Raw genomic sequence first — 48,932 nt, 5'->3', positions numbered from 1 at the left:
TACTTGTCTAACAATTATGGGGCACTTCATAATAAGCGAGTTTTTTTGAAACTATCTAAACTACCAAATAGACTTTTTCCCATTCGGCAACACTTTAGGCTTTGTGGGTAAGCGATGTAGCACCAGTAGTGATCGCATTGAGAAGCCAATTGCAATCACTCCCACCACGTAGAACCACGGATTGTTTTGCACACTGAAATACGAACTGACCGCTGCCCACATATTAGTTGGTAGAAATGAATTGATCGTCCCGATGATAATGACAATTGCCAACCCTTTTGACGCACCTAATTGTGTGCCACGCTTTTCCCAATATAATCCGGGCATAATTCCCATCAAGATATTAGTGAAGATATACCACTTGAACATGGCTGGATCATTCATGAAGACCCGGAATAAGTTGACGGTCGCAATCATTACGATTAACCAGCCAGCAACCCGCCACCACGCATCGCGCACGGTCACTGTCTCACCCCAAATCTCCACACGTTCGACATAGACACATTTGATTAAGTTGTAAACTTCAAACAAGGTCCATACCACTTCTGCAACGGCTGCTAAATTGAAGATCCAGAAGCCCCCAACTGCATGTGAAGCTGTTGCAAAGACAAAGATTCCCATCGAGTCGATTGCAAAATAATACGAATGCATCATTAAATTGTACGGTGACTTGCCTTCACGATTGACTAACATAAAACTGTAGATATATTCAATAAAACCAATCGCAAACGTTAACCCAGCAACGAATAACGTTCCAATAAAGTGCGGATTGCTCGTGCTGAATGCCGTCACAAAATCCTGTAATTGATACGTCGTGCCATGATACGTTGCAAACAAATTATTTAATACTTGCCACATTTAACCCATCTCGCTTTCCATCAAAGTCGAACTTTGTGTATTATCATATGCTTTTGTATAATGTCTTTAGCACCATTTATGTAAAAAGTGTGTATTATCTCAGAAAAGAGCTGATTTTTTGGATCAACGTGTCATTAAAACAAAACAGGCTCTCACCACCGCACTGTTTAACCTACTACAGCAACAAACAATCGACACCATTACGGTTACTGCCCTATGCCGTGAAGCTCAGATCAACCGCCGAACTTTCTACATTCACTACGAACGCGTCACGGATATTTTTGAAGATTACCAGATTGAACTCTCTGCTGAAGTCGCCGCATCATTAGCTGGCGAACGGACTAATGCCGCTAACTTAGTCGCCACCTTCGATAAGATTTTAATGGCTAATTTTGCGGGCTTTAAATATCTGTGTTTAAACCGGAAACAACACCATTTAATAGAAGATTTACAGCAGATGCTATTTGAAACACTGTGTGCGACACTACTTAACCACCAGTCACGTCCAGCAGACCACTTAATCTTGTCCTCACTAGCAGCCGGGCTGATTAACACCTATATTTATTGGTTTGGTCATGATGAGCTCATAACCTACGACTTGTTGACGACTACGAACCAGGATTTGGTACGGGCACATCTAACACTTTTACAAGCAAAAAAAACTCACTTAATAAAGTGAGTTTTTTGGTTGACGCAATTACTTTTACCCTATCCTACCCTAGATTAGTGATTTCAAAGCAACACATCATTTTTACTTAAACAGCACGTTTTATATTATTTATATATATACAAATAACTTTAATATAGATATTTCCAGTTCAATTTTACTTCTAAGTGGTATACTTTTAAAAGATTCTTATTTTAGAGGTAGCGTTTATCTGCAATTCATTTAAATTTTAGTGTTTATATATTCTATATCGCGTTTTCGGGGGAGGAACGCATCCATGATGCCTTGGTTAGTAGTACGTTTATTGTCACGAATCCTTTTTGGGATTGGCCTTATTTACTTATTCATCCAAATATTTCAGCATAACTCAAAAAAATTAGCCCTTAGTATAAGTATCGTTGGATTCACAGCAATAATTATTTCGTTTTTCGGTTGTCTGTACTATGCACCATCTTACGCCCACGTTAACGTTGACCGTAATAATTACAAAATGATTCAACGAGCGACGACTGATGAGCATAAAATATTATTAGTCACAGCTGACTCAGACGATGACATCGCAGCCGATGGTCAGCAAGCCGCCAAGGATTTAATTAATATTATTATGCATCTTCCGCGGTCTTCTAAGTGTACTAGATTACGTCAAACCATTTATAAAGACCTCTATTTCGATGTTCAATTACCCGTGATTAGTTCGTTTGAACTTCGACGCATGGTTAATTATTCAAATCAAATTATCAGCGAATCAGTAACTCAAAAACACGGTTCATCTCGTGATCGCAAAAAAATATTTAAACAAATGAATCAAGATGCTGAATATCAATAGCATTACTTTGTTTCAGACACATAACCTATCTTAACCACAGCTGCCATAAATCTATTACAAACGCAAAAGGCGCGATGACAAAAGTCATCGCGCCTTTTCGTGTCCACACACGGCTACTCATCTAATTGCTTAAGCAAAACATCATTTTGAAAATACAAGGCAAACATCTGGGCAAATTGAAATGCTTCCTTATCATTGCTATCGCTTCGTGCTAAAACAAAATACAAATAGTCAAAAAAGTACACAATTCCCTGCTGTTTTGCCAATGAAATCCCCCGTTGCGCATACAACATCGCTAACTTGTACTCGTTCTGACTTAAGTAATACATCGAAATTTCCTTACAAACATATAGCAATTCAGGTACCGTTGCTTTTGGAACTTGGATATTCTCTTTAGTTGCATCTATCACCATCGTGATAAAATATGCAGCTTCTTCTAGTTTATTTAACTTTTGATAACTGCGATATTTTAAAAGATAAACGATTTGTGTCCCGATATTGTACCGGTCAGATTTTGTTTCCGTTAATATCTTATCTAGTAGAAATGAGGCATCCTCATTCTTTAATAGTTTTAAGACAGCGGTATAGAGATCAAGTTTTATACTATCACTTTTCTCAATGAGACTTTCCCCTAGAATCTCAATCCGCTCTTGTGCTTGACTCAAATTATTACTCAAAAGGTTCTGCTCAATACTCGCTAATAACTCCTGCCGTTCATGCTTCATATCGTTAGAAAAGTCACTGAAGGTATCATTCATCGTAATCTCTAACCGCTTACATAATTTAAGTAACACAGGAACCGTTGGGATTAAATTGTGCCGTTCAACTTTACTGATGACATTTTGCGTACAAATATCCTTAGCTAATTCAACTTGTGTCAGCCCTAATTCAAGCCGCTTATCTGCTAAAACTTTTCCTAAAAAAATAAGTATTCACCTCCTGCTTAACATCTCTTTTAACTTTCAAAATTGCTTTTATGACAACTTAGGCCATTAAGTATTATTTATCTAACAACCTATTTACTCGCTCACTATATGCTATTATATACGTAAAGGTTATTGGGGGGCAATTAATTATGCTTAATATTATTATTTGTGAAGATAATACGGACTTATTAAATCTGTATCAATATATTCTAAATAGTGAAATCACCAAGGGGGATACAGAAGCACAAATTACTTTGGCCAGTGAAAATCCTACTGAGGTATTAACTTACATTCAAAAACATCACGATCCAACTCAGCATTATCTCTATATTCTTGATTTAGAATTTTCTGATTCAATTACTAAGGGTGTTGATATTGCTGAAGAAATCTATAAGAACGACGAAAGTACTAAGATTATTTTCCTAACAATTCACCATGAACTCGAAAAAATAGAACTTAAAGAACAGCTTCATTATCATGATTTTATCGACAAATCGATTGGAATTTCGGCAATAAAAGATAGACTAATTACTGACTTTGACACAATTATTGCTGAACAAGCTGCTCCTCAATCAATTGTACACATGCAACGTGGTCCTAAGTCATTTGATGTCCCGGCTAATGAGATTAATTACTTTAGATTTGAATCAAAATCAGCAAAGAATACTGCGTTTGGTCCAAACTTAATTACTGAGTTCAGTACTCCTATTGAAGAAATACTGAAATGTTCCCCTAACTTTTTTAAAGTAAAAAAAGACATCATTATTAATCTAGAAAGCTTACAATATGTAGATCACCACAAAAAAGATATTTACTTTAAAAATGGCACAGAATTACAATTTAACTACTTGCAAATACGTCAAATAGAACACCAATTAGATATTTAATCCTTTGACTAAAATATATAAATGATATATAATTCATTTGTTTCATATATGTTTTTGAGGAGGTGTTCATGCATGTACGGTGTTCATTGGTAAATCTAATTAAGGTTGTGACAATCTAATGCAGCTAACACAAATGGTAGGTAGAATAGTTGACTTAGTTTCTCTCGCGTTCTTTTTTGCAGTCCTTTTTATGCAATCAAAGACGTTACGAAACAAACAAAACTTTCTAGTTGCTATTTTATTATGTATCTCAATTAATTACGTTGATCTATTCTTTAATACTGCTAGTATCCCACTATTCTTCATTAGCTATTTTTTATTTTTCAAAGTAGATAACACTTCATTTTTAACAAAATCAAACTATATTATAAAGTCATTATTGATGTATATTGTTTTAATCAACACTTGTGTAGTTTTTGCCATAAAAACAATGTCACCTCTTAATATAAATGCTTATCCATATAGTTTATACTTCATTGGTATTTATATTCTTTACTTAAGCTTATCTTCATTGATAATTTGGTCTCTGCATAATTATTTCATAACTAAAGTTATCTTCAAATTAGATAAATATTTAGATGAGTGGACTAGAAATGCTTTCATCTATTTATCTGGTGTACTTCTAATACTATTAATTTCGGCACTCCATATTGCGCGAGCTTTTAATGCCAATATCAATATGGTTTTTACTACTTTAATCATATTCGCATTTGCTGTCTTTATATTTGTTTTATCATTAATATTCATTGTTGCTGTCCATATTGGTGAGTTAGAAACAAAACATGAACAGGAACGTATCCGGGATAACAAAGAGTATGTAGCTGAATTAGAAGACAATTACGAAAGTCTTCGTCACTACCAACATGATTATAAAAACATACTTTTAGGTATTGAGCTATTAGTGAATGATCATGATTTTCTTGGTGCCAAAGGCTACTTAGCCAATGCACTTAATGATAGTCAAAATAGTTCATATATAATGAATAAAAACACTCATTATATTTTAGACAGTACTGTCAAAGGTATGGTCCTAAATAAATCATTCATCGCTAAACAAGCTGGCGTTTCTTTCACGGTGTTAATCAACAAAAATCTAGGGTCACCTGCACTTAAACCTATCGTTTTAACTCGACTTTTAGGAATTTTATTTGATAATGCTATAGAGGCTGCCAAGCATAGTGCTGAAAAAACAATTGAAGTTGCAATGAATACAAAACCAGATTATTTGGAGATTATTATCAGGAACTCTTTTGATGATACAAATAAACCTGATTTATCAAAGATTTTTACAGCTGGATATTCTACTAAAGGCTCTAAACGTGGTATCGGTTTAGCAACTGTCAAAGATATCACCACTCATTATGATAATGTTTTAGTTAATGCATCCATTAAAGATAGCAATTTTATTTTCTCTTTAATTATTAGTAACTCAACTAAATAACAAAAACTATAGGCAATTCAATATACTTTATGAAGTATATTGAATTGCCTATAGTTTTTAGCTTTAATCCGCAAGTTACATTAATGCACAGATATATATATCACAAAGGCGTCCACACCAAAACAAACTCACAATCCCACTTTTGTAACAAAGATAAATAAAGCAAAACAATTAACGAAAACTACTTATATTTTTATAACTGACATATAGTAACATTATCAGCCATAACTACATTAACTGGACTATATGATAGCACTATCGACTCTACTGTAAAAAGACCCATGCATCCTTTTAGCTATGTTAAGGTCCTTGAAATATTACAGATGGGATAATACTTACAGCAATTTTTTCATTGAACATCTATTCCCAAAATCAGACTATAATGTTTCAGCTCGTTCAGAAAAAGCTTTTGCTGTTAAGCTATCCATCAAAACATCATTTTCAACATAGATTCTGTGCCACATCATAAAGGTCAGCACGGTCCATAGTTTCCGCGAATTATCATGAACCCCAGCACGATGATCCTCTAATAATTTTAAGAAATATTGCTTATCAAAGTACACATCGGTTTGTGATTCATTAATAATCTGTTTAGCCCAGTCATACATCTCATCCTTTAACCAGAATCGAATCGGCACTGGAAAACCAAGCTTTTTACGGTGTAAGACATGTTCAGGCACGATATCTTCAACGGCTTTTCGCAAAATATACTTCGTTGTGCCATGACTAATCCGCATATTGGCAGGGATCTCAGCTGCTAAGTTGAAGACCTCCCGATCAACAAACGGCGTCCGTAATTCTAAGCTGTGCGCTAGTGCAGTTCGATCAGCATTATGCAATAGATCCCCATTTAACCACGTATGCATGTCGATAAATTGCATCCGACTGATTGGATCATAATCAACAGATTCATCGTAGAACGGCTGGGTAATCGATTTAAACGGATGGTTACGATGGTAGTCGTTGAAAAAGGCCCGTTTTTCCTGTTCATTAAAGATAAAAGCATTACCAACATAACGCTCAGCAAGTGGTGTCGTCCCTCTCATTAGAAATGACTGTCCTCGCATTCCTTCAGGCATCATTCGCGCAAGTTGCTTCAATGCCCCATTGATTGGTTTCGTATACCGAAACGCTTTTAACGACTCAGGTTCATGATAAATCGTGTAACCACCAAAAAGTTCATCGGCCCCTTCCCCAGTCAGCGCTACCTTAACATGTCGAACAGCTTCCTTAGTTAAGAAATACTGTGGAACGGCTGCTGGATCAGCTAATGGATCATCCATGCTCCAGACAAAGTGAGGAAAAGCATTCATGAAGGCTTCAGGTGTAATCGTCATGCTGAAATTTTCTACACCTAATTTCTCAGCTGTTTCTTGGGCAACGTCCAGCTCACTGTAGCCTTCACGCTCGAACCCAACTGAGATTGTTTCCAAATTAGGATTAAACTGCTTGGCAATCGCCACAACGATGGAAGAATCAATTCCACCAGAAAGGAAGGCTCCTACGGGAACATCTGAACGCATATGAATCTTAACGGAATCAATCAACGTATCCTTAATTTTTTGCGCATAATCGGCTTCGGAACGTTGTACTGGGTGAAATTCACGGTGATAGTATCGTTCGATTCTCGGAGCTGTTCCTAAGTGCTTTGTCAGTGAACATCCTGGGGCGAGCATTTTAATCTCTTTAGTTAGCGTTTCAGTCTCTGGCACATATTGAAACGTCATATAATCTTGTAAGGCATCTTTATCAAAAGTCTTATCCTTCAAGACTTTATAGATGGCCTTACTCTCTGACGCATAATAAAAATCATCCCCACTAATCGCATAGTAGAAAGGTTTAATGCCAAATTGATCCCTAGCTGCAAATAAGGTTTTCTCTTGCTTATCCCAGATAACAAAAGCAAACATCCCACGCAAATAAGACGTTAACTTATCATGATGCTTTGCGTACATGGCTAAGATAACTTCAGAATCCGAATCAGTTTTGAAGGTATACCCTTCTTGTTTTAACTGCGACCGTAATTCAACGTAGTTATAAACTTCCCCATTAAAAGTCATCCAGTACCGCTCATTATCGTAAGACAATGGTTGATGACCGCCTGCTAAGTCAATAATACTGAGGCGCCGAAACCCCATCGTAATATTGTCATCTGCGAAATAGCCCTCATCATCAGGCCCCCGATGCACGATCATTTTAGTCATTTCACGAACGGTCTGATCATACGCCGCGTTATCCGCCTTAGTCCGGTCAGTTAAACATCCAACAAGCCCACACATATCAATTCATCTCTCAATCTCAGAATATTTTTACTATCACAATTATGCCTTTTGTAATACGTCTATTAGTTCAAAAATAGCAGCTTAGTTTTAAGCAACACGATGCCGTTTCAATGAATCCAGAATCACTGAAGCCGTTGGGTAGTTTGTCGCAATAATCGTATTATGACTGGTGGCAATTCTAATTAACATTTGAATATCATATTCATGCGGATGAGTACTCATACCATCTACAAAAAAGATTAAAACATCTAAATCATCATTTAGAATTTTATTAGCAATTTCAACATCCCCGCCTTCCGGACCACCCTTGAATGTCTCAACATTTAAATTAAGTTCTTCGTGAATCTGTTTACCTGTCCCCTCAGTCGAAAAAAGTTCTTCCTGTGCAAGCACATCTTGATAATGTTGTGCTAACACTAAAATTTCTGACTTTTTTGCATTATGTGCAACCAAAGCAATTTTCACGTTCCATCACTCCTAATTTGAAATTACCCCTTCAATACAGTTAAACAATCATATCCTGGTCACTGAAAGTTAAAGAAGCAACCAAGATAGCCTTAATCATTGAAGATATATATTAAATACATAACAAAATAGTGCATTAGGTATATCTGTGTCAATGTTTAACATGATATTAATAATATCATTAGATTGCGTACTGTCAATACATCTCATCACCTAAAAGCCTATATATTCAGCATCTATTATTAGATATGAACTGGCTAAAGAAATACTTAAAACCTACTATCAGTGTCCTTATACCATAAAGAATCAATAACCAATACCGTTGCTTATTAAATTAATGTTAAAGACAGCCACACAAGAATATACTTTAAAAATATATTTAGCTCTTTTTATATATCTAATTATATGATAACGTTATTTGTATGCGTTGCGAAATCGTATTCTGCGCATTACTTTGGAGAAAGAAGGAGATTCATTGTGAAGAAGTGCCATATTGTAGGCATGTTAGTAACTTGTTGTGTTATATTCGGGGGGATTTTTTCGGGGCTATCTGCTATGACCGTCTCAGCTGACAGCAATGCTGATACTGCAGCAAAAGTCATTGCATTAGCCAAGACCAAATTAGGTGATAAATATACAGAGGCCCAGTCCGGTCGACTAGGTCCTAATTCATTCGACTGTTCCGGTTTTGTTTATTACCTCTACAAAACTGCAGCTGGAATCACACTCAATGGTACTGTCACAACTACTGAGGAAAAATCGGGGAAAGATGTCGCCTTAAACGCTTTACAACCAGGAGACTTACTATTTTACGGATCACGGGGCAGCTCATATCACGTAGGCCTTTATGAGGGAAACGGCATGATGATCCATGCAGCCACACCAGCAGAAGGCGTTCGTGAAACAGCACTTAAGTACTACGAACCTAATTTTGCTCGAAGAATCATCGGTAACATCAGTGGTACTGGATCAACCACAAAACCTACAACACCGACCCAATCCACATTCGGTACCAATGTTCATTATGCGTTCCACAAAATGGGCGGTTCTTGGCTATCAGAAGTGACTAATTTCAACAGCAGTAGTTCTGGCTATACTGGTGGCCCATATACTCAAAATGATATGCTCTACATTAAAGTGGACCAAGGTAGCCTTCGTTATCGCGTTCACACAACAAAAGGCAGCTGGCTCCCTTGGGTGTCAAAAGGTGATCGCAATGATTTGAACTATGGGGCTGCCGGCGTTTTTGGCCAGCCAATCGACGGCGTGCAATTATACTACAACACACCTAGTGGCAAGCCTTACTCAGAAGCTTTCTATCGTACTCAGACAACTAAAACCTACCACTGGTCTAACGCAAGCTGTGATGACGGAACTTCAATTAAAGGATACCCTAGCTACTCAGGTAATTTTGGTCAACCAATTGATCATTTACAAATTGGTATTGCTCCTAAAAATCCATTCTAATCAATCAGTAGTCTAGCAATTATCAGAACCACTAGCTTAGTCATGAACATGTATTAATTTAATAAAAATTATAAATTTATTTATCCAGCAGCCAACTCAATTTAGAGTCGGCTGTTTTTTCCTGAAAAGAGTAATCTCCAAATTTAGATAGTGATAATTCATAATTAATCACCTTATTTCGTTTTTTGATTACCACGAGTCACAATCATCGTTTAACAACATTTTACATAGGTCTTTACTTTGGCGTTTAATATGATAAGTTTAACTATATAGACTCATTATTCATCATAAACCGTTACAAGGATTTCAGAAGAAACGGAGAACTAGTATGTTAAAAGTTGGCGTCGTTATTCCAGCGCTCAATCCAGACCGCAAACTAATCGCTTTAATCAGCAAGCTCACAACAACCACTAATTTAAAGACCACTATTCAAAAAATAATTATTGTTGATGACGGCAGTGACACCGGCCACCAAGCCATCTTCAACGAATTAGAACGGAACTATCCCGAACTAATTATCTTGCACCATCCGACCAATTACGGTAAGGGTGCGGCTTTAAAAACAGCCTTTACCTACGTTCAAAAAAATTTATCGACTATCGATGGGATTGCTACCATGGATTCCGACGGCCAACATACCGTCGCTGCACTCAGTAGTTGTCTCAATAAATTCGCCTTTGATCCGCACAGCCTCGTTATTGGTGTGCGGCATTTTACGAATGATATTCCCTTTCGGAGTCAATTCGGCAACCTCCTAACCAGTGGCTTAGTCCGCTTACTCACCCGCCAAAAAATCTCCGACACTCAAACTGGCTTGCGAATTATTCCAACTGCTTACACGACCGAGCTTATTCACTTTCCTGGCGATCGCTTTGAATTTGAATTCGACATGCTTTTGCAAGCTAAAAAGTACGCAGTCAAAATCGTTGAACAACCCATTCCAACCATCTACATAGACGGGAATTCGTCATCGCACTTCCGCGTCATCCGGGACTCCATTGCTATCTACTCCCGCTTTCTTAAATTTGCTACTAGCGGCTTGATCTCTTTTTTTGTCGACATTAGTTTGTTCTACATCGTTCTATTTTTAATAGGTAACCACATTCTAAACAGCATCTTAATCGCAACCATTGTGTCACGCATTCTCTCTTCGCTGGTCAACTACGCTATTAATCACCGGATCGTCTTCAACAATGCGGGCCACCAAACGATGCTTAAATATGGGTGTTTATTTGTCGTCCAAATGTTGGTGTCTGGCTTCTGTACGGATTTACTGACGACCCTACTACCCGCAACTAGTGGCGAAGTTATCCCCACGCTAGCCAAAATGATCGTTGATTTCATTTTATTCATGATCAGTTACCAGATTCAACGTGATTTTATCTTTAAGGAAGGCCCTCAACATGTCTAATAAACGTCGCGCCCTGTACTTCTTAGCCATTCTCTTATCCGTCGTTTATTTGCTGTGGCGCGTCTTCTTCACGATTCCATGGCGAGCCAATCTTTTCACATTGATTTTCGCCCTCTTACTAGTCCTGAGTGAAATTCTCTCCAATACAACCGGCTTTATTCTGATTTTCTTTAGAATGCTATCGACTAAGAAAAAATGGAACTTAACTATTCCGGACTATGACACTAAGCAACCATTGCCAGACGTTGACATCATCATTGTGACCCACAATGAAGACGTCGAATTACTGCGCAAGACCGTCAACGCTGCCACTTACATTGACTACCCAGATAAAAGTAAGGTCCACGTTATTGTGTCGGATGACGGTAACCGTCCCGAGGTCCAAGCTTTAGCAAAGCACTATCACGTTGGCTACTCCGGTATGGAAGACAATCAAGAAGCCAAGTCTGGTAATATCAATCACACCTTAGCCAAAGTGAATTCACCACTTTTTGTGATTTTTGACACGGATATGATCCCCTTTTCCGGTTTTCTGCGCAACACGGTTCCTTTATTTACAGAAAATTTTCAACAGCTTAAAGATGACCCTGACCACACAGAACCCCTAGGATTCGTGCAGACGCCGCAGAGTTTTTACAATGCCGATATTTTCCAGTTCAATCTCTTCTCAGAGAAGATCATCCCGAATGAACAGGACTTCTTTTCTCGCGATGTCAACGTTCTCAATGGCGGTAACAAACGGGCGCTCTTCACTGGTTCCAACGCCGTCTTCTTACGAAAAGCAGTCGATGAAGTCGGTGGCTTTCCAACAGATACAATCACTGAAGATTTTGAATTGGGCAGTATGCTCAACATGGCTGGCTATATCAGTCTCGCAACCAAGGTTCCCCAATCAAGCGGGATTACACCAATTGATATGAAAGGCGTCATCAAACAGCGTACACGTTGGGCCCGCGGGGTTATTCAGAGTTGTCGCAATTTGCATATCTTCACTAATCGACATTTATCCGGCATGAACCGAATTATCTTAATCAACACGTACTTTTATTGGTGGGCCTTTTTCCGCCGCATGATCTACATGATTGCCCCCATTCTGTACGCGCTATTCAAGATTCAAGTGGTTAACGCCAACTTCTGGATTTTAATGATCATTTGGGCGCCCGGCTACTTTCTTCTGCACTATGTGATGGGCGATACTTCTGGCATGGGTGATACCGCCAAGATACGTAACGAACGTTGGGGGGAAGTCCAGGAAACTTTCTTTGCCCCCTACTTATTCATTCCCGTGTTACTTGAAACTATCGGAATTAAGGCTAAGAAGTTTAAAGTCACATCTAAAAATGTGACTTACTCCATTAAAGACAAGCTTTACATTTTGCCCTATCTCTTTTTATGGACGGTTACATTAGCCGCTATTATTAAGTTCAACTACGGCAAATACGGCTCTGAAATCTTGGTCGGTAGTGTCATCACGTTCTGGTTGCTGATGCACTTCATCAACCTGAGCATGTGCCTATTCATCTCATTAGGGCGGCCCGTTTATCGTAAAAACGAACGCTTCATCCGGCAGGTTCCCGGTAAAGTTCAGACTCCTGATGGCAAGTGGCACGCGATTACCACTGAGGATGTCTCAGAAGGTGGCATTGCATTTATCACTCAGCAAGCAATTCCAGATATTGATGAGGGCAACACCATTAAACTAACGATTAAACATCAAGACTTCGATATTCAGCTAACGGGTAAAGTCGCTCGAATCAGTCACCGTGATGATACCGCCATCTACAGTATTCAGGTGCATGTCGCCCCAGATGTAAATCGGGATCATTATTTACAACTTATTTACGACGGTGCAAACACCACTCTACCCAGTGTTCAAGATACCTGGGTCACTCCGTTTGACGAACTCTACATGAACTTAATTGTACGAGCACGTGCTTACGAACGAAATATTAGCCGTCGCTTTAATCGATTTTAGGAGGAATAACTGGCATGACCGCTTGGTTTGGTTTTCTCATCTATGTATTAGGACTACTGGGGTACAACGGCACACTGCGGCGTTTAGGCGTCAATCCGTACTTGGCGTGGATCACCTCAATGTTAGTTCAAATTGTAATGTTATACGGCTTCGCCATGGTTGGCATACTGAACTTAGGCATTCAAGTCGTTACTTATCTCGGCTTAGTGCTATTAGTTTTATGGTTTGGGCTCAGTTTCTGGCACAAGGGCCAATTGCCATTTGAAGGGATTCATCTCTTCGACTTCTGGATGCTAGGCTTAGGTATTGCGACTGGGCAGGCTTTATTAAATAGCCCCCTGGTCCATTACGATAACTTTTCCCACTGGGCGGTGATGGTGAAATTCATGACCTTCACAGGCCGGTTACCCGGTGCCGCTGATCAGTTGATCTCTTTCACGTCCTACCCACCAGCAACTGCACTATTCATCACGCAATTTGTTCATTGGACGGGCTTCAGTGACGGTACGATGTTAGTCGCCCAGTTTATTTTGATTTGGGCCGCGGCCTACGCCATTTTTGCGGGGCTGCGCGACCGTGCTCGGGCCTTAACTAGCTTCATTCTATGCTTTACTTTGGCAATCTCATTCGTCTTCAACGTTGCCATCCGTTTGAACAATCTCTTAGTTGATTACGTTTTACCAATCGTCACCATCGCTGCGATAGTCGGTATCTTCGTCTACCGCAAACGTCCCGCACTGCTTTGCGGGCACGTCGCACTCTTTGTTGCAGCACTTCTATTAGTTAAGAACTCGGCCACTTTTTTCGTGGTCATGATCGGTGTTTACTTCCTATACACCTTGATTGCCAACAGACACGGCCACTGGTATCAGCAACTATTAACGATTCCTTTACAGTTTGCTGCAACCATTGCGCTTGGTGTTGCCCCGTTTCTCTGGTGGGAGTGGCACGTCAAGCATACGTTTACCGTCTCGAAGCATCAGATCAGCAGTCAGGCCTATGCCAAACAATTGAGTGGTGAAAGTCGCCAAGAATTATTTAAAATCGGTCATAAATTCATCGAACAGATCTGTAGTCTTAATTCACTATCAACTAAGGGTATCCTGCTCATCAACATCGTTCTGATAGGAACTTGGCTCTTCATCCGCCTACGCCATCATCAACGCAATAACTTGCTCGGTATGGCCGTCTTACTTGATGTCGTCTTCATTGCCTACTATGGCAGCCTCTTCGGCATGTACATCCTATCCATGCCCTATGCTGAAGCGATTCTATTAGACGGTTTTGAACGCTACATGGCTAGTATCGTTATTTTGAACCTTTTTATTGGGGCAATTGCCCTCGTAAGAGTCCTAGATCGGCTACAATTTGAGCAGAACTTTCAAAAACGCAATACGCAGGCTTTCAAGAGTGCGGCCACTAAAAATCTATACCAAATATCCACACTGGTCATTGGTTTCTTTGCTATCACGATGATGTATTCTGAAATTACCGGAACTAAGTTTACCAACAAGATGAACCATAATACGCTACCTTTACAAATGACTCGCATCTCCAAGCCTTGGACTCATTTAAATCATAAAAAGGTCCTGATTGTGGATCCCGAAGAAGTCGACGTCAACGACTACTATGCTGGTTACGTTGGCCGCTACTATTACTTTACCGATAAAGCTGTCGGTCAGGAAAACTTTATGATGACCCCTAAAGTCTTCAAGCAAACGATTGAAAGTTACGATTACGTTGCGATTCCCGAAACCCATCGAACTTTTACGGTTTTAACTCAAAAAGTCTTCCATCAACACGTCGTAACCGGACTATTTAAAATCACCAAGACCGGCTTACAACGCATGCAATAACTTTACGAAAGGTGGCAGTATTTTGGCAATACTTGGCCTGATTTTCTTTTGCTTAGCACTTATCGGCTACAGCAGTGCGATGCGCTGGCTGCACGTCAATCCCTATCTAACGTGGATTACCGGTATCTTAGTTCAAATCAATCTACTCTACATCTTTGCCATGCTAGACTGGTTACGAATTGGTATCTGGGTCGTAACCAGTCTCGGTGTACTGCTACTAGGCCTGCGCTTAATGCTAGGCTATCTTGGTCACGTTCACTTTCACTATGAAGGCATCCATCTCTTTGACATCTGGATGGCATTTCTAGGATTAGTCATGGCGCTAGTCCTATTTCGCAGTCCGTTGGTCCACTATGACAACTTCTCACACTGGGCTACGATCGTTAAATTCCTAACCTATACCGGCCACTTACCCGGTGCTAGCGATACGATTATTTCGTTCACCTCATATCCACCAGCAACCGCGCTATTCATGACACAGTTCGTCACTTTTGTCGGTTTTAGCTCTGGGGCCATGCTCGTTGCACAGTTTGCTCTCATCTGGGCAGCCAGTTACGCCATCTTTGCGACGCTCCGCGACCGGACTCGCGGCCTGAATTCAATGCTACTGTGTCTGGTCATTGCAATCTCATACGTGTTCAACATCAACATTCGGTTGAATAACTTATTAGTGGACTATGTGCTGGCCGTATTGACCATGGCTGCGCTAGTTGGAACCTTCATCTATCGTCACCGACCACGGATGCAAGCAGCACACGTCGCCCTCTTTAGCGGTAGCCTGTTACTGGTTAAAAACTCAGCGGCTTTCTTTGTTGCCATTGTTGCCGGCTATTACCTCTACATGCTAATTCATAATATCTCGGCTAAACGCTGGTTTAAAAAAGTCCTGAAGGTTAGTGGCATGTGGCTTGGAACTTTATTAGTCGCAGTATTGCCCTTTATTTGGTGGGAAGTCCACGTTAAACTGACCTTTACAACTTCTAAGCATGAAATCAGTGCTAGTGCGTATCAAAGTCAGTTAAGCCACGATGGTATGACGGGATTATTATCAATCAGCCAGCAATTCTTAAAGACGATTTTTAGTTTGTCATCACTGTCCACTCAAGGTTTCCTAGCACTGAACATTTTGCTGATTGGCGCGTGGGCCATTATCAAGTATGGCTGTCACCATCCCAATGATTTATTAAAAATCATCAGTTGGCTCGACTTGGCCTCACTACTCTACTACTTCAGCTTACTAGGGATGTACGTTCTCTCAATGCCTTACGATGAGGCGATTACTTTGGACGGTTTTGAACGTTACATGTCGACAATCGTTATCTTGAACCTATTCATTGGGGCCATCGTCTTAGTTCGAGTCATCGATGAGACCTTCTATGAGCAGGATTTTGAAAGTCGCAGTCCCCGCAACTTTCAATCAATCTGGACTAAGAATGGCTACCAGCTTGCGACCTTTTTAGTGATGTTCTTCGCTGTCATCATGATGTATTCGGAAATCAACGGGACTAACTTCACGAATCATTACAACCGGCGCCCCTTACCCGTGATGCTCACGAAGATTGCCAAGCCAACAACCAATTTGAATAATACTAAGATTTTAATAGTTGATCCACAAAAGGTGGAAGTTACAACGTACTACGCGGGCTACTTAGCCAATTACTATTTCTTTACGAATAACACAACTGGGCAAGCCGTCTTTAGTAAGTCGGCAACAACATTCAAAAAGAACATCAACCAATATCAGTACATTGCAGTACCCAAATACGATAAAAGCTTTGCTCATGGCATGTACAAGTTCTATCACCAACGTATCAGCACCGGACTCTTCAAGGTTGAAAGCGGGCATTTACGTCAACTTTCGACGACCTCAAAAATCAATTAAATGGCGTTTTTGTAGTTACCAATCAAAAAACAGGCCAACGAAATTTCAGCATTTCGTTGGCCTGTTTTTATAGTCCTGATTCGTTCTCTTCGTTCAATTTGTCGCAGTCGATAATCAGCTGACAAACCTCTTTATCTGGCGTCAGCTTCATCGAGTATTTACGTCCATACTCAATCATAGTGTGGTGAGCCTGATGTAACTCGTCTGGGTCCAAAACGCCCACAATCTTTTGCTCAACTTGCAATGGCGATGCCGCTTGTTCAACAAAGTGGAGTCGTTTTGAAATGGCGGAAACGTGCGTATCTACCGCAAAAGTATTCTGCTCAAAGACGTCACTCAAAACCACGTTAGCCGTCTTACGCCCCGCACCGGGCAGTGCCATGATACCCTTACGATCAGTTGGTACCACGTCATTTAACTCTTCATGGACAATTCTAGCCGTTTTAATAATATTCTTAGCCTTATTCCGAAACAGACCAACACTCTTAATAATCGTTTCAACATCCGTCACATCCGCGACCATTAAGTCTTTGGGTTCAGGATATTTCCCAAATAACACCGGTGTCACCTTATTGACCGAAACATCGGTCGCCTGAGCACTCAAAATAACGGATATAAGATATTGAAACGGCGTTCTTGAATCCAGTGATGGTCCAACTGGGCCAATATCTGCTTCCATCTGGTGAACTGCCCAGACAATCTGATCATCTTTTAACATTGATCCCCCAACTTCTTTCTTACTGATTTGATATTAGTTTAAGCTTACCAGAAATCGCACCAAAATAAAGGATTCAATCAGCACGATTATTGCTATCAATTGAACCTTTGCATTTGAGAAACATCTTAGATATAGCAAACGGTCAAGAATGGCATCCCACTCTTGACCGTTTTTGCTATTTATTCACTTAGGACAGGTTGCTGCTTCAAATATTGACGTTCAATTGCACGTCTAGCCGCAACTGCATCTTCAAAGTGGATATACTGTTTATTCAATAGGTAGACACCCTTGTAATAGAAATGAGCTACCCACCGTTGGGCATTCTTATCCCAACTGACACCAATCACACCGCTCTTATTACGTTTAGACAGCACCTGTGAAGGGATATCCGTATGGTGATCATGAATTTGAAAATTACTAGTATGTCCCATGCTTGCCAGTGTCTTCGGATTTTTCCGAATATTCACTGCACTAAGCTCACGCGATAGGCACCCACAACTTCTGATCTTACCATGACGCAATGCGTAAGAGTCCACAACCGTTTGATTACCACAACTACATTGACACCGCCAAAGAGCATTGCCATTCTTTGATGTTCCCCCACGCTCAATCACCGTTAGTCGGTTGAACGTCTGGCCAGTCAAATCAATCATCACTGACATATAATAACACCCCTTTTTTCATAACGCTCTGTTATTCATGTCGTTTCCGAAGAATCATTCCTAAACCAGCTAGTAACGTAGCGGCTGTTAGCCCAAGTAATTCTGCCGCAATACTTGCTTGGCGATCATCACCCGTTTGTGGTAACGTTGCCTGTTTTGATTCTGCTTGTTGATTTGTTGAATGGTCAGTTAATGGTTGAACATGATTTTCATTCGTTGTAACAGTTGCAGCATTCTTTTTAACTACTGAAGACTGCTGTTTTTTATTCGTTACGCTCGCTTCAGTCTCAGATTGTTCTGACCCCGGATTGATTTGATCCGGTGACTCAACAACTTCAGTGGGTTCTTTTGGATCAGTTGGTGTCTCACCATTTGACCCATTATCATCATCCAAGGTGTAAACAATCGTTTGCTCATCATCAAGACTGTCAGCACTAACTGTTACTGCTTGTGTCCCAGTTGTATCAGCATGGTACTTAGCAATCTCAGGTGCTGTCATCGCATCAAAACTAGCGGTTTGTGTCGTTGACCAACCACTATAAGTAGTCTCACCCGTGACTTGATCGACATTTTTAGTGCGCGTAAACGTAATCGTTCTATCAGTATCATCTTGTAACGCATTTCCCTTATTATCCTGATAGTGAATCGTCTGCTTGATTGTCTTAGTCTCCGTTGTTGCGCTGCTTGCATGTGTCAAACGTACCGTGTAATTCTTCACCGTACCGTCTTCATCATAAACAACACCACTAGTTGGAAAATCAGAACTACTTAAGACGTAGCCAGCCTTTTTGTACTCAGCAATAGCTGCCGCAGTCGTATAAGCATCGTTGGTCCCGTAAGCGCCCGTCAAATCAACCATCGTCAACAGCTTACCCGTGGTTTGGTCAACATAGCTCACCGTAGCATGTTCAGTATTAGCCGTATAAACGACATTAACTGAAGTGTCAGCCGTTCCAACTGTGACAGTCTCACCATCAACTTGCGTTTGATCTGCCTGATATCCTTTAATGGTTGGTGAAACGACTTGTTGATAGTCAGCCTGATCAGTTGTCCATTTCGAGTAAGTAACCTCGCCAGTGACCACGTCAATCGTAGCCGTCCGGTGGTACGTTACCGTCTGAACAACACTTGGCTTCATCGTCTTGCCATTCGCATCAACATAATTAATTGTCCGATGACTCGTGGCGGTTAAATCAGTAGCGCCCGTTCCATTTGGATACTTAGGTCCATCTGGATTGTCAGCATTGATTGGTTGGCCTGGAGTCCCTGGATGACTTGGTGTCGCAGTCGTCACCCGATGTTTCAAGGTAACCGTGTACTGCTTAACAACCCCATCCTGATCGTAGACAATGCCAGCTGCTGGTACATCGGAACCGACCAACTCGTAACCTTGTTTTTCGTACTTAGCAATTGCTGCCGCTGAAGTATCAGTAGTCGTTGTGCCATACTGGCCACTCAGTTGATCCGTCGTCAACGTTTTACCCGTCGTTTGATCGACGTAAGTAATCGTGGCGTGTTCTGTGTTGGCCGTATAAACGACCTTAACCGAAGTATCACTATCACCGGCAGCAGTGGTTGCCTTGCCAACACTAGTTTGATCAGCGGTATAACCCGTTACAACTGGTGAATCAACTTGTTGATAGTCGGCTTGATCGGTTGTCCAATCCGCATAGGTGACTACACCAGTCACGACATCAATCATAGCAGTCCGTTGATAAGTGACACTTTGATCAACACTAGGTTGCATCGTCTTGCCATTAACGTCAACGTAACTAATCGTTCGGTGACTCGTTGCTGTTAAATCAGTCGTCGCCGTCCCACTAGGATATTTAGGGCCATTCGGATTATCAGTATCAATAGGTTCCCCAGGTTTACCCGGCGTCGTAACCGTTACTTCTAACATCCGATGAACCAAATTAACCGTGTAAGACTTAGTGACGCCGTCTTGGTCATAGCTAACTCCCGTCGTTGGGAAGTCCGAGTCAACTAGTTGATATCCTAATTTTTCATACGCCGCAATTTTATCCGCCGTTGTATAGCTATCAGTCGTCCCGTAGGCACCCGTTAAGTCAGCCGTCGTCAAGGTCTTACCAGTTGTCTGATCAACGTAAGTGACAGTGGCCTTTTCAGTATTGGCTTGGTAAGTGTAGACCACATTACCACCAACACCCGCTAAAGTACCGTTCGCTGCCAAGTCGCTATTATTAGAAACCAGACTATACCCCGTCTTAGCTTGTGGCGCCGATGTATAACTCAGATAGTCACTCGCAGTAGCATCCGTACCGTGGCTAGCCGTCGTACTATTGGTCGAAGCCGTGTGCAACTTGCCGTCCGCCCCCATATATTGATAAATATAGGTAACGGTGACATCACCAACGGTCAACGTGCCATCATTAACGGTCACGTCATAGTTTTGAGCCACATCATCAGCCGTAACCTGAGCCGTGATAGCCTTAGTACCAACTGCACTTGCGCCATCCGTCAACGTATAGTTCAGCGTTTCGCCATTAACCATCCCAGTTACAGAAGCAGTCAAATCATGCTTCGTACCGTCATACCAGTAAGTCTTACCCGCAACATTAATTGTCGCCGCCGCTTTATTGATGATCAACTGACCATCAACCGTTTTAATCGTGTAATTAGCGACATCACCGGTCACGGCACTGGTCATTGCGTAAGTGCCCGCATTCGTGTACGTTGAGCCACTGCCGTCTTTGGCAACCGCCGCAAACGTCAAATTATCGTAGTTGTCACCCGCAACGGTCACCGTGGCTCCATGCGTCTTACCATCGTAAGTCACTTGATTATTGTTAACCGTAATCGTCAATACAGCTGGTGCAATCACTAAGTCGCCGTCAACATAACTAATATTGTAATTACCATTAGCATTACCAGTCGTGGTACCCGTCATCGTGTACGTACCGACATTGGTATAGCTGGTTGCCGTGCCACCCTTAGCTACCGTTGTGAAGCTCAAGCCATCATAATTGTCCCCGTCAGTCACACTGGCAGTTGTCCCATGAGCTTGACCGTCGTAAGTAGCCGCATTCTTATTAACCGTTACTGTCAGAGCAGCTGGCGTAATCGCTAACGTCCCATCGACATAACTAATCGTGTAATTGCCAGCAGTATTGCCTGTCGTGGTACCGGTCATGACGTAATTACCAACATTCTTATAGCTAGTGGTCGTCCCATCCGTACCAACTGTGGTAAACATCAAATTATCATAATTGGTCCCGGCCGTGACGCCAGCCGTCAAGCTATGATCTTTAGCATCGTAAACGGTACTATCCTTATTAACCGTGACCGTCAAAGCGGCTGGTGTAATGGTTAACGTATTATCCACGTAACTAATATCATAATTATTATTAGTGTTATCAGTAGTCGTCCCAGTCATGGTATAACTACCAGCATTTTTATAACTGGTTGTGACACCGTCTGTACCAACTGTGTTAAACGTCAAATTGTCATAATTAGTTCCGCTCGTTACACCAGCAGTCAGGCCATGATTCTTAGCGTCATAAGTCACGCTGTCCTTATTAACTGTGACCGTCAATTTTGCCGGCGTGATCGCTAACGTCCCATCGACATAGGTGATGTCATAATTAGATGCATCAGCGCTCGCGGTTTGACCAGTCATCGCATAACTACCGACATTCTTATAACTCATCGTGGTGCCATCGCTCTTAGCAACCGTAGTAAACACGAGGTTGTCATAGTCAGTCCCATCAGTAACGGTGGTGGTCGTCCCATGAGTCTTGCTGTCATAAACAGCGGTATTATTATTGACCGTAACTGTCAAAGCAGCTGGCGTAATCGCTAACGTCCCATCGACATAGGTAATCGTATAATTATTGTTAACATTATCGGCAGTTGTCCCAGTCATGACATACTCGCCAACATTTCTATAGCTCGTTGTGCCATCTGCTGCCGCAGTCGTAAACGTCAAGTTATCATAATTAGTTCCATCAGTCACACTGGCAGTCGTGCTATGTTCTTGGCCGTCATAGGTCACTGAAGGATTGTTAACGGTGACCGTTAAGGCGGCTGGCGTAATCGCCAACGTCCCGTCCACATAGGTAATCGTGTAATTGCCATCAGCGTTATCCGCTGTAGCACCAGTCATCGCGTAACTACCCACATTCTTATAGCTTGTCGCAGTCCCATCTTTAGCAATGGTCGTAAATGCCAAGTTATCGTAATTGTCACCGGAAGTCACGCTAGCAGTTGTGCCATGTTCCTGACTATCGTAAGTGACCTTATTATTATTAACCGTGACCGTTAAAGCAGCTGGCGTAATGGCGATCGTCCCATCGACATAATTAATATCGTAGTTAGCCGCAGTCGTACCATTAGCCGAAGCGACCATCGTGTAATTGCCGACATTCTTATAACCGGTCGTGCTATTGTCACTCTTAGCCACCACATTGAAAGTCAGATTATCATAATCATTCCCACTCGTGACTTTGGCAGTTGTCCCATGAGTTTTACCATCGTAGACTTGCGTTAAATTATCGACAGCTACCGTTAATTGAGCCTTATTGATAACTAACGTGCCATCCTTATAAGTGATGGTATAGTTTGACGTATCGTCAGTCGTCATTCCTGTCATGTCATAGCTGCCGACATTCGTATAGCTAGCGGTGCTCCCATCTGATTTAGCAACAGCATCAAACGCCAAATCATCATAATTCGTGCCACTGGTAACGGTCGTGTCCGTTCCGTGCGCTTTACCATCATAGATAATCGTGCTGCCATTGACCGTCACTGTCAAAGCTGCGGGCGTGATCGTTAACGTTCCGTCAACATAACTAATATCGTAGTTAGCCGCAGCCGCGTCATTGGTTACAGCAACCATCGTATAACTACCGACGTTCTTATAACCAGTCGTACTATTGTCACTCTTAGCGACCACGTTGAAAGTCAGATTATCGTAATCATCACCACTCGTGACTCCAGCAGTGGTCCCGTGATTCTGACCATTGTATACCTGATTTGAAGCATTAACGGACACCGTCAATGCGGCTTTATCAATAACTAACGTGCCATCCTTGTAAGTAATCGCATAGTTTGACGTATCGTCAGTCGTCGTTCCCGTCATACCATAACTACCCACATTAGTGTAGCTAGTTGTGGTCCCGTCAGTTTTAGCAACGGCCGCAAATGTCAAATCATCATAGTTTGTGCCGCTAGTAACGGTCGTTGTCCCATGCGCTTGACCATCATAAGTCAGCTTACTGTCATTGACCGTCACTGTTAACGTTGCTTTATTGATCGTTAACGTCCCATCAACGTAAGTAATCGTATAGTTAGACGTATCATCACTAGTCGTTCCAGTCATGTCATAAGTACCAGCATTCGTATAAGTAGCATTGCCGCTGCCATCCGATGCAGTCGCACTAAAAGTTAGATTATCATAATCATTACCGGCAACACTAACCGTTGTCCCATGCGCTGTTTTATCGTAAGTTACCGCACTTTTATCGACAGTCACAACTAAAGCTGCTGGGGTGATGGTAATCGTCCCATCAACATAATTAATATCGTAATTAGCCGCAGTCGTGCCGTTAGCTGAAGCGACCATCGTGTAACTACCAACATTCTTATAGCCAGTTGTACTATTGTCACTCTTAGCAACCACGTTGAAAGTCAGATTATCATAATCATCACCACTCGTGACCGTGGCAGTTGTGCCATAGGTATTGCCATCATAAACTTTCGTTAAATCATCGACAGACACCGTTAATTGGGCCTTATTAATAACCAAAGTCCCATCAACATAAGTGATGTCATAGTTAGCCGTATCATCAGTGGTCATACCTGTCATGGTATAACTACCCACATTGGTATAGCCAGTCGTTGTCCCATCCGTCTTGGCGACTGCGTCAAACGTCAGATTATCATAGTTCGTACCCTTAGTGACGGTCGTGCTCGTTCCGTGTGTTTGACCATCATAGATAATCGTATTGTCATTAGCAGTGACCGTTAAGGCAGCCTTATTGATGGTTAACGTTCCATCAACATAAGTAATAGTATAATTGGTCGAACCAGTCCCACTCGCTAGTCCTGTCATGGCATAACTACCAGCATTCTTGTATCCCGTGATACTACTGTCAGTTTTGGCAACCGCAGAGAGCGTTAAATTATCGTAATTGGTCCCGCTAGTCAGCGTAGCAGTTGTCCCCTGAGTCTGACCATTATAATCTAGCGTCTGATTATTGACTGTCACCGTTAACGCTGCCGGATCAATGACTAAGTCGGCATTAACATACGTGATCGTATAATTAATACTATTAACGTTGTCAGTTGTCGCAGTCATCGTATAGCTACCAACATTCGTATAAGTTGTATTACCACTGCCATCCGCAGCAACTGCAGTAAATACCATTTTATCAGGGTTAGAACCCGTGCTTTTAACAGTCGTTCCATGAGCTTGCTTGTCATAGGTCACTTCAGAAGCAGCAACAGTTACTGTCATGACGATGGGGTTAATGATCATATAAGCATCTTGATACGTCACAGTATAATTAGAAAGATCAGAGACAGTCGTTCCAGTCATCAGGTAAGTACCAGCATTCGTATAAGACCCATTACCACTACCATCAGCCCCAGTCGCTGTAAAGGTCATATAATCAAAATTAGTCCCACTAACAACGTCAGTGGTCAACGTCCGAGCTGTATGATTATAGGTGGAGGTGAAGGTATTAATTCTTACTGTTATTGGCATCGGCGTAATCGTAATCGTCCCATCAACGTAAGCCACGCTATAGTTCGAAAGATCATCACTAGTTATCCCAGTCATTGCATACACACCAACATTCGAATAACCAGTGGTGACACCATCGTCTTCACTAACTGCACTAAAGGTCAGTCCGTCATAGTTAGTTCCAGTCGTGACACTGGCCGTGGTCCCATATAGATATGCATCAGCAGGATACGTCCCTGTTGTAGAATCGTATATTTTCTTATATCGACCCGAAACGGATTTTACGGAAACTGTTAAAGCTGCTTTATCAATGGTTAAGGTTCCCGCCACTGAGCTAAGCGTATAATTACGTGCGATAATTGCGGCTTTTGTGCCCGTATAAGTTGGCGTGATTTGATAAACGCCCGCATTAGTCCCAGTTGCTGTCGTGTAGTCACCGGCCACAATGCCATCATAGTTAGTCCCAACGGTAACTCCCGTTGTGTGGCTCTTAGCGTTATAGGTGACCTCATCGCTAGCGGTGTTGACAGTCAAGGTAGCCTTGTTAATCGTTAGCGTTGGTACATTACTAGTAGTAGCTGCTGCTGAAACGATAAAGTTCTGTCCTAAATAGGCCTGTAATTTGGCTAAACCTGTATCACTTAATGAAATTGTATATTTACCAACGTCAGCTCCAGTTAAATTATCCGCATTAGATGTGTAAGTATAAGTAAAAATCTGTGAAAAATCATCACTTGTAAAAACAACATCACCGACTTTTGCTGAACTGCCATCTGCAGACTTCACTGCTGTCACAATACCATTAGTAATGGTAATTGCTGGCTGAGATCTGCTTGTCCCATCAAATAAAGAAATTGTTTTTGGTGATTGAGAAATCGTCCCATTATAGTTCTGTGACTCACTAGAAACCTTAATCTCATTAATCCCAGTAGTACTAGTAACAAGACCAAGCGTTGCAGGTACAATTTGTATTTGAAAACTATAATCTGCAGATGAATCAAAACTAGGTGTAAAGTCCGCAACAGTCTCACCATCTGGTAAGATAAAATTACTTTCCTTGTCAGCTAAAAGGTTCGTTAGTGACTGTATACCGGCTGATGTAATGGTCAGGTGATAGGTACCAGCATCCGTTAAATCAGTCCAAGTATCAGCTGATACATCAGTTGATACTGTCCCAGCTACATTCGTATACGTAATCGTAAAATTAGCGGCTAATGATTCATCGCTCACACCATCATTCGTCATCAAAAATAACAAGTTAACACGTTGACCAGAATTATCAGTCAAATAATTACCTTTACTGTCCTGAACGTATATCGTTGTTAACCCGTCGCCTTCAGCAATTCCATTATCTGTAGATTCCAATAACGTATATAAATCTCGCAAACCAGCAGAACCAGCTCCAACATCACTATCCGTTTTATACGTCATCGTCTTACCATAAGAATTAATAATCGTTAAAGTAACCCCATTACTATCAGTAATAGTGGTCGTCGTAGTTTTAGCATCAGTGTCTGTGGTCGTTGTTGAAGTTGCTGCTGCCGCCATTTTAGCCGACTTGGCCATAGTGGACTTGAGGCTAGCACTCGACTTTACTGGTGTTGCGCTAGTCGCAGTACTCGTAACTGGAGTACTACTACTATTCGCTGTTGAAGTAGAGGTTGAAGCCGTATCACCGCTAGCACTGCTGGTTGAGTCAGTACTGGTCGTTTGACTAGAAGCACTGCTACTAGTTGCGGCTGAACTGCTAGCTTGTGTACTTTGGCTGTCAGTTGTTGAAGTGGCACTCTTGGCCGTTGATTGTGCTGAAGATGCACTAGTTGAAGTCGACTCAGTAGCGGTACTAGTAGCCGTACTACCTGTTGAGCTAGCATTCGAAGCTGCTGTTGAATGACTATCACTGGCAGCTGAATTAGCTGTTGCTACACTGGTTGCAGCTGTCGCACTAGCTGAAGTCGCGGCCGCGCTAGTTGTTTTTAGCACCGCCGTATTTTCTGTAGCTGTTGTCGAACTAGAACTGACACTGGAACTATTGTCAGATTCACTACTACTCGTATTAGTCGCGGCCTTAGCCTGATCAACTAAACTAAAGGTCAAGCCAGCCCCAACCGTAAAAACAGTGATCCCAGCTGTAACCCAGTTTCGCCCTGCCTTATAAAGCTTGTAGTGGGTCTTCCCTTCTGACGCCATCCGATCTAACCGATTCTTCATAGCCCTTACCTCCAAATAATAACTTGAAATATGTAAACATAAAATTTCTCACTAGGGCCCAATATAATTGCTTTAATTATGAAACCATTATTTAATTGACCCCTTCAATTACTAGTATAAGTTTAGATTCAGTAAAATAATAGTAAAACATGACGGAATATAATTATATATGTATTAATTATTTGATATTGGTATCATTTAACAGTATAAATCTTTATTTATACCTTGATTTTAAGTTTATAGATGAAATTATAAAAATATTATTCGCATAGCTATCTTAATTACTGAATTTAACAATCTAGTCATGCTCTCCCTTTTTTTATGAGAATAGACAGAATGAACCCCCAAGATTGGATTTAGGTCCGTTCTCGGGGGTTCACTTTATACTTATTAGTTCATTGCACTATTTCTAATTAGCAGTATACGTCACGATTACAGTTGTATCTTGGTCCATCGAGGAGACAGCACTATTGCCTAAAACACTCAACTTATCAGCTGTATATCCAGCTACATTAGGTGTTTCAATTGTCACATATCCCCCCGTTGTTGAGGCACCATTTAACCAGTCCGTGTAAGTTACGTTGCCTGTAACTTCATCGACAATTGCATTGCGTTTAAAAGTAACTGTCTGAACAATATCTAAAACAGACTCATCACTGCCAGCATATTGATAATGAATCGTCTGACTAACTTTTTTAACCAAATCTTGTACAGACGTTCCTTCCGGATATTTTGGTCCATCCGGATTACTTGCGTCAATGGGTTGACCTGGTGTCCCCGGATTATCTGAAGTTACCGTCACTAATTTATGTTTCAACGTTACGACATAGTTGTTGGTAACCCCATCTTCATCAAAAATCAATCCTGAAGTTGGATAGCCATCACTCACTAATTCATAGCCATTCTTAACATAATTCGCAATCGTATCCATAGTTTGGTAATCCGATTGTGAGCTGAAATCTCCAGTTAAACTTGCTACATCAAGAGTCTTACCCGTTGTCGCATCAACATACGTTACCGTTGCTGTTTCCGGATTAGCGTTGTAGGTTACGACTACTGTGGTATCCTGATCCGTATTTGCTACTGCATCGTTACCAGCCACACTCAGTTTGTCAGCCGTGTAACCCATAATAACCGGTGACTCAATCGTTATATAACGACCAGTTGCAACCGTACCATTCAACCAATCCATGTAGGTTACTGTCCCATCAACTTCATCAACAACCGCAACACGGTTGAAAGTAACCGTTTGAACATTATCTGCTCCAACAGACGTCCCATTCTTGTACTGATACTTAATTGTTTGGCTGACTTCTTTAGTCAAATCTTGCGCCGTTGTTCCCGCCGGATACTTTGGCCCTTCTGGATTACTTGCATCAATTGGTTGACCCGGTGTCCCTGGATTATCTGGAGTCACAATAACCGTCTTATGCTTTAATATCACAATATAATTTTTTGTAACGCCATCCTCATCATAGATCACACCGTTAGCAGGGAAATTTGAAGTAACCAGCTTGTAACCTATTTTTTCATAGTTTGAAATCGTGTTAGTCGTTGCATAAGAATCGGTTGTCCCATAAGATCCATCCAACGAGTCTGTCTTAATTGTTTTTCCCGTCAACTGATCAACATATGTGACCGTGGCGGTTTCCGTATTGGCATGATAAATATACACTACGGTACCGCCAGCATTAGCTAACGTCCCATTGGCCGCTAAGCCAGTATTATCTGAAACCAATGTATAACCCGTTTTTGGTTTTGCGGTAGTCGTGTAATTCAAGTAATCAGCGGCACTTTCGTCTGAACCATGTGTCACGGTACCGGTTGCCGTAGCATCCACTTGTGTCGTGCCATCAGCATTTGTGTGCTCATAAAGATATTGAACTGCCACATCACCAATAGTTAACGTGCCATCCATTACTTTGATGGCATAATTTCGATTGATACCATCTTGCTCATCATAGGTAGCCGTAATGGTTTTCGTTCCGGTAGTACTCATACCATCAGTCAGACTATAATTTAACGTTTCACCATTGACCGTACCATCAACATTAGCGGTTAAATTCTTCGCTGTACCATCGTTCCAGTAAGTCTTACTTGGAATCGTAATTGTTGCAGCTGCTTTATCAATTATTAGTGTTCCTGCGGTTACAGTAGACGTATAATTACGCGCTATAATTGCGGCTTTGGCTCCTGTATAAGTTGGTGTGATAGTATACTCACCGGCATTGGTACCAATTATAGTAGTGTAGTCATCAGCAGTAATACCATCATAATTAGTCCCAATCGTCACTGCCGTTGTGTGGCTTTTGCCATCATAAGTGACTTCATCATTGGCCGCGTTAACAGCCAACGTAGACTTTACAATCGTTAAAGTTGGTACATTGCTAGTAGTAGCACTTGATGCAACAATAAAATTTTGTCCCAAATAAGCCTGCAATTTAGCCAAGCCTTCTGCGCTTAAGGAAATCGTATATTTACCAGCATCTGCACCAGTTAAATTATCCGTGTTTGACGTATAAGTATAATTAAACATCTGCAAGAAATCATCACTCGTGAAAACAACATCACCGACTTTAGCAGAGCTACCATCTGCAGATGTTACTGTCGTTACAATCCCATTTTTAATCTCAATTGCTGGTTGGGACTGATCCGTTCCATCAAATAATCGAATCTTTGTCGGTAATTGAGAAATTGTGCCATTATAGTTTTGCTTATCCTTGCTAACATTAATCTGATTAAGTCCACTAGTATCAGAATTAACTAAACCAAGCGTTGCTGGAGCAATCTGTATCTGGAAACTATAGTCCGCTGTTGAGTCATCGGTTGGTATAAAATCAGTAATAGTCTCACCAGCAGGCAAATCATAGTAATCACTATCATCACTTAAAAGATCTGATATGGATTGTATTCCAGCTTGGGTAAGTGTAAATTTATAAGTTCCAGCATTCGTTTGACTTTTCCAAGAACTACTTGATACATCAGTTGATTCAGTTCCAGCTACATTCGTATACGTAACCGTCAAATAGTTGGCTAACACATTCGAATCAGTTCCATTTAATATTGTATACAACAAATTGACGCGTTGACCAAACTCATCAGTCAAATAGTTACCAGCCCTGTCTTGGACATACATCGTTGCTAGCCCATCCCCCTCGGCAACGCCATCGCCTGAAGCTTCCAATAACACTTGCAAATCATTAAGACCATTTTGGCCAGTCCCACTATCATAGGTATTCGTTTTATATGTCATCGTCTTACCATAAGAATCAATGATCGTTAACGTAACCCCATTGCTATCAGTGATAGTAGTCGTTGTGGTTTTAGCGTTAGTATCAGTCGTCGTTACTGAAGTCGCCGCCGCTGCTTCAATAGCAGTGTTTAACATATTCACGGATGTCTTCGCCATTTCAGATTTTGTATTACTCATGGACTGCGCTGTTGTTACATCACTAGTAGCAGTACTTGTAACTGGAGTTGTCGTAACCTCAGTCGCAGAACTAGACTCAGTACCGCTCTCATTGCTAGCTTGGCTAGCTACACTACTGGCACTACTTTGATTTGAAATAGCACTACTAGAAACTGACGAGGCTGAACTACTAGCTGATTGCTCATTTTGATTGCTGACACTTGATTGAGTAGCAACTACCGAAGATGAACTAGCAGCATCCGAATTAGTATTATCTGATTTTGTGGCTGTACTACTTGTCGAACTAGTCGTTGACGCCGATGTGGCCTGACTAGCACTAGAAGTCGAGACAGTCGATTCACTGCTTGATTCCTCTTTAGCACTAGTCGCGGAAGTTGCATCGGTACTAGTCTTTAACACAACAGTATTTGTTGCCGTCACCGCAGAGCCAGAACTTACTTTAGTGCTACTAATGTCAGCACCATCAGTGTTGGCATTAGTAGCGGCCTGTGCTTGTTCGACTTGGTTAACAGCTAACCCCAGTCCAACTGAAAAAACAGTTATACCAGCTGTCACCCACTGTTTTCCTGATTTATAAATCTTATAGTGCATTTTACCTTCTGATCCCATTCTACCTACCCGTTTGCTCATAATATTACCTCCAAAGTTCAGAACTATATGTAATGCCAGTAGTTAAGTTAAAAATACTTGCATTGAGTACCACGCTATAAGTAAGTAATTAATTTACTTATAAAATCATAATTTACCTCCTTAATTGCTAGTATAAGTATAAACCAATTGAAATAACAGCTAAACATGCGCAGAATCAGCTTTTTAGACAGGTATTAACTAAATAGTAGTATCAATAAAAGTCATAAACCAAATTTATAATCGTAATATTGCACGGCTACCTCAAAATAGTTATGCTACGCCTAGCAACAGTACCTTCGTTATTAACCATGCTAAAAAAGTCAGCAGTTAACTGTCATGTTAGCCGCTGACTTTTTTAGCATCTAATTTTTAAATACGAGTTACGGTATCAAGGCGTAAGTCGCTCGAAACTCCGCCATAATCACAGTCTTAAATGGCTCAATCGTTGTGATATCGACCTGACTGCGAGCATCATCAGTTAACAGCCCCTGCAACTGAAATTTCAACCCATCCTCGATATAGCGTTCAGCCTGATCCAGTGTGAGTTGATGTGACCTTACCTGCTGTAACACCGTTTTTAACAACGCCTCCGCTTGAAAAATCACAAACTCTGGTGTGTAATCTGGGAGAATAACCCGTTCCTGTTGTCCTTGTACCACATATGTCCGTAACTGTTGAAAGTAATCTCGATACGCCATATTAAGTTGATGCGCTAATTCGGGATACGCATGTTGTAAATCCGTCGTAAACGTCTCAGTCGTCGAACCCATTAATAGTAGCGAATTCAACCAAATCGGCAAGAAATTTTGTGTTTCAAATTGTTTGGGTACTGGATTTTCCGTAATAAATTGTAAGTGCCGTGCCACCACCGCTTGAACAATTTCATCCTTATTCTTGAAGTAGATATATAAGGTTGCCCGACTGACATCCACGGCCGTAGCCAGTTTACTCATCGATAATTTTTGAAATCCTTCAATTAAAATCACGTGATTTAATTTAATCGTTAACGCTCGCTGATCGATCATTTTTACTTCACCTCGTAAATAAATCATAACACGACTTTACATTTTATACAATAAGTTGTATTATTTGTCTAATTTAAAAATTAGAGGTGCTCAACTTATGAAAAAAATCGTTGTTTCTGGTGGTTCCGGCTTCGTTGCCACTTGGGTCATTGCAGAATTTCTAAACCAACACTACGCTGTCGCAGCTAGTCTTCGCTCCTTAGCTAAGGCAGATGCCATCAAAAAAGGCCTCAGCCGCTATGTCCAAGCTGAAGACTTGGCAAACTTATCTTTCTTTGAAGCTGATTTAACTAGTTCAGATGGCTGGCAAGCAGGACTCAAAGACGCAGACGGTGTCATCCACGTTGCTTCACCAATGGGTAACGGGACGGAATCAACTGAAGAATTGGTCAATATCGCAACTAGTGGCGTTCTAAACGTCCTCCAAGCTGCCAATGATGCGGGTGTTAAACGTGTCGTTATGACCAGCTCCTTAGCCGCCGCAACACCAAAGAACAGTGCAACTGGCACATTTGATGAAAGCTTTTGGACTGATCCTGAGAATCCTGAGCTCGACCCTTACCGAATTTCTAAAGTTAAAGCTGAAAAAGCGGCTTGGAAATTCGCTGCCGATCACGACTTGGACTTAACAACCGTCCTTCCTGGTGCGATCTTTGGCCCCGTCATTACGGATAACCTGAGTTCTAACCGCATCTTATTACAATTTCTCAAGGGACAAGCCGCATTACCAAAAGTCCCCTTGGAAATCAGTGATGTCCGCGACTTAGCTAATCTCCATCGGCTAGCCTTTGAGAATCCTAAGGCCATTGGCAACCGTTACTTTGGCGCTTCACAGACGTTAACCATGTTACAGGTTGGGCGCATCTATCAAGCGGCCTTCCCACTACTACGGATTCACGCCCGTTCCTTACCAAACTGGGCTACCCGTTTACTTGCTAAATTTATTCCAAGCCTACGTACCCTAGTTCCAATGCTTAACCGGCGTTACCATCACACCACGGCCGCAGCCGAACAGGACTTGGGTTGGCAGCAACATGATCCTGAACAAACCGTCCTAGATACAGCGAACCGTTTGATTGCCATGAAATTGGTTGAAAAACAAAAAAATTAATTGCAGTCATTACGCAACTTGTGACTGACCAAAACAATTATTGAAAAGGTGATTTAAAAATGAAGATTGGTATTATTGGCGCTACCGGCAAGACCGGCCAAGCACTATTACACGTTGCTAAAGAACAACAGTTAACGGTTACGGCAATCGTTCGTAATCCTGATAAATTAACCGATACTAATGTTCCCGTTATCGTCAGTGATATTTTCAGCCTAACTGTAGACGACCTAGCTGATTTTGACGTCATCATCAGTACGTTCGCTTCCAGTAACAAGCCCGCTTATGCTCGGGTTAACCAGCATCTAGCAGACCTTTTAAAAGGCCAGTCCACTAGACTGATCGTCGTTGGTTCCGGTGCGACCCTGTATACTGACGCAACGCGCACTAAAACAGTGGCTGATAAATTACCCTTTATCATGAAACATTCCAGTGCGGCACATTTTAAAGCGTTAGACGTTCTCAAACATACGCCCGCGCTGAACTGGACTTACGTTGCCCCACCAATGAACTACCTACCAGCAGGCCCCGCAACTGGCCAGTATCAATTAGGCACCGACGTTCTACTGTATGACCAACAACAGGAATCCAGTATCAGTTACGCAGACATGGCCTTAGCTTTATTGGATGAAGCGCGCAACAATGCTTATCCTAATACCGTTATGACGGTTGCTTGGCGGTAAAATAATTGTTTGCGATAACCAGTAACCCTTAACGTTAGACTTCAATATAAAAGTGATTCCGGTACCCTGACAATTTGCCCAGAGTACCAGAATCACTTTTTCATTTATTTGAGATGATTAACTTTTCTATCTAATTAGCCATGCTTATGTCACCGGCAAATCAATCACGACGGATTCTGCCAATAAGACTTCGTTGTAGAGTTCTTCAATGATACCAGTCTGCTCTGGTAGCTGCGCTGCTTGTTGTTGCAAGTAATCCCGTTCATGTTGAAAAGCGGCTCGTAATGCTGAACGTCGCTGAAGCTGTTCTTCATCCGACAAGTCATGAATGATGGTGGCAGTCTGCCGCCAATTACTGATCATTCCTGCAAAGCTCAGCCGTCCCGTTTGGCTGTTAAGGTCCTGAATGACACTATCGCGAACCCGCACCGGTAATTCTGTCACCTGTGAGATTGCAACGACGTCATCGACCATCGCGCGTTTGATTGTTGCTGACTGGGTGCGTTTGAGCTGAGCACTTGGTTTAACAGGTAAAATCAATTTAAAGATAATCGGTGGTACCAACATACTCAACAGGATGAAGGTAACTTCCGCCATCACAATCAGTTCAAAGGTGGTATTGGCTAGACCGTACTCAGAAATGCTGAGCGCTAACGCAAAATTGACCGCCCCGTGGACGCCACCAACAGCAAAGACCAACGCTGCGTGCGGGGTCTTTTTCGTGGTGAATTTGATATACAGATACCGTGTGGCTAAACAACCTAGGTACAGAACGACACCTAAAACAATCCAAATCAGACTATTCCCCAGTTCGTGCCAATTTTTCATAATAATCCGTGTCGCTAACATGCCCAGACTGGCAAATGCAACGCCGTTCAATAGTTCTAATAGCACCTCGAATAGATCAATTCCCCAACGTGATTGCCGCGGACTCATTAAGCGAACGTGTTTAATCTCCGCGTTGCCGACGATTCCAGTCGTTACCACAGCAAGAATCCCTGAGAAGCCCAACGCTTCGGCTCCTAAAAACGCCGCAAACGGTGACAGAATATAGACGAGCGTAATCGGTAAACTCAGCGTAAACTGCAACCGAATCAGCAATTGGCGAATCACAATAATCGCGATTCCCGCCATGATTCCGAACACGATTCCCCCACCGGCAGAGCGGATAAAGGTTAGGACTGAGTCCCCGATACTGACTTTGCTACCTTGTAAGACTAGCAATGCCACTTCCAATAAGACTAAGCCGGTCGCATCGTTGAAAAGGCCCTCAAACTTGAGTGTTTTTTCATCGCTACTACTCAATTGAACACCCGCACTGGCCGTTTCCAATGCAGTGGCGTCAGTTGGGGCACTGATCACGGCTAGCACCAGTCCTAATCCCAATGAAATCCCAGGTAACAACTGTAATAAGCCCCCGACCACTAGCATCGTTACTAGTACGAGGACGCCCGAGACGCTGAAAATAGCCCCTAAATTTCGAAAGATATTCGCTGACGTTGTACTTTGACCTTCAAAGAATAATAGCGGTGAAATCGTCAGCATAAAAATTTCAAAATTAAAGGCCGGTATGATGTGATTCAGCGCTGGAATCAGCGCAATGATGATACCCAGTGCGATATTGAAATAACTGGTGGATATTCTTGGAAACAGATTACCCAGAATATTACTGAGTGCCACGGCACCCGTCATTAAAAAGATGGCGATAATTGGCCCCAAAACCGTTAACATGATGACAGTCCCTCCAAACGACCTCAAAATTCTATGTTATATCATACCATGCGGGCCTTTAAATCAACCTGCTTTTGCGATTCTTTATCCCAAGCCATGAGTTAACCGTATCCATAAAAAGACTCGTACTTATTAGACATGACAGTCCGATAAGTACGAGTCTTATGACGTTAATTTTTAATGATTATGCTTTTGAAGATTTACGACCACGCATCAAGATTGCGGCAAGAATCCCACCAACAATCACAATTCCAGCTGACGCTAATGATACTGCCCGCGTCCCATTAGCGAACGCTTGCAAGACCATCTGTTGAATGTCATGTCCAAATTGTGACTGACTCATCCGCGTACTGAAGGCGATGCTGTGACCGGAAAATGGTCCAGCAGTGACCAACGCTTGATGAATCGACGTTGCTGCCGCCTTTGGCATATTGATTGTACTGATATGTTTCGTCAAATAGTTTTCGTACACATTATTTTGAACTAAGCCTAGTGAGACTATCCCAATGGTGACCCCAATCTGACGGAAGACGTTGATTAAGCCAGAAGCCATTCCCATTTCTTGAACGGCCACACCTTCCATACCAGCGGTGTTTAATAATGGGTTGACCAATCCGTTGGTGATTCCCATCAGAACCATCCCAGGCCATAATTGGGCAAACGAAACTTTGACCGTCATGGCATTGGCTAGCATCAAGAAGCCGATCCCACCAAGGAACAGACTGAAACTAATCATCCATTTCTTAGAATAACGATTACCTAAGTAACCCGTTACGGGACCTAAGATCAATGACCAGACACTGATCGTCAATTGGCGTACCCCGGCGTCTAACGCTGAGTATCCCATGTAATTTTGCATTAATGATGTCAAATACGTGTTATAAGAATAAATCCCGGCACCCAACGCTAACGCCACCATAATCGTCCCAACAAAATGTGGATTACGGAACATGGCTAAGTTGACCATCGGTTGTTTGATACGATCCTCGACCAAGATAAAGAGCACTAGGAAAATAATTGCTGCGCCAAACCAAGGAATCATGTGCATACTCATCCAACCCCAATGTGGATGATTTTCTTTCAAAATCAACCCATAAATCAGTGAGAATAAGCTAGCTGCAGACAAGAACATACCGCCAAAATCGATCTTTTTACTACTACTGATATTTGGTACTTCATCCACATAGATCATGGTTAAAACAATGGCAATAATTCCAATTGGAATGTTGACGTAGAAGATTGACCGCCAACCGAATTGAGCAACTAAGTAACCACCAACTAATGGACCAGAAGCTGATGATAGCCCAATAACAGAACCCAAGATACCTAATGCAACCCCACGTTTGCTCCCTTTAAAACTAATTGCTACTAATGCCATGGCTAAGGCATTCATCCCAGCCCCACCAATGGCTTGTACCCCACGACCGATGTCTAAGACTAGTAATGAAGGCGCCATCCCATTGACTGCCGAAGCGATAACGAACAGTGCTAGTGAAATAACAAAGACCTTCTTTAAGCCATACATATCACCAATCTTAGACACGATCAGCAACGTGACACCTAGTACTAATGAGTACGCGTTCAAGACCCACTGCACGTTGTTAAACGATTCGTTGAAGTCCCGCACCATTGTTGGCAGCGCAACGTTCACGATCGTAACGTCTAGTAACGCCATGAACACACCTAATGATAGGACCACTAGCCCGATCCACTTCCGATATTCCTTATTCATTGTGATTCATTCCTCCAACCGTCCCATTTTGGTTAATCTCTTCCAACTGCTGAATACTCCACTTGATCCTGGTCTCACTCTCAGCAATTTGTAACGACAACGTCCGCATGCTCCAGACTAAAGCAGGTTGTGGCTCAACCGCTGCTGCCTGTTTTTCTTCTAAATGCACATAGACTTGCTGATAGACTTGGAGATCAGTTAGTACTGCATTCTTGTAAGCATTCAAGATCTGGCTCTGAACCTCAACGGATTCTTTTGCCATCCCTTTGAACTTAAACCGATAAAGCGACTCACGCTTAGCATCGGCTGCCACCGGTGTTAGTAACATTTCGTGCAGGTGATCATAACCGGCCGCTGTTAAATGAGCAAAGCGTTTACCACGAGGATTAGTCTCATCAGTCACAAAACTAATATCCCCCGCCTCCGCTAACTTATTTAGCAACGGGTACATGACACCGTTTGAAATCTTTCGTCGCGGTACCAGCGAATTCTCCAAGACTAAACCAAGTTTATAGCCGGACATATCGCGCGACACCAGCGCACCTAATACTAATAATTCGTACATCGTTTACCTCCTGATAGGTCGTACAGACTTATTATTATAGGTCTTTTAGACTGATTGTCAATCACTTTTCTGAAAACGGCTTGTAAATTTCCAATTTTTACGTGCAGCTGGTTAAGCTTGTGGGCTAGCGCCTAATTGATAGCAAACAAAAAACACCGCCAAGCCAGTTTGGCTTCACGGTGCTAACACATCTATTTCAGATTCTTATCAACTACTTCTTATCACTATCCAGTAGGACGACCCCTTCAGCTGGATTATGGTCAATCGCACCAATAATCTTATGTGGAACGTAGGGTTCTTCCAAATAGTTAATATCAGCCGGTGTCAGCTGAACCTCAAAAGCTTGGGCAGCTTCGTCAAGATACTTAGCCTTTGTCGCACCGATAATCGGTGATGCAACGCCCTTCACCCACTGCCACGCAATCGCAATTTGTGACATCGACACCTGATACTTATCGGCCAATTCATGCACACGCTGCGTAATCTTGACATCAAATTGCTTGGTGTGATCGTACTTACCCATCGCGACCTGATCAGTCTGACTACGTTTCGTACTAGTTGTCCACTCTGGTCGAGCCAACCTGCCAGCGGCTAACGCACTGTATGGCATCAACGAGACATCCATCTGTTTACAGATTGGGATTAGTTCGTGTTCATCCTCACGGTAGAGTAAATTATAGTGATCTTCCATCGTTGAAAATGGCGTCCATCCGTGATCCCGAGCGGCTAACTGCATATTATAGAATTGATAACCATACATTGCAGAAGCGCCCAAAGCACGGACTTTACCTGCTTTTACAAGGCCATCAAGGGCTTCCATGGTTTCCTCGATTGGGGTGTCATAATCAAAACGATGAATAATGTATAAGTCGAGATAATCAGTTCCTAATCGTACTAACGTGCCATCAATTTCACGGTTAATGGCTTCTTTAGAGAGCCGTCCCGGATTGAAATACACTTTAGAAGCCAAGACAACTTTGTCTCTCGTTGTATGTTGTTTGAGTGCTCGTCCTAAATATTCTTCGCTGGTTCCAGCCGAATAGACGTTGGCCGTATCAAAAAAGTTGATTCCCAGATCTAAAGCGTGCGCAATCACCTGTTCACTTTGATCAGCGTCTAACGTCCAGTCGTGCATCGTTCCCGCCTGACCAAAACTCATTGCGCCCACGCACAGCTTTGAAACATTGATGTCCGTCTGTCCTAATGTCGTATATTCCATATCACTAACCCCGCTTCTAAATGACTTACCATCCGCCGTTTGATTTGAATTACTAGTTCATCCTGTTTAACAAGCTAGATCCAGTTTGGCTTATCGCCGTCGGTATTAGGTTTATTCAGACCAACACTTTCATTTTGATAGGTGGTTGGATCTTGAATAACCTTGAACGCAAAGTCAGCAACACTTTGACGAGCAACCTCCGTGCCTTTAAAGGACTCGTCGCCCCGTGTAATCTCATAGCTAACTTCAGCTTGATTCGTTAACCATGCTGGGCGGATTTCGGGATAAGTGAGCCCTGAATTAGCCACTAACTCGGCCGTTTTTCTGAAACCAGGCAAGTAATCTTTAATCGCCTGTTCGTTCCACTGCCCAAACTTGCCAGCAACTTCGTGATGCGCACCCAGTGAACTGATATAGATTAACCGTGTTTGCTTAGCCTGCTTCATCGCCAATAACACGCTGCGCATCTGATCATCAAGATTGATACCACCCAGATTAGAATAAACGACATCAACATTAGCCAGCGCTTTGATGACTGCGGACGTGTCCAATACGTCACCTTCAATAATCGTCACGCGTTGATCAGAGGCGTATTGAGCAACCCGCTCCGCATGTCGTAAAAACAACACGAGCTGATCATCCGTTTCATTCAGTAATCGTTTAGTTAATAATTGTGCCATGGCGCCACTTGCACCAAGAATTAATATTTTTGCCATTATATATCTTCTTTCTCACGACTTAAATCAAAACGACTAGATCATCGTTTCTTCCCAGTTCCCTTTAGTATCCACATTCGTCGCAGCAGCCAGCGCTTCTAATCTAGCCACGTCTGCATCAGATAATTGGACTGTCACTGCTTTCTTTTCGCTCGCAATGTACTTCGCCTTAGTGATCCCAACAATTGGGGTTGTTCCCTTGGCAAGTACATAGGCCGTTGCCACTTCAGCCGCGGTCGCATCCTGCTTAGCCCCAATTCCAGCTAACGCGGACGTCAACGCTTCAAGTTGTGGTAGTACGGGATTGTAGACGGTCGCACGCATCGTTCCAGCGGGTAACGGATGTTGAACATCGTAGTGACCTGAAAGTGCACCTTGTTCCAATACCATGTATGCAAAGAAAGTAATGTCATGTTCGCGACAGTACTCAATAATTCCAGCTTCTTCGGATGAGCGGTACAGTAAGCTGTAGTGATTTTGAACCGCTGAAATTTGAATACCAGCTGCGCCTAAGATTTCATTTACCCGTTTAATCTGGTCTAAATTGTGATTAGAAACGCCGACCCGCTTGATCTTGCCACTTTGCACTAGTGGAATCAGTTCTGGTGTCCACTTTTCGACATCACCGGGATTATGAATCCAATAAATATCTATATAATCGGTCTTCAAGCGTTTCAAACTACCGGCAAGCATATCAGCAACTTCGTGTTCACCATCGCCAGCCATTTGTGGCGTAAACTTCGTTGATAATTGGTAACTCTCACGTGGGTAATTCTGTAGTAGCGTTCCTAACATTGATTCGGAAACACCGGCACCGTAAGCGTAGGCCGTATCCCAAAGATTAAAACCGTTCGCCATGGCTTCATCAACGACTGGTTGTAAATCCGCAACCGTCAACTGTTCACCAAAAACTTTACCGTCAGACGTGTCACCCCACGCCCAGGTTCCTAATGCGATTTCTGTCTGTTTAGTCATTTTAATAATCTCCTTTAAATAGTCATTCAATCTAAATCCACCATTATCGTGGTCAGCTAGCTACTCATCTGGCATCTGCTGGTACGTCGTCATCATTTGATGCGGCTTACCGCTAACTAATTAGATTGACGTCATCATACGTGTCTGCCGAGGTAATGTAAAATACCTATTTCAAATACCCTACTATGCGTTTAAAGAATAGTTGACATCCTCATTTTAACAACTAAAACTGATCTGCCACTTCACTACTAAACTTGCCCTGATAAGCTCGACATACCAACAATTTACAACAGCAAAAACGATAGCGAATGCATTCAGTTTGAGCACACTCCCAATCTTCGCTATACTATTTTAAGAACAACTCATAAAGGAGCGGTTATCAATGATTAAAGAATTCAAAGAGTTTATTGCACGCGGTAACGTAATTGACCTAGCAGTCGGGGTTATTATTGGGTCAGCTTTTACCGCCATCGTCAAATCATTAACGGACAACCTGATCAACCCGTTAATCGGGATCTTCTTAGGTAAGATCGACTTATCCAATATGAAGGTCAGTATCGGTGACGCAACGTTTAAATATGGCGCCTTTCTAAACGCCGTCATTAATTTCTTCATCGTAGCGATCGTCGTCTTCCTACTCGTTAAGATTATCAATAAGGTTGTCAGAAATGAACCCGAAGAACCAGAGGACGAAGCCGTTGAAGCTTCCGAACAATATCTGGAAGAAATTCGTGATTTATTAAAAGAACAAGCTAAAAAATAACTAAAAATAGCCCCAAGCAAAGTTTCAGCCAAATGTCTATCTGGTATTGAAACTTTTTTTGTTATACAATATGAACTTTTTTTGATTACTTTTTCTTGCTTTTAACACTTATAAACATTGATAAACCGGCATTCTAAAAATACGCATATCTGATAATGCCTAAATGTCCCACAGATTTGTGGGAACTTTTGTGGGACATTTTATACTAAAACACCAATGCGGGCAGCGCTACATATTACGCAAAAAATCCCCACACTAACTATAAAGTCAGTGCGGGGATTCGTATTACTTCACATATTCAAGTGTGTTGTTTACTGGACCAGTCGCCAAATAAGCGTAACTGTTACCACGTGGTTGCCGAACCCAGCGATAGCCACCCGTGATGATGGCTTGATCAGTTTTTACCGTTGATCCTGCTGGTAATACGGCAATCACACCAGCGGATGTTGACGCACCCGTACGGAGCTTAACAGCCGTCTTCAATGTATAGGTCTTGTTCTCCTTAACCCACTTGGGCGCAGTGGTATTAGGCTTTAAAACTGGCTTGCTGGCTGTAACCGTCTTAGTAGACTTAGCATACTTATCCCATGCCGATTTATCACCGTAAAAAATGTTAAAATCTAAATCTTCGCTCCAACCAGATAAACGACCTGCACTCGTATACTGGAACATGACCGCGGTCTTCCAATGTTTTAGCGAACCATACAAATCACGTGGAGTAAAGCCAACAACTTGATTGTAATTGTTATATTGAGCACCCCAAAAGCCATAATTTGCATTGACCACTGGTGACCAATCTAACCTATTTTCATCGGCTAGCCCCATATAAATGACCGGCCGGACACCAGTTTTAGTATAAACGCGATCCAACCAAGTTTTCGCCCAATTGACACCTTGACTAACGGCACTTGCTTCATAATCCAAAACGAGCATAGCATTACCAACATAGCTGCTAACCTTAGACAAGAAATAATCGGCCTGTTTTGTAGCATCACCAACATCAGCAAAGTGGTAAACACCCAACTTTTTGCTTGCTGCTAACGTTTGTTTAACGTGCCCGCTAAAAGCTGGGTTAGTGTAGTTAGTCCCCTCAGTAGCTTTGATAAGTACAAAGTCACCCGCGGCACCACCGACATTCATACCAGTCTGATAGCTTGCGACATCAAATCCATTTAAAGTAGCCATTATTTATTTCCTCCATCCGTACCAAACGTGTTCAGAATCGACTTGATTAGTTCATTGCCACCGACACTGACTGCGCCTGCAACTAATCCGTCCACCATGCCAACAATCCAAGACGTATCCGCCATTGCCGTAGCAATAAAAATACCAATCACCGCACCGATTAACTCGGCCGCAATTGGCAGATATTGATTATTGAATTTAGTTCCTTTCAATGCCCAAATAATTAAAAACACGACAATCCCGATTGCTGCAATTGTCCCGCCATTTACTAATTGAATAAAACTTGTCATTACTTGCTATCCCGCTTTCTATAATATTCGATGATTTCTTGCTTTTCTACATTCTCTTTTTTTAGTGCCCCGTTCTTCTTTTTCAACTCAGAAATTGAATCGCCGTTAGTGGCCGCGTTGTTCTCTTTGTGTGAAGGAAAGATTTGTGGAATCAACGCAACAACGATCGCCGTAGCAGAACTGATGAGGGCCACGATAACGACATCACTCACGACTTATCAACCTCCAACAATTTGTTCATGCACCATTGTGACTAGAATCGCCAATGCGTACATACTTTCAAAGCTCACATATCGTGCAGTTGCAAAGTCATGCGCCGCAAATGCGATCATAAAAAAGGCCCAGACAAATGTTAGCATCCCGGCCATTAGTGGCTTGTAATATGGTAGATGAATATCCCACAGCGAATAAACTAGCCCCAACGTGCCTACACACGCCAGAATAAAAATAGCCGGTGGATCATCTAATACATCTAACAAGGTTGGCTTAGGTGGCTCAAAGATAAACGTATTTTGCTTAACAATAAAGTAAATGCCCAACGCGTACGTTTCCATCGCTTTCCAAAACCAAAATCGGTTTCTAGTAAAATGCTCATACATAGTCGCTCACCTCGTGTTAAGCAGTCTTAGTGCTGTCAGCCGTATCTTCACTGTCCAATTGGTCTTCAACTTCATAGACCTTAGTAGTAAAATCTGACAAATCCTTGCGTACATCTACCTTGTTAGCATCGTAAAGTTCTTGATTGATGATACTAGAATTAATATTGCTTGAACCACTTTCACTGTTAATATTAGCGCTGTAACTAGCAACTTGGGTTCCATTAACAAAAGATTGGCCTGATAGCGTAATTGATTTATTGGTTTTTAACATAATTATTTACCTTCCTTTTCAAAACTGACTTCTAAAGCATCACATAGCGCTGCATACACGCTGGCATCATCGCCAGATAATTCCAACTTGCAATTCTTCAAAACCTCTTGAATGTCTCGCTTATGATCCGTATACGTTCCCTTATCAATTTCAGCGGACTGGTGAATCAACTTATCATAAGCATCTTTGTATTCCTGTACTGTATCTTTTTGTAGCGTGTAATTACCGTTATCACTGATTGGCTCGCCATCATCACCTTTAACAGCATATTGTTCAAGTAAGTCCTTTTGAGCATCTACCATAGCTTGAACTGGTTCGTTTAAGACACGGATAAAACGTGTCCGAGCCATTGATTGGTAACCGGTTAATGGTATCCGTTGCATGAGAGTAACCGCACCGTTAAGATATTGATTTTCAATAGTAAATTTCATAATTTTATGCTCCTAACTTTTCTTCGAGTTCGTCAATTCGTTGTTTCATACTTTTAATTAATGGTATTAGTGCCACTGCAATCCGATCGTATTCGACCCCTTCGATTTCTCCATCAGATCCACGATCAACTAGCATTTCAAGCCCAGCAGATGCTAAATCTTCGGCAATCATTCCATAATATCTTCGCTCAACATGCCCATGTTCTAGTTCTGCTTTATCGTTCCATGTTGCAGTTGGGACAGTTAATATTTTTTCTCCATATTCAGAAGCAAAGCTACGTACAATATTCGCTTTATATTTAGAAGCTGAACTAGCCCTAACGATAGCACCATCGGAAGCCACATAAACATTAGCAGCATGACTACTGGTTTGCGCCCAAGTACTAAAGTTATATAAGTAGTTACAATCCATAATAATATTAGTGCCGTACATACCCCCAGTTTGATAATCACTTGGGTTTGTACCACCTACTACAATCGAAGGACTGGATTGCCAATATGGATTATAGGATGTTTTTTTACCTCCAGATATAACTACCCCACGATTGGCTCCACCAACTTTTGTCATATGCCAACCAGTACTTAAAAGACCAAGTCCATATCCTGTAGAGATACCACTGAACTGTTCCTCGCCTACAGGTGCATCAAATATACCTCCACCGGCGGAATTATCTGAATTTGTTAAAACTGCGTACTTTCTACCATTAAAGGTTGCACCATTAAAAGACTGTCCACCAGACACGTTAGAAATCCTTAAGTATGGCGTAGTTTCAGTATCAAATATTCCCGGCTCCACAAATTGCATTTCGCCATTCTTAAGCATCACTCTTGCATTGCCATTGGCTGTTGAAATATATCCTTGATCAATATTAATATCAATTGTGTTAGTCGAGTTGTGAATGCGACCACTTTGGAATGTAACCATACCGGTACTAAGGTTAATTTGTAAGTTAGAACCTGTCAGTGTCCCAGTAGTAATATGGCTAGCGTTTAGATTAATCACATTAACATTGTTTCCGTTGAGCGTTCCAGCAGTGATCTTATCAGCTGTAAGAGTGTCAATCATTGCTGACTTAATCACGGCGCTATCAATGGAAGTTGTTGCCGTAATGTGCAACTTATTACCATATATCTGAGTACCTTCTTGCGATACATTAATCGCATTAACCACACCGTTTTTCTCAACACGTAGATTAATATTATTAGCAGTTTGAACCATTTCAGAGCCTGATAATCTGGTATACGGCGTGGCAATGCTGCCTTTTTCAATTTTAATTTCTGCAATGTACAAATCAGCAGACGTTCCATTAGTCGCCGAATTACCATTATTATCGAATCGCAGGTACCCTTCATCAATTGCACCAGTTGTAAACGTCTGTGTAATCGTTTCTATACCTGAATTAGACGGTACTCTACTAGTAATAATTTGTTTAGCAATCGTATAGGACTGGTCATTAGCATAGCCACTTCCATATGGCCGTCCAAGTAACCAAACATCCATATTTGGCATGGCATAATTTGAAAACATCTTATACGTTAAGGTATACGTTGTATTTCTCTCAATAGGAAATAAACTACCAATCAAAAAGTTTTCAACATATATGCTTGTACCAGTGTTGTGCAAGATGAGCATATTTTCAGTTCCATTGTGGTAAAAAGCATGTTTAAAAATTCCAATTGTACCCGCGGCTGCTCCACCTTTTACCCAACCAGTCGTATCATTCCAATAACCAGAGTACGGCACTAAATTCTCATTGGTCAGTCCACCAATAACACTCGTGTACTGATTCGACAGTAACGTTTGTTTAGCAACAAGGCCATTAACTGGGTCTGATACGGTCGTTTGAATACCTTTAACAGTTTGTTCAACTGTAGATAATGCTTTGACACTGGCACTATCTGCCGGATTAATATCATAATCTGTTGGAATAGTTCCTGATTCCAATTTTGGGCAAGCAAATATCATTCCACCAGCACCAGTAATGCCAAATTGCACGCCAATACGATGAAGTAAAGTATACTTTTCAGCATCTACATTTAAAACAAGCCTAGTCCACCCATCACTAGAATTGATGGTTTGCGAAGTCCAATTAACCGCAACGCCGGAATCATCATCCCATATACGTAATAAGGCAACAGCCTGTGTTACACCCGTGGGTTTGGCATAAACACTGAATACATATGGCTTATTATCATAATCAAAGTATTGTTTAAAATCCCGATTACCAGACGTATTATTTAGAATCTGAAACCCATATTTCGCAAGCAACCCGCTCACATCTGTAAACGATCCTACTCCATCTCCACCTGAAATAATCGTCCAATTAACTTTGTCTGGTTTATACAAAGGATTCATAAGGCTACTGTCACTTGGACTAGTATTTCTTAAAAGATTGACCCCTACAGCACTATTAGTAACCTGAGTTTGCACACTAGACACGGTTGAGGTAATTGCATTAGCGGTAGTTGTAATCTGCCCTTGTGTCCACGACTGCGTGGCATACCCACCTAGCGTAGTCGTTAATTCCGAATGTGTCACAGACTGTGCAATCTGATCATTCATCACTGTTAGTGAACCTTCAGCAGTAGTCACACGCCCGGCAATTGAATCAACATCCGTTTGATTAGCCTTTAACGCAATCATTTTAGTATTGTTATCAATTGATGCTGTATTAGTCGTCACTTTATCGCTTAACACATTAGCAGTGTTGAGCGCCTGCAATGAATTAGTCATGGCAGTGCCAGCGTCTACCTGAGCTTTACTGGCAGCATCATTTGCAAATCCAGCAGTAGTAACAGCACCATTAGCAATAGCAACAGCATTTTCCGCATTAGTTACAGCAGTCGCCGCATCTTTTCCCACTTCATCGACTTGCGCTTTTACATCAGAACTCGTCAGGTCAGAGACAGTTAATACCCACTCACCAGTGCCGTCATTCTGGCGCTCGTACGTCCACAATTCAGTCTTGTTCCCGTTCTGCTTGTACCACAAATCATTAAACTTAGCATTGAGCGGTGGGTCCGTTGTTTCAGCACCATAGATATAGTTACCGGAAGCACCTACGCGGCCGCCTAAATCGGCTACCTGCTGAGAGAGTTGCCCCCGCCATGCATAACTGCTGCTTGCTGTAGCCGTCTGATCAGCCTTCGACACCGCAGAAAGACTACCGTCAAAAGTCATCGTATAGCCATTATTGGGAACATTGAAATTATTCCCTTTGGTATCCTGTAAGGTCAACCAATCGCCCGCTTCGATAGCAGGATTACCAAACCACTTCAAACTGAACGGATAGAACGTAACATCTTTAATTTGGGTCCAAATATCTTGTAGCCTATCCATCGTCATCAAATTATTCGCTAGCTTAACTTGTGATCCTGATGTAGCTCCGACTTGCAGCGTAGTAGTAGTTTCATTAGTGCCACCACTTGAATCCGAAGTACTTGTTGTTACATCACATTGAATACCACCAATTTTGTATGGCACTTCGTTCTTAGTAAGTCCACCTTGCTCATACTGACTAGGGTCTAACACGTAATCTGGTTCTGTAATTACTCGAATCGTAAGCTTTCCATCACGATCAAAAGTTGCAAATCCTACATAGAATTGTGCCAACATTCCAATTGCATTACGGTATGTTTGCCCTTTAATCGCACTAGGAAGATTAGCAAGTACTGGCAATCTACTAATATCACTAGTATTGAGTGAAACGCCTGCCATGTTAGCAATTTCGGCAACAACATCAACCACTTTAGCCGGGTAAGATAACTTAGAAGTATACGTTCCTTCTAACAAGCACATCTGGTCATAAGCCTTAATCGTCGTTTCATCGTTGTTACGGTCCATTTGAATTTCATCTGAAATAACAAAAACGCCTAACGAACTATATTCATAGCCATTAGCCGTTTTAACACCCACTTTGGGGACCAACGTCATGCCCGCTTGTAATCCTTCAACGAGGTGAGAGAACTTAATTGACACACTATTTTCATAGTTAGAACCGATGCTAAACGTATCACCAGTAAATCCACCAGAATCATAGTCAATTGATGTTAAGTCTGTGGGTTTTATAATCAATTTTATTAATTGTTACTACTGCATCTAAAAGGCGCTCAGTTGATTGCCATGCTGCTAGGGCTAAATCAGATTGTTCAATCATATTTTCACCCCTTTATTGTTCAATAAAATCCATTGATACATTCTGCCAAATATGAACAGACGTATCAGGATTAAATGTATAGAATGGCGTCGTCCGATCCCCTACATAAAAGGTTTTAGTTACTTCCGTGCCTTCTTGCGGGTCTAAATATGTGCAAGAAAAAAACTGTCCAGAGACAGCTT

35 protein-coding genes and 1 pseudogene are annotated in these 48,932 nt (G+C 41.8%); 12 read left to right on the top strand and 24 right to left on the bottom strand.

Annotated elements, in window-relative coordinates; translation table 11 throughout:
• Positions 1-60: 60 nt before the first annotated feature.
• Positions 61-858, bottom strand: a complete 798-nt coding sequence (locus tag ACG95_RS04995; protein ID WP_047999454.1) for a hypothetical protein — start codon at positions 856-858, stop codon at positions 61-63.
• A 118-nt stretch (positions 859-976) separates the two neighbouring features.
• On the opposite strand from ACG95_RS04995, the gene ACG95_RS04990 reads away from it, so the two are divergent.
• Both ACG95_RS04990 and ACG95_RS04985 read left to right on the top strand, forming a co-directional pair.
• Entirely contained in the window at positions 977-1,537 is a 561-nt protein-coding gene (locus tag ACG95_RS04990; RefSeq protein ID WP_047999453.1) for a TetR/AcrR family transcriptional regulator, read from the top strand.
• A gap of 265 nt (positions 1,538-1,802) precedes the next feature.
• Positions 1,803-2,351 (top strand): hypothetical protein, encoded by a 549-nt coding sequence (locus ACG95_RS04985; RefSeq protein ID WP_047999452.1) that lies wholly within the window; start codon positions 1,803-1,805, stop codon positions 2,349-2,351.
• A 113-nt stretch (positions 2,352-2,464) separates the two neighbouring features.
• On the opposite strand, the gene ACG95_RS04980 is transcribed toward ACG95_RS04985, so the two are convergent.
• Both ACG95_RS04980 and ACG95_RS15000 read right to left on the bottom strand, forming a co-directional pair.
• Positions 2,465-3,109, bottom strand: coding sequence for a hypothetical protein (locus ACG95_RS04980; RefSeq protein ID WP_047999451.1), 645 nt, complete (start codon positions 3,107-3,109; stop codon positions 2,465-2,467).
• A 9-nt stretch (positions 3,110-3,118) separates the two neighbouring features.
• A pseudogene (locus ACG95_RS15000) lies at positions 3,119-3,277 on the bottom strand (helix-turn-helix domain-containing protein); the annotation flags it as partial.
• A gap of 149 nt (positions 3,278-3,426) precedes the next feature.
• Between ACG95_RS15000 and ACG95_RS04975 the strand changes: the two are divergent.
• On the top strand, positions 3,427-4,164 hold the full coding sequence (locus tag ACG95_RS04975; RefSeq protein WP_047999450.1) for a response regulator: 738 nt from the start codon (positions 3,427-3,429) through the stop codon (positions 4,162-4,164).
• A 118-nt stretch (positions 4,165-4,282) separates the two neighbouring features.
• Positions 4,283-5,605 carry a sensor histidine kinase gene (locus ACG95_RS04970; RefSeq protein WP_047999449.1) on the top strand — a complete coding sequence of 441 codons (1,323 nt, stop codon included), beginning with the start codon at positions 4,283-4,285 and terminating at the stop codon, positions 5,603-5,605.
• A 377-nt stretch (positions 5,606-5,982) separates the two neighbouring features.
• Here the strand turns inward: ACG95_RS04970 and asnB are convergent, their stop codons facing one another.
• On the bottom strand, positions 5,983-7,884 hold the full coding sequence (gene asnB, locus ACG95_RS04965; protein WP_047999448.1) for an asparagine synthase (glutamine-hydrolyzing): 1,902 nt from the start codon (positions 7,882-7,884) through the stop codon (positions 5,983-5,985).
• Positions 7,885-7,974: 90 nt separating this feature from the next.
• Positions 7,975-8,352: a methylglyoxal synthase gene (locus ACG95_RS04960; RefSeq protein WP_047999447.1), complete on the bottom strand. Its 378-nt coding sequence runs from the start codon at positions 8,350-8,352 to the stop codon at positions 7,975-7,977.
• A gap of 555 nt (positions 8,353-8,907) precedes the next feature.
• On the opposite strand from ACG95_RS04960, the gene ACG95_RS13965 reads away from it, so the two are divergent.
• The 5 genes from ACG95_RS13965 (at position 8,908) to ACG95_RS04935 (ending at position 16,943) form a co-directional block, all read left to right on the top strand.
• Positions 8,908-9,819 carry a C40 family peptidase gene (locus ACG95_RS13965; protein WP_053072686.1) on the top strand — a complete coding sequence of 304 codons (912 nt, stop codon included), beginning with the start codon at positions 8,908-8,910 and terminating at the stop codon, positions 9,817-9,819.
• Positions 9,820-10,147: 328 nt separating this feature from the next.
• The gene (locus ACG95_RS04950) at positions 10,148-11,230 is read left to right on the top strand and encodes a bifunctional glycosyltransferase family 2/GtrA family protein (protein WP_047999446.1); all 1,083 of its coding nucleotides are present in this window, start codon (positions 10,148-10,150) and stop codon (positions 11,228-11,230) included.
• The gene (locus tag ACG95_RS04945) at positions 11,223-13,205 is read left to right on the top strand and encodes a glycosyltransferase family 2 protein (protein ID WP_047999445.1); all 1,983 of its coding nucleotides are present in this window, start codon (positions 11,223-11,225) and stop codon (positions 13,203-13,205) included. Before ACG95_RS04950 ends, ACG95_RS04945 begins: the two co-directional genes overlap by 8 nt.
• A 14-nt stretch (positions 13,206-13,219) precedes the next feature.
• Positions 13,220-15,061 (top strand): hypothetical protein, encoded by a 1,842-nt coding sequence (locus ACG95_RS04940; RefSeq protein WP_047999444.1) that lies wholly within the window; start codon positions 13,220-13,222, stop codon positions 15,059-15,061.
• Positions 15,062-15,083: 22 nt separating this feature from the next.
• Positions 15,084-16,943: a glycosyltransferase family protein gene (locus tag ACG95_RS04935; RefSeq protein WP_047999443.1), complete on the top strand. Its 1,860-nt coding sequence runs from the start codon at positions 15,084-15,086 to the stop codon at positions 16,941-16,943.
• Between the two features lie 67 nt (positions 16,944-17,010).
• Here the strand turns inward: ACG95_RS04935 and ACG95_RS04930 are convergent, their stop codons facing one another.
• The 5 genes from ACG95_RS04930 to ACG95_RS04910 all read right to left on the bottom strand — a co-directional run bounded on the left by ACG95_RS04930 (position 17,011) and on the right by ACG95_RS04910 (position 32,325).
• Positions 17,011-17,661, bottom strand: a complete 651-nt coding sequence (locus ACG95_RS04930) for an endonuclease III domain-containing protein (RefSeq protein ID WP_047999442.1) — start codon at positions 17,659-17,661, stop codon at positions 17,011-17,013.
• 179 nt (positions 17,662-17,840) lie between these two features.
• Entirely contained in the window at positions 17,841-18,323 is a 483-nt protein-coding gene (locus tag ACG95_RS04925) for an AP2/ERF family transcription factor (protein ID WP_047999441.1), read from the bottom strand.
• Between the two features lie 31 nt (positions 18,324-18,354).
• Positions 18,355-27,240, bottom strand: a complete 8,886-nt coding sequence (locus ACG95_RS04920; RefSeq protein WP_047999440.1) for a mucin-binding protein — start codon at positions 27,238-27,240, stop codon at positions 18,355-18,357.
• A 409-nt stretch (positions 27,241-27,649) separates the two neighbouring features.
• Entirely contained in the window at positions 27,650-31,300 is a 3,651-nt protein-coding gene (locus tag ACG95_RS04915) for a mucin-binding protein (protein ID WP_047999461.1), read from the bottom strand.
• A gap of 380 nt (positions 31,301-31,680) precedes the next feature.
• Positions 31,681-32,325 carry a TetR/AcrR family transcriptional regulator gene (locus ACG95_RS04910; protein WP_047999439.1) on the bottom strand — a complete coding sequence of 215 codons (645 nt, stop codon included), beginning with the start codon at positions 32,323-32,325 and terminating at the stop codon, positions 31,681-31,683.
• Positions 32,326-32,422: 97 nt separating this feature from the next.
• On the opposite strand from ACG95_RS04910, the gene ACG95_RS04905 reads away from it, so the two are divergent.
• Together ACG95_RS04905 and ACG95_RS04900 are read left to right on the top strand one after the other, a co-directional pair.
• A complete protein-coding gene (locus ACG95_RS04905) occupies positions 32,423-33,436 on the top strand; it encodes an NAD-dependent epimerase/dehydratase family protein (RefSeq protein ID WP_047999438.1) in 1,014 nt (337 codons plus the stop codon).
• Between the two features lie 59 nt (positions 33,437-33,495).
• Positions 33,496-34,116, top strand: a complete 621-nt coding sequence (locus ACG95_RS04900; protein ID WP_047999437.1) for an NAD(P)-dependent oxidoreductase — start codon at positions 33,496-33,498, stop codon at positions 34,114-34,116.
• Positions 34,117-34,260: 144 nt separating this feature from the next.
• Here the strand turns inward: ACG95_RS04900 and ACG95_RS04895 are convergent, their stop codons facing one another.
• The 6 genes from ACG95_RS04895 to ACG95_RS04870 all read right to left on the bottom strand — a co-directional run bounded on the left by ACG95_RS04895 (position 34,261) and on the right by ACG95_RS04870 (position 41,054).
• Entirely contained in the window at positions 34,261-35,847 is a 1,587-nt protein-coding gene (locus ACG95_RS04895) for a cation:proton antiporter domain-containing protein (protein WP_047999436.1), read from the bottom strand.
• 184 nt (positions 35,848-36,031) lie between these two features.
• Complete coding sequence (locus ACG95_RS04890; RefSeq protein ID WP_047999435.1) at positions 36,032-37,579, bottom strand: MFS transporter; 1,548 nt, start codon at positions 37,577-37,579, stop codon at positions 36,032-36,034.
• Positions 37,572-38,144, bottom strand: coding sequence for a PadR family transcriptional regulator (locus ACG95_RS04885; protein WP_047999434.1), 573 nt, complete (start codon positions 38,142-38,144; stop codon positions 37,572-37,574). The genes ACG95_RS04890 and ACG95_RS04885 overlap by 8 nt, the downstream gene beginning before the upstream one ends.
• A 211-nt stretch (positions 38,145-38,355) precedes the next feature.
• On the bottom strand, positions 38,356-39,363 hold the full coding sequence (locus ACG95_RS04880) for an aldo/keto reductase (protein ID WP_047999433.1): 1,008 nt from the start codon (positions 39,361-39,363) through the stop codon (positions 38,356-38,358).
• Positions 39,364-39,437: 74 nt separating this feature from the next.
• The gene (locus tag ACG95_RS04875; protein ID WP_047999432.1) at positions 39,438-40,079 is read right to left on the bottom strand and encodes an NAD(P)H-binding protein; all 642 of its coding nucleotides are present in this window, start codon (positions 40,077-40,079) and stop codon (positions 39,438-39,440) included.
• A 36-nt stretch (positions 40,080-40,115) separates the two neighbouring features.
• Positions 40,116-41,054, bottom strand: a complete 939-nt coding sequence (locus ACG95_RS04870) for an aldo/keto reductase (RefSeq protein WP_047999431.1) — start codon at positions 41,052-41,054, stop codon at positions 40,116-40,118.
• 382 nt (positions 41,055-41,436) lie between these two features.
• On the opposite strand from ACG95_RS04870, the gene mscL reads away from it, so the two are divergent.
• A complete protein-coding gene (gene mscL, locus ACG95_RS04865; RefSeq protein ID WP_047999430.1) occupies positions 41,437-41,817 on the top strand; it encodes a large-conductance mechanosensitive channel protein MscL in 381 nt (126 codons plus the stop codon).
• A gap of 285 nt (positions 41,818-42,102) precedes the next feature.
• Here the strand turns inward: mscL and ACG95_RS04860 are convergent, their stop codons facing one another.
• From ACG95_RS04860 to ACG95_RS14945, 8 genes are all read right to left on the bottom strand, one after another.
• Entirely contained in the window at positions 42,103-43,002 is a 900-nt protein-coding gene (locus tag ACG95_RS04860; protein ID WP_047999429.1) for a GH25 family lysozyme, read from the bottom strand.
• The gene (locus tag ACG95_RS04855) at positions 43,002-43,292 is read right to left on the bottom strand and encodes a lysis protein (protein ID WP_047999428.1); all 291 of its coding nucleotides are present in this window, start codon (positions 43,290-43,292) and stop codon (positions 43,002-43,004) included. The genes ACG95_RS04860 and ACG95_RS04855 overlap by 1 nt, the downstream gene beginning before the upstream one ends.
• The gene (locus tag ACG95_RS04850) at positions 43,292-43,504 is read right to left on the bottom strand and encodes a hypothetical protein (protein ID WP_047999427.1); all 213 of its coding nucleotides are present in this window, start codon (positions 43,502-43,504) and stop codon (positions 43,292-43,294) included. Before ACG95_RS04850 ends, ACG95_RS04855 begins: the two co-directional genes overlap by 1 nt.
• A gap of 6 nt (positions 43,505-43,510) precedes the next feature.
• Entirely contained in the window at positions 43,511-43,891 is a 381-nt protein-coding gene (locus tag ACG95_RS04845; RefSeq protein WP_047999426.1) for a hypothetical protein, read from the bottom strand.
• Between the two features lie 16 nt (positions 43,892-43,907).
• Positions 43,908-44,162 (bottom strand): hypothetical protein, encoded by a 255-nt coding sequence (locus ACG95_RS04840; RefSeq protein ID WP_053072684.1) that lies wholly within the window; start codon positions 44,160-44,162, stop codon positions 43,908-43,910.
• A 2-nt stretch (positions 44,163-44,164) separates the two neighbouring features.
• A complete protein-coding gene (locus ACG95_RS04835; protein ID WP_053072682.1) occupies positions 44,165-44,593 on the bottom strand; it encodes a DUF1617 family protein in 429 nt (142 codons plus the stop codon).
• A gap of 4 nt (positions 44,594-44,597) precedes the next feature.
• A complete protein-coding gene (locus ACG95_RS04830) occupies positions 44,598-48,521 on the bottom strand; it encodes a gp58-like family protein (RefSeq protein WP_237756455.1) in 3,924 nt (1,307 codons plus the stop codon).
• 241 nt (positions 48,522-48,762) lie between these two features.
• A partial coding sequence (locus ACG95_RS14945; protein ID WP_337588705.1) for a DUF6711 family protein occupies positions 48,763-48,932 on the bottom strand: 170 nt, incomplete at its 5' end.

It is taken from the genome of Lactiplantibacillus herbarum, from assembly GCF_001039045.1.
Classification (GTDB): domain Bacteria; phylum Bacillota; class Bacilli; order Lactobacillales; family Lactobacillaceae; genus Lactiplantibacillus; species Lactiplantibacillus herbarum.
Note: the sequence above shows the minus strand (reverse complement) of the source record. Positions and strands in the feature narration are given on the sequence as shown.

Excerpts from the sequence above, each read along its gene's own strand:
- asnB (WP_047999448.1), bottom strand. The coding sequence starts at position 7,884 with ATGTGTGGGCTTGTTGGATGTTTAACTGACCGGACTAAGGCGGATAAC.
- ACG95_RS04995 (WP_047999454.1), bottom strand. The coding sequence starts at position 858 with ATGTGGCAAGTATTAAATAATTTGTTTGCAACGTATCATGGCACGACG.
- ACG95_RS04930 (WP_047999442.1), bottom strand. The coding sequence starts at position 17,661 with ATGTTAAAAGATGATCAGATTGTCTGGGCAGTTCACCAGATGGAAGCA.
- ACG95_RS04905 (WP_047999438.1), top strand. The coding sequence starts at position 32,423 with ATGAAAAAAATCGTTGTTTCTGGTGGTTCCGGCTTCGTTGCCACTTGG.
- ACG95_RS04940 (WP_047999444.1), top strand. The coding sequence starts at position 13,220 with ATGACCGCTTGGTTTGGTTTTCTCATCTATGTATTAGGACTACTGGGG.
- ACG95_RS04950 (WP_047999446.1), top strand. The coding sequence starts at position 10,148 with ATGTTAAAAGTTGGCGTCGTTATTCCAGCGCTCAATCCAGACCGCAAA.
- ACG95_RS04890 (WP_047999435.1), bottom strand. The coding sequence starts at position 37,579 with ATGAATAAGGAATATCGGAAGTGGATCGGGCTAGTGGTCCTATCATTA.
- ACG95_RS04835 (WP_053072682.1), bottom strand. The coding sequence starts at position 44,593 with ATGAAATTTACTATTGAAAATCAATATCTTAACGGTGCGGTTACTCTC.
- ACG95_RS04840 (WP_053072684.1), bottom strand. The coding sequence starts at position 44,162 with ATGTTAAAAACCAATAAATCAATTACGCTATCAGGCCAATCTTTTGTT.
- ACG95_RS04845 (WP_047999426.1), bottom strand. The coding sequence starts at position 43,891 with ATGTATGAGCATTTTACTAGAAACCGATTTTGGTTTTGGAAAGCGATG.
- ACG95_RS13965 (WP_053072686.1), top strand. The coding sequence starts at position 8,908 with ATGACCGTCTCAGCTGACAGCAATGCTGATACTGCAGCAAAAGTCATT.
- ACG95_RS04970 (WP_047999449.1), top strand. The coding sequence starts at position 4,283 with ATGCAGCTAACACAAATGGTAGGTAGAATAGTTGACTTAGTTTCTCTC.
- ACG95_RS04870 (WP_047999431.1), bottom strand. The coding sequence starts at position 41,054 with ATGACTAAACAGACAGAAATCGCATTAGGAACCTGGGCGTGGGGTGAC.
- ACG95_RS04920 (WP_047999440.1), bottom strand. The coding sequence starts at position 27,240 with ATGAAGAATCGGTTAGATCGGATGGCGTCAGAAGGGAAGACCCACTAC.
- mscL (WP_047999430.1), top strand. The coding sequence starts at position 41,437 with ATGATTAAAGAATTCAAAGAGTTTATTGCACGCGGTAACGTAATTGAC.
- ACG95_RS04880 (WP_047999433.1), bottom strand. The coding sequence starts at position 39,363 with ATGGAATATACGACATTAGGACAGACGGACATCAATGTTTCAAAGCTG.
- ACG95_RS04985 (WP_047999452.1), top strand. The coding sequence starts at position 1,803 with ATGATGCCTTGGTTAGTAGTACGTTTATTGTCACGAATCCTTTTTGGG.
- ACG95_RS04915 (WP_047999461.1), bottom strand. The coding sequence starts at position 31,300 with ATGAGCAAACGGGTAGGTAGAATGGGATCAGAAGGTAAAATGCACTAT.
- ACG95_RS04945 (WP_047999445.1), top strand. The coding sequence starts at position 11,223 with ATGTCTAATAAACGTCGCGCCCTGTACTTCTTAGCCATTCTCTTATCC.
- ACG95_RS04975 (WP_047999450.1), top strand. The coding sequence starts at position 3,427 with ATGCTTAATATTATTATTTGTGAAGATAATACGGACTTATTAAATCTG.
- ACG95_RS04855 (WP_047999428.1), bottom strand. The coding sequence starts at position 43,292 with ATGACAAGTTTTATTCAATTAGTAAATGGCGGGACAATTGCAGCAATC.
- ACG95_RS04900 (WP_047999437.1), top strand. The coding sequence starts at position 33,496 with ATGAAGATTGGTATTATTGGCGCTACCGGCAAGACCGGCCAAGCACTA.
- ACG95_RS04860 (WP_047999429.1), bottom strand. The coding sequence starts at position 43,002 with ATGGCTACTTTAAATGGATTTGATGTCGCAAGCTATCAGACTGGTATG.
- ACG95_RS04875 (WP_047999432.1), bottom strand. The coding sequence starts at position 40,079 with ATGGCAAAAATATTAATTCTTGGTGCAAGTGGCGCCATGGCACAATTA.
- ACG95_RS04910 (WP_047999439.1), bottom strand. The coding sequence starts at position 32,325 with ATGATCGATCAGCGAGCGTTAACGATTAAATTAAATCACGTGATTTTA.
- ACG95_RS04895 (WP_047999436.1), bottom strand. The coding sequence starts at position 35,847 with ATGTTAACGGTTTTGGGGCCAATTATCGCCATCTTTTTAATGACGGGT.
- ACG95_RS04885 (WP_047999434.1), bottom strand. The coding sequence starts at position 38,144 with ATGTACGAATTATTAGTATTAGGTGCGCTGGTGTCGCGCGATATGTCC.
- ACG95_RS04980 (WP_047999451.1), bottom strand. The coding sequence starts at position 3,109 with ATGAATGATACCTTCAGTGACTTTTCTAACGATATGAAGCATGAACGG.
- ACG95_RS04925 (WP_047999441.1), bottom strand. The coding sequence starts at position 18,323 with ATGTCAGTGATGATTGATTTGACTGGCCAGACGTTCAACCGACTAACG.